Raw genomic sequence first — 43469 nt, forward strand, 5'->3', positions numbered from 1 at the left:
CGGCGCATCAAACAGATGCTCCAACACAGAATGTACGAGAGTACCGCGCAGCGCCTCCAATGACGGGGCTTCCGGCATTCGGTCAATAGCCCGCAAGCGGAAAAGCAGCGGACATTGCCGGAAATCCTTGGTCCGCGAGGGAGAGAGGGCGGCATGCGTTGTCATGCCTCCAACGGTACCGCGCGGCTCCGACAGAATTACACCGCATCGCCTTCGGGCAGCGATTCGTGGTGCACTTCGCGCTGCAACGCCTTAAGCGAATGCATCACCGGATTGCCGCCACGCCCGAAATAGTCATGTAGTTCCAGATACTCGCGGTAGAGACGGTCGTATTGCGCGGCTGCCTCCTCGTTGGGCGTATACGCATGGGGAACCTTCGTTCCCATGGCGGCACTGGCCTGGTAGACATCCGGGTAGGCACCGGCGGCGACGGCGCCGAGGATTGCGGCGCCGAGGGAACTCGCCAGCCCGGAGCCGGAAATGGATAGTGGGATTCGTGTGACATCCGCATACAGTTGCATGAGGAATTCATTCTTCAATAGGCCACCGGCGGCGACGATCTCGGTGATGCGGACGCCGTGAGCGGCGAAGTTCTCGATGATGACGCGCAGGCCGAATGCCGTTGCTTCCAGGTAGGCGCGGTAAATGTCCTCGGCCCGTGTTGTCAGACTCATCCCGATCAACGCGCCGGACAGATTGCCGTCATTGAGGATCGAACGGTTGCCGTTGTGCCAATCCAAAGCGATGAGTCCATGCTCTCCAATGGCCTGACCGGCGGCTTTCTCGGTCAGTAGGGTGTGCACAGAGATACCGCGGTGATCGGCCTGTGCGCGATAGTCGGCGGGAACGATGTTATCCACCACCCAGCCGAAGATGTCGCCCACACCGGACTGGCCGCCCTCGTACCCCCACAGTCCAGCCGAGATTCCTCCCGCGGTAATACCGAAGACTCCCGGAATATCGCGGGCCGTCTCACCATTGACGATATAGACATTCGACGTACCCATGATCGCGGTCATTTGCCCGGGTGCTATGGCTTGTGCGGCTGGCGCGGTCACGTGTGCATCGATTTGTCCGACCGCCACCGCGATTCCTTCCGGTAGACCCGTCAACGCCGCCATTGGCGCACTTAAGCCTCCCGCGCGCTCCCCGAGTTGCAACACGGGTGCATCGAACTTCTCGGAGATGAAGTCCGCGAAGTCGGGGTTCAACGCCGCGAAGTAGTCGCGGCTCGGAAAGCGTCCGTCCTGGAAAAGCGCCTTATATCCCGCACTAGCGGCGCAGTGGATGAGCCTGCCGCACAGTTGCCATACGATCCAATCAACCGCTTCGATGTAGTAGGCCGCCGCACTGTATACGGCAGGAGCCTTCTCCAACGTCTCCAGTGCCTTCGGAATGACGAATTCGGAGGATATGCGTCCGCCATAACGGGCCAACCATGTCTCTTCACGCTGCCGTGCGACGGCGATACACCGCTCTGCCTGTTCGGTGGCACCATGATGCTTCCAAAGTTTCGCGTAGGCATGGGGTTCGTTGGCAAACTCGGGCAACTGGCAGAGCGGAGTCCCGTCGGCGGTAGTGGGAATCATTGTCGCCGACGTGAAATCCGTTCCGATCCCGATAACCTGCGCCGCATCGACGTGCGCCTCCCGCAGAGCCGCGGGTACCACATGGGCCAGCACCGTCAAATAGTCGGAGGGTACCTGGAGTGCGAAGTCAGGGGGTAGCTCCCGGTTGTCTGCGGCGGTGAGCCGTTCATCCATCACCCCGTGAGGATATTCGCGAACGGCCGAGCCGAGTTCCTTGCCGTCGCTTACGCGGACGACGGTGGCACGACCGGACAGTGTGCCGAAGTCGATGCCGATAACATATTGTTCGCTCATTGTCTTTGCCTTCCTTGTGTATAAAGAGAGACCCGCTGAGTGCCAAGAGAGGCTTCGCATCGCGGGCCGGATGCAGTGGACTCCCGCAGCGGGAGTCGAGTGAGCCGCGCCATGCCGCTACGTGCAGTTCATGTGCGGGAGTGTGCGCCGACGTCGTCGAACGCCGGGCGTCGAGAGAAAGGCCCCGGCGGTACCGAATGCGGCGTGATCCGGATAACCGCCTGCGGCCTCGCGGTGGGCCTTGCGGTACTAGGTCTGTGACATGCCGAGGACATTTTCGGCAATGGCCGATTCGGTGATCAGAACCGAGCAGAGACCGGCGTATAGCGCGGCGTATGTGACCTCGCTCTTTTCGGCTCCCACCGCTACCGCAATGGCGTGCCGGATGCGACCGATCTGATCGAGTGCAAGCGCAATTGTGCGCGAGTCGAGTTCGAGATCGACCACTCGCCCCGACCGGTCGATGTAATGTCCGAGCACGTCCCCAACCGCGCCCGAACGCTGAAGCTCAAGCTGCTCCTCATCGGTCAACGCACCGCTGCGAACGAGTACCGAACCCGGAGAAAGGGCCCCGAGTGAAAATACCGCGACGTCACAACTGGTAGCGAGCTTGAGGGTGTCAGCGATCGCGTGGTCGTAGCAGAGCCTTCTGGCCAACTCGCGATCACTGACGATAGCGGGTACGGGAAGGAGTCGCGTTCGCGCTTGCCGAGACTTCGCCGCGACCAATCGCAGGATGCTCGCCGCATCAACCGTGCCGTCCACCGAGGGAGCACCGCCATTGAGTTGGAGAAGATCCGCGCCGATGAAGGCCCTGTCCGGAAGTGCGGAGGCGATGGCAGCCACGGTGCGTCCCCAGGAAAAGCCGATGCTTTGCGGCTGGGGACGCATCTCCGTCAGGTACGATGCCGACGCCTGTGCCACCAGCGCCGTGGTGGCGGCGCTGGTGTCCTGGCTCTGCACCACCACCGCCTCGGCGCAGCCGAAACGGTCGACGAGTTGGGATTCGAGGTCGCCACGCCGCGATGTCGGGTGGTGAATCGTAATCTCCACGAGGCCACGCGCACGTGCCTCCTCGAGGAGACGTCCCACCTTCCATCGCGACACGCGCAATCGGTCGGCTACCTCCGACTGCAACAAGCCATCCTTGTAATACAGTTCGGCGGCGCGAACCATCGCGTACTCGTGTTCCGCACTTCCCGCACGCATCGCCGATACCCTCCCTGTCGCATTCAGTTCGTGGGCAGGTTCCGGCCGTTAGGTAGAAACAACACCTTGCAGGAGTGGATAGTGCGCTCGTACATGGCACGAATTAACTCATCGACGCGTTCCAAGCCCGCCTCGTGGGTAATCATGAACTCCCACTGTAGGGATCCGCGTGCCAAATGCTCCAGTGTCGCGGTCCATTCCGGCCCTGGGTAGGGTGCGCCGAAGGAGTTCCAGGAACCATGGATATCAATCTCGAGTCGCATCAGGCGGGCCCAATTGCGCTCCGAAATCTCTACCGCGGCGTTGGGGATGCCAATAAGCGTGACATCGCCGTGCCGAGCGGTGATACCGACGGCCCTATCAGCGATCGCGGCCACACCGGTCGTCTCCACCACGACGTCGAAGCCGCTGCCCGTTGCAGACTCCAAGTCATCGAAGCTCGCATATGCCGCGTCTGCGCCGGCGCGGCGTGCCAACTCCGCCTTTTCCTGCGAAACATCTACCGCAACAACCGTTGCCGCTCCCAGAATGCGTGCCCACTGAATAGCGAAGAGACCGATAGGCCCGCCACCGCCCAACACGGCTACCCGGCTGGTAACCGTTATCTTTGTGCGTCGGATCGCGTGAAGGGCAATCGCGCTGGGATCAACCATCGCAGCGGCACGCGCATCGAGACCGGTCGGTACCTTTAGAAGCAGATTCGCCGGTCCTGCGACGTACTGGGCATAGGCTCCATGGCGTCGCGAGCCGTAATAGTCGTAGTTCTCACAGAGCGAGAATTGCCCCTGTAGGCAGGGAGCGCACGCGAAACAGGGAATCATCGGCGGAACGGTGACCAGGTCACCGACCTGCAGCCCGCTCACTCCCGGTCCCAGTTCCTCCACGTAGGCGGAGAACTCGTGACCGGTGATCAGAGGTAGCTTATGCGGCCCCTTTTTGTACATGCGGGCGAGATCCGAGCCGCATACGCCACAGGCGGCCACCTTCATAAGAACCTCACCCGGACCGGGCCGTGGCTTGGCGACCTGCTCCATGCGGATATCTCCGGGGGCGTACATCTGCACTGCAGCCATCGTGTCATTCATTTCATCACCGTGTCTTCCTCGTCGAAGCTATATGAATCAATGATGTGGGGCGTACCCGGGATGAAGCCCCACACCACCAATGTAAACCGCCGCCGGGCACTCGTCAGCATATGGTGCAAAGACCTACATATGAGCATTCATCTCCTACATAGACGGGTACTGCGCGGGTCATGCGGGTACTCGAGCAGGATTCTCAGCACCTGTCGGATGCGGTGGATCTCGCGCGGTGCGCACCGTCCCGCTCCCTAAAGGTCGCGCTGCACCCTCTACAATGGCAGCCATGACTGGACGCAATGCGGATCGCCGTCGGGGCCCTTTCCGGGCGGGTGAAAGGGTACAACTGACCGATCCCAAGGGGCGGCAGTACACGATTTCGCTGACGGAAGACGGCTACTTCCAATCAACTCGCGGTTCTTTTCGCCACAGTGAACTCATCGGTGCTGAAGAGGGAACTGTACTGACTACTAAGGAAGGGCGGCGTTTCCTCGCTCTGCGGCCGCTGGTGAGCGACTACGTGCTGTCAATGCCGCGCGGGGCAACCGTTATTTACCCGAAGGATGCGGCGCAAATCGTGCATTTGGCGGATGTGTTCCCAGGAGCACGCGTTTTCGAAGCGGGCCTCGGCTCCGGGGCGCTGACGTTGTCGCTTTTGGCTGCGGTTGGGGATGAAGGCCAGGTTCTCTCCGCGGAGCGGCGGCCCGAGTTCGCCGAGATCGCGTTCGGCAATGTTTCCTCATGGTTTGGCCTGCAACCAACACAGTGGTCAATCGAAATAGGCGAGGCGGAGCAGATCCTCGCGAGTCAGCCAGAGGGCACATTCGATCACGTCATTCTGGATATGCTCGCACCCTGGGAGCTTATCTCGGCCGCAGCGCATACACTGCGGCCGGGCGGCGTGATACTTGCGTACGTGGCGACGACGACGCAGCTGTCGCGCTTTGTGGAGGAGCTGCGTGAGAGCGGCTGCTTCACGGAGCCGAGCGCTTCAGAGACTCTGGTTCGCACGTGGCACCTGGAGGGACTGGCAGTTCGGCCCGATCATCGTATGATTGCGCACACAGGATTCCTCGCTGTTGCCCGCCGCATGGCGCCGAAGAACGCTCCACTGACACCGAAGCGCCGTCCGGCGAAAGCCGCCTACGCGGAGCCGCTCGTGTGGCAGGAAGATCTGGCGGAACGCGGTATTTCGCCGAAAAAGCTACGTCGGGTGCGGCGCGATGTGGCGCATCGCGCCGATGTGGAAGAGACCGGTACCTCCATACCCGGTCGGCACGGACGCGAGATCCGTGACCGTATCGAATGTGAGCTGCAAGAACGCGAGACTCAGGCCTAGGCACTAGAGTTGAGCGGTAGCGAAGGAAAGGTTGCGATGTCCCAGACAGACTCCAGTGAACTGCGTGATGTGCGGCAGCAACTGGTCTCTCTTGAAGAGAAGAACCAGCGGCTGACCGCATCGCTTGTGGCCGCACGGGATCGTATCCGCGATCAGGCCGAACAACTCGATGCATTAGCGCGCCCACCGGCATCGTTTGCTACCTTCCTCGCTGCACACGAACAGGATCATTCTGTTGATGCCCTGGTTGCGGGGCGCAAGATGAATCTGGCCGCGGCGGTCACGTTGCCGCTGGGCTCCCTGCGTCCGGGGCAGGAGCTGCGGTTGAATGAGCAGCTTGTGGTGACGGATACAGCCGGGTACGAAGATACGGGCACAGTTGTCACGGTGGAGCTGGTTATCGATCCGCAGCGTGCATTGGTGAAGATTCATGCCGATGATTCGCGGGTGCTGCGTATCTCCGGGCGCCTGGACGCAGAGCACCTGCGTGTGGGCGATACCGTCCTGGCAGATTTGCGCTCCGGATTCATTCTAGAACACATCGAAAGGCCGGATGTTGAGCACCTGCTGCTGGAAGAGGTGCCGGATGTCTCCTACGAGGATATTGGTGGACTCGGCCCGCAGATTGAGGAGATCCGTGACAGCGTTGAGCTTCCCTTCGAGCAACCCGAGCTGTACCGCGAACATGGGCTCAAACCGCCCAAAGGGGTGCTGCTGTACGGGCCTCCCGGCTGCGGGAAGACACTGATCGCGAAGGCCGTCGCTACCTCGTTGGCCCACAATGCGGCCGAACGTACCGGTGCGGCGACGGCGCGATCATATTTCCTCAATATCAAGGGACCACAGCTGCTCGATAAGTACGTTGGCGAGACGGAACGTCAGATTCGCGAGATCTTCTCACGCGCGCGGGACAGGGCGGCACACGGTATCCCGGTTGTGATCTTCTTCGATGAGATGGAGGCACTTTTCCGCACACGTGGGTCGGGCATCTCCTCCGACGTCGAAACAACTGTGGTCCCCCAGCTGTTGGCGGAAGTAGATGGCGTTGAGAAACTGGACAACGTGATCGTCATTGGCGCTTCCAACCGGGAGGACATGATCGACCCGGCGATCCTGCGGCCGGGGCGTCTTGATGTGAAAGTGCGTATCGAGCGGCCCGATCACGCCGGATGTCTGGATATTCTTTCGAAGTACCTCACCGAGGAGTTGCCGTTGCACCAGGAGGTGCGCGCGGCCTATCCCACCGCGAGTGAGGCAGCGGCGAGCCTGCGGCACGTCACCGTCGATACGCTGTACGCGCGTACTCCCGAAAATGAGTACGTCGAGGTGCACTACGCCGATGGAACCCGTGAAACGCTGTATATCGCGGACTTCGTCTCCGGAGCCATGTTGGCGGCAATCGTGGATCGCGCGAAGAAACTGGCGATTAAAGACCTTCTCTCCACCGGCGAGCGCGGATTGCGCAAGAAGCATCTGGTGGAGGCAGTGCACCAGGAGGTACGCGAGAACGAAGAACTCGCGACGATTGCGAATCCGGACGAGTGGGCGCGTGTACACGGCCGTGGACAGGGCGAACGTATTGTTCATGTGCGGGCGCTGCTCACACGCGAAACGAATGGCCCGACCGGTTCCGGCGCGCAAGTCACCACCGAATCGACGGCGGCGGGTACGCCGCCCCCGGCCACGCGCGATGGAGAAGGGATGGCTGACGATCCCGGACACAGGTGGGGTGAAACTGTGCCCGAGGGACTGATCTAAGGAGTAATTCATGACCGCGCGCCGTATCGTCGGCTTGGAGACCGAGTTCGGGATTCTCGCCCCGGCCGATCTGCAGGCAAATCCGATTGTGTTGTCCACACGCATCGTCGATGCCCTCGGAGCCGAGTCCGCAGCCAGCGGCGGTGCCGGTGCCGTGCGCTGGGATTTCCATGGCGAAGACCCACTCAGCGACGCGCGCGGCTATCGCATCGAACGAGCCGCCGCGCACCCCTCACAACTCACCGATGATCCGGAGTCGCTTGCGCCCTCGGGAGATGTGCCGCTGGAACATGTGCAACGGCGCAGCGAATTGCTCAGGCCGCGCGCGGCCAACGCTGTGCTAACCAATGGAGCCCGGCTCTACGTCGACCATGCACATCCGGAGTACTCCTCACCCGAAACGGCCACTCCGCGGGAGGCCGTGCTATGGGACAGGGCGGGCGAGTACCTGATGGCCGAGGGCATTGAGATACTTGATGGCGAAGTGGTGGTCTATAAGAACAACACCGACGGCAAGGGAGCATCCTATGGCGCGCACGAGAATTACCTCGTCCGGCGTGATGTTCCCTTCGCGGATATCATCCGCTACCTCACGCCGTTCTTCATTACGCGGCCGGTGTTGTGCGGTGCCGGACGCGTTGGCCTCGGGCAACGCAGTGAGCAGCCCGGATTCCAGATCTCACAGCGTGCTGATTTCGTCGAGAACGACGTCGGTTTAGAGACTACTTTTGATCGGCCCATCATCAACACACGCGACGAGCCACATGCGGATGCGGCGCGTTATCGCCGCTTACACGTCATTGGTGGGGACGCCAATCTCTTCGATGCCTCGACTCTGCTGAAGGTCGGTGCGACGTCGTTGGTGTTGTGGCTGCTGGAGAGCGGTGATATACCGCTTGGGCTCGACTCGGTGCTGGTGGATAACCCCGTCGACCAGACCCGGCAGGTTTCTCACGATCCCACGTTACGTACGGTGCTTGACATGCACGACGGAACAACGAAAACCGCACTGGATGTTCAGCAGATATACGTGGATGTTGTACGCGAAGAACTTGCCAAGCGGGGTGAACCGGACTTCGACACCGCTGAAATCCTGCAACGCTGGCAATGGACCATAGATACTCTGCGAAGTGACATGTTCGCCGCTGCGTCACGAGTGGAGTGGGTGGCGAAGTACCAACTGCTTGAATCCATGCGTGTGCGCAGCAACGCGCGGTGGGATGATGACAAACTGCGAGCGTTTGACTTACAGTGGCATGACTTGCGCCCGGAGCGGTCAATTGTGCGTAAACTCGACGCGGCGGGAAAGGTGGAGCGGCTTTTCAGTCCCGCCGAGGTCTCCGCTGCCGTGACTCGGGCTCCCGAGAGCACACGGGCCTTCCTGCGCGGCGGACTGATTGCGCGTTTTCCGGGGCGTGTGGCCGCAGCGGGCTGGGACGGCGTCGTTCTTGATGCGGGTGAGCTGGTTCGTATTCCGACCATTCATCCGGATCGGGCCACCAGGGCGCTGGTCGGGCAGATTCTTGATAATGCGAGCACGGTGGAGGAATTCCTCACCGGACTGACAAGCCGCTGAGCGGCATACGACTGTGTAAGGAGGAAAGAATGTCACAACAGGAGTTCGCACAGCCGAGGAGAACGGTTGAGGAACAAACAGAGACGGAACTACCGCAGGTACAGGTTTCCACCACGAGCAGCGAGGTTGATTCCCTGCTCGATGAGATTGACTCCGTTCTGGAGCAGAACGCATCCGCCTTTGTTCAGGGTTTTGTACAAAAGGGCGGTCAGTGATTCCGCGGCGAGTTATGGGCATAGAAACCGAATATGGTTTGACCTGTGCTCATACACAGGGCGCTGCGCCCCCACTCGATCCGGAGGAGGCCGCCCAAGAATTATTCGCCCCGATCATCGCCATGGGAAGGTCAACAAACAGTTTCCTAGCGAACGGAGGACGCCTCTACCTCGATGTGGGCGCACATCCCGAATATGCCACGGCGGAATGCGACGTATTGGTAGACCTCCTGGCAAATGACCGTGCCGGTGAGCTTCTATTTGCGGATCTTGCCGCACGGGCGAACGAGCATCTGGCCAATCAGGGCATTCCGGGGCGTATACACCTGTTCAAGAACAATAATGACGCCGAGGGAAACTCCTTCGGCTGCCACGAGAACTACTTGGTCCGACGTCGCTCGGATTTCCGAACTCGCATTTCGTCCATGCTTCCGTACTTTGTGACACGCCAAGTCGTGGTGGGGGCGGGCCACTTGCGCCGAGAGGATGGCCGGGTGACGTTCGAGTTCTCACAGCGTGCCGATCAGATGTGGGATGCGATTTCATCGGCTTCTACGCGCTCGCGTCCGATGATCAATACGCGGGACGAGCCTCATGGCGACGCGGAGCTATACCGCCGTATGCACGTGATTGTTGGTGACTCGAATATCGCCCAAGCAACCACTGCACTCAAAATGGCTGCGACCGAGGCTCTTCTCATCATGATTGAGGACGGTGGAATCCTGCCGAATCTGACCCTGGCAGACCCCATGCGGGCGATTCGCGCCACGAGTGAGGATCTCACCGGCCGCGTTCCGCTCGAATTGGCGGCGGGAGGTACGGCCACGCCGTTGGAGATTCAACGCCGCATGCGCGACGCCGTCCTGCAGCATTTCGAACGCAAAGGGTACCTGGCGGAGTTTGATGCCATACGCCGGTACCTATTCGATTTGTGGGGACGAGCTCTCGACGCGGTGGAGGCGCAGGATCCGGCGAGTATTGCCACGGAAATTGATTGGGCAGCCAAATTGTCTCTGCTGCGGCGCTACTGTGATCGGAGCGGACTGACGCTGGAGGATGCACGTATTGCTCGTCTCGACCTCGCCTACCACGACATCACGGACCGTGGCCTGCGGGCAACCATGGAGCAATCGGGTCTGCTACGAACGCTACTGCCCGCGCACGCGGCGGAGAAGGCGATGAAGATGCCGCCGCAGACCACTCGCGCGAGAATCCGTGGAGAGTTTATTCGCGCCGCGCAGGCGCACCGGCGGGACTATATGGCCGACTGGATGAATCTGCGGTTGTTGGAGGCGCAGGGAACCCGCAGTGTGGTTTTGAAAGATCCGTTTGCGACGGTTGATGCACGCGCGGATGAACTCATGGCGCAGATTGCGGAATGATGATCGCACGCCACCGATTCCTTGCCATCCTCGCCGTCTGCATGATGGTTCTATCCGGATGCCAGAGTCCCAAGGGGGAGGGATCCGTGCGGGTCACCGGGGATTTTGGTGCTCCGGTCAGTATCACCATTGACGGCACCATCGCCGTTAAGGCGGTGACTACGGTGGTAATCACACAGGGCGACGGTCAAGAGGTCACCGAGGATTCGCCGGTGCTGCTGCGCGCCACTTCGTTCGATTCCCGCAGCGGCAGGGTGGTATCCGGCTACGAAACGGGAACCGTTCGCCTAACAACGGCGAACAAACAGGGCCTGGGCGATTTGGCGGACCAAGTCATCGGCCGCAGTGAGGGTAGTCGGCTCATCGTTGAAAGGCCGGGACTGGTACGCGATGACGAGAGCGCGGTTGAGATCGTCGTCGTCGATGTGCTGTACACGACGGCGTATGGCGAGGTAGAGGAATTGCCCGATCCTGCCCCCAGTGGCATGCCGACAATCGAACGCGGCGACGGGGGAGGCCCGGCCATTACGGCCGGAGGCGGGGAGGTTCCGGAGCTCTCGGTTGTGCGAGTCGTTACCGGCACCGGTTCGCAGGTGTCTGTCGGCGATGAGCTGGCACTGCAGTATTCGGTTGTCGACGGCAACGGTACGCTTATCGACACCACGTGGAATGGAACGGGCCCTGTGGCCGTGGATCTGAACTCGGTGATGGAGGGCCTGCAGACAGGACTGGTAGATCAGCGAGTGGGATCCCGCGTGGTTGTGCTGATCCCCAGTTCTCTGGCCGCAGGAGAGGGAGACCGAGTCGCTGTGGTCGATATTCTCGCGGTTCTTGACGGCGACGCCGAATAAGGGTGCGCTTCGAGCGCGGCCTGCCTCGAGGCCGGTCGACCGAGCGTCAGGACGGCCCAGCGTGCTGGGAGTTGCGCGCCTTGCAGGGTGGAAGTCGGCGGTGCCTGCAAGCGAGAGCGGCCTCTGGTTCAGGGCTTTCCGTCTACCCCCCAGTCCGCCAAACGCGGCGAGTCACGCTGTGCCAGAAGTGCATTTTCCTGGCGGCGCCAGATACTCCACCACGACTCGGACGACTCTCCTTCACGCACATCGACGCGGCGCCGTCGTTCCGCCTCGTCGCATTCGATCCATACCGTGCGATCCAGCAGTGGAGCACAGGCGGCGCTGCTGGCTCCCGACCCCACAAGTAAAAAGAGACGGCACGTTCCCACAGCGGGAATGCGAACATGGGAATCCCAGCGCATAGCGTTCCAATCCCAGCGCCGCACATCGGCCCAGCCGTTCCGACGCAGCGGCGTCAATAGCTCGGTTGCGACGTTCTGGACCCCGGCCATCAGACCTTGCCAGCCGGGGATGAAGTCTTCCACTTCGGCAACTGCGAGCGCGTCAACTGAGCTGCGCAGAGATGCGGCGAGATGCCGCGCAAAAGTCGTTTTGCCTGCGCCGGAGTGGCCGTCGATGCCGACGGTGATACAGCGGCGCTGTGTCGTACTCAGCGCGATAACTTCCGCCGTGATATCTCGAATCGCGGTTGCAGCGGTCACCGGTATCATGTCCTTACTGTATCCGCGGTAGGCTTGGTCGTTGTCCGGGATGTCATGATTGTGTAGCGAGAGGAGCACCATGGCGGTAGCGATTCGGGTCATACCCTGTCTCGACGTGTCCGGCGGGCGTGTGGTGAAGGGTGTGAACTTCCGGAATCTGCGCGATGCGGGCGATCCGGTGGAGCTTGCCAACGCCTACAACCGCGACGGTGCAGACGAGATCACTTTTTTGGATGTCTCTGCCACCAAAGAGGGCCGCGGAACTATGGTGGATGTTGTACGGCGTACGGCCGACGAGGTGTTCGTCCCGCTGACGGTGGGCGGTGGCATTCGCAGCGTTGCGGACGTACGGTCGTTATTGGAAGCGGGGGCGGACAAGATTGAAATCAACAGCGCCGCAGTCGCGCGCCCGGAACTGATTACGGAGATCGCCGACCAATTCGGAAGTCAGGTCGTCGTACTTTCACTTGATATGCGGCGGGTGACGGGTGACACTCAAACGCCGTCCGGGTACGAGGTGACAACACATGCCGGGCGGCAGGGAACCGGGATTGACGGATTGGAGTGGGCGCACCGCGGCCAAGAGCTGGGCGCGGGTGAGATCCTGCTGAACTCTATGGACGCCGATGGTACCGAAGGAGGCTTCGACATCGAGATGACAACCGCCGTTCGCGAGTGTGTGAGCATACCGCTTATCGCCTCGGGCGGAGCCGGTCGGGTGGAGGACTTTGTGGCGGCCGCCCGCGCTGGGGCCGATGCCGTACTGGCGGCATCCGTGTTTCACTTCGGCACGCTCACAATTTCGCAGGTCAAGGCCGCCTTACGTACCAGCGGATTCGAGGTGCGTTGATGGAAGACGTGCTTCCCAGCCGCATCGCCTCCCGCGTCAGGTTCGACGCGGCTGGCCTGTTACCCGCAGTGATCCGCGATGCCACCGGCCACGATGTTCTAATGGTCGGGTATATGAATGAGGTCGCCCTCGCTCGCACACTGACCAGCGGTAGAGTGTGGTTCTGGTCCCGGTCGCGGCAGGAATACTGGCGTAAGGGAGATACCTCCGGGCATATTCAACTGGTACGTCGTGTTCAGCTCGACTGCGACGGCGACTGTGTGCTTGTGGATGTCATCCAGGTGGGGGCCGCCTGCCATACGGGAACACGAAGCTGTTTCGATGCGGGAGGGGACCTGCCGATCACCGGTTTGATTGAGGGGGAACAATGACTCCTGCAAACGCCTCGCCCGGCCCGCATCACCTCGAGTTGGGTGAGATCTGGCCCTCGCGAGATCATTTCTTGGAATTGGCAAGCACGCGGCGGGTGATACCTGTCGTGGAGAAGCTGCTGCTCGATGACGCGGCCCCGCTGGGCATCTACCGGCGGTTGGCAAGCGGTAGTGGAACCTTCATCCTTGAATCGGCCGAACACGACGGGACCTGGGGACGCTGGTCCTTCATCGGAGTGCGTTCCATGGCGCAATTGGTGGCCACACAGGGACACGCAGAATGGAAGGGAGAGGTCCCGGTCGGTCTTGCGCCGTCGGGCACGACGACGCAGCTGCTGGCTTCCGCATTGGAAGAGTTGGAAGGAGCGGCTATTGGGGGCCTGCCCCCATTGACCGGGGGCCTGGTCGGCGCGCTGGGCTGGGATACATTATTCGACTGGGAGCCGCGACTGCGCCGCCAGGCACCCCGTGAACTCGGCACCCCCGACTCCGTCATGTGCTTGACTACTGACCTGGTGGCTGTCGACCACCGCGACGGAACCGTGTGGCTCATCGCTAACGCGATCAACGCGAATAACCGGCCCTCCGGCACCGCAGAGGCGTATGAGGATGCCGTGGCGAGGCTCGCAGCGATGGAGACGGGCCTGCAATCTCCCGAGTCCATGCACGCACTGCGACGTGGGGAGGTGGCGGAATCGCAGCCACAGTTGCGCACTCCCCAGCCTAGGTTTGAGGCCGCAGTTTTCGCGGGGAAGGAGGCGATTCGCGACGGCGAGGTGTTCCAAGTCGTGCTCTCCCAGCGGGCCGATATTGACTGCCCTGCCGATGCACTTGATGTGTACCGGGTGTTGCGAACAATCAACCCAAGCCCCTATATGTACTGCCTACGCTTGGACGACGGCGCAGGTGGGGACTTCGCCGTCGTGGGGTCATCTCCGGAAACACTCATGCGGCTGGACAACGGTCACCTGACCTCCTTCCCCATTGCAGGTTCGCGGCCGCGCGGAGCCGATTGGGAAGAAGATCAACACCTGGCGCAAGAACTCCTTGCCGATCCAAAGGAACTCTCCGAGCACGTCATGTTGGTGGATCTGGCTCGAAATGACCTTGCCAAGGTCTGTGTACCGGGAACGGTTGAAGTCCAGGAACTCATGGAGATCAAACGTTTCAGTCATATCATGCATATTTCATCCACGGTTTCCGGACGACTGGCATCTGGTTATAACTCGGTCGACTGCCTACGGGCGACGTTCCCAGCCGGCACGTTATCGGGAGCTCCTAAACCGCGCGCCATCGAGATTATTGACGCACTGGAGCCGGCCCGGCGTGGCATTTATGGCGGCGTCGTCGGCTATTTCGACTTTTGTGGGAACGCGGATCTGGCAATCGCGATTCGCACCGCTGTTCTTGCCGCTGGGAAGGCAAGTGTGCAGGCGGGAGCGGGCATCGTGGCGGATTCGGTTCCACAGACCGAATTCGTGGAGACTCGCAACAAGGCTGCCGCTGCGGTGCGTGCCATTCAGATTGCCGGCGCATTGTGTCCGGTGGGCGGATAAGCGGCACGGGCCACGATCAGGCTAGAGTGGGATTCCGGAAGGACGGTGGAAGATGAGCGTACTTGATGAGATCATCGCTGGGGTACGAGAGGATGTCGCACGTAGGCAGGCCGACGTCAGCCTCGACCAGCTCAAGGAACGCGCCTCCCGTATCCCCGGTGCCATCGATGCGGAAGCCGCATTACGCGGCGGGGTTCACCGGAATGTCGCCATTATTGCCGAATGTAAAAGATCGAGCCCGTCGCGGGGCCGCTTGGCGGAGATTGCCGATCCGGCGACACTTGCCGGTGAGTACCAGGACGGCGGTGCCTCCGCCATTTCGGTCCTCACCGAGGAACGGCGTTTTCATGGCAGTTTGGAGGACCTTGATGCCGTGCGGGCACGCGTGGATATTCCCGTGTTGCGCAAGGATTTCATCGTGTCGCCATATCAGATATGGGAGGCCCGGGCGCACGGTGCGGACGCGGTGTTGCTGATTGTGGCGGCCTTGGAGCAGACCGTGCTGACCTCCTACGTGGAACGTATTCACTCGCTTGGTATGACGGCGTTGGTGGAGGCCCATGATCGAGAGGAGGCACGCCGGGCACTCGGGGCGGGAGCACGGGTGATTGGCGTGAACGCCAGGGATCTGAAGACACTGGAGGTCAATCGTTCCGTTTTCGATCAAGTCGTTGACATCCTGCCGGACCATGTGGTCCGGGTTGCGGAATCCGGTGTGCGCGGACCGCAAGACGTTCTTGACTATGCTCGTTCGGGAGCCGATGCGGTTCTTGTGGGCGAAGCACTTGTGACCAGCGGGAGTCCCAGCGCCGCGGTGCGCGACATGGTGGCCGTGGGGCAGCATCCTTCCCTCGATGCGATGGAGCGATAAGCGTGACAGAGAATCTCTTGGGGGCCGCGTCGGGCCCGTATTTCGGTGACTTCGGCGGACGCTATGTGCCGGAGGCTCTGATCGCTGCGTTAGATGAGGTGGCCGAAGCCTGGTCGCGTCTGCGAAACAACGCGCAATTCCGGGAGGAGTTGGATCGTCTAAACCGGACGTATGCCGGGCGGCCTTCTATTATCACGGAGGTTCCGCGCTTCTCGCAGCATGTCGGCCAGGCTCGTGTGATTTTGAAGCGCGAGGACCTCAACCACACGGGTTCACACAAGATCAATAACGTGCTCGGCCAGGCCCTCCTGACCAAGGCACTGGGGAAGACGCGAATTATCGCGGAGACCGGTGCTGGCCAACACGGAGTTGCCACCGCAACCGCAGCGGCGCTGCTCGGTCTGGAATGCACCGTCTATATGGGCGCGGAAGACGTGCGCAGGCAGGCGCTGAACGTTGCCAGAATGGAACTGCTCGGCACCCGCGTCGTGGGGGTGACAGCCGGTTCCCAGACTCTCAAGGACGCGATTAACGAGGCGTTCCGCGACTGGGTTACCAATGTCGAGACCACGAACTACGTGTTCGGCACCGCTGCCGGTCCACATCCCTTCCCCGAGTTGGTGCGCGACCTTCAGAAGGTGATAGGCGAAGAGGCCCGGGCGCAGGTTTTGGAGTTGACCGGACGGCTGCCCGATATCGTGTGTGCCTGCGTAGGCGGTGGATCCAACGCCATTGGCACGTTCAACGCGTTTCTCGATGACCCGGCAGTGCGCCTTGTCGGTCTGGAGGCCGGAGGGGACGGCGTGGAAACGGGGCGAACGGCCGCCTCGATCAACGGTGGCAGCCTCGGAGTATTCCAAGGATCGCGTTCTTATATGCTGCAGGACGACGACGGCCAGACCATCGAATCGCACTCGATATCGGCAGGGCTGGATTATCCGGGAGTCGGACCGGAGCATGCATGGCTCTCCTCCATAGGGCGCGCCGAGTACCGGCCGATTAACGACGACGACGCCATGGAGGCGTTCCGTCTGCTCTGCCGTGAAGAGGGCATCATTCCGGCGATCGAGTCATCACACGCGTTGGCCGGCGCATTGGCGTTGGGGCGCGAGGCGGCCGAGCTCGGCGATACGGCGCCCATCATCTTGGTTTGCCTGTCCGGGCGTGGTGATAAAGACGTAGAAACCGCAATGAGCTATTTCGGGATCGACGGTAGGGGAGGCTTGCAGTGAGTACTGCCAATGTAATCGACGCGCGACGCGCAGCGGGGCAGGCCGCCTTTATCGGCTATCTGCCCGTGGGCTTTCCGGACTTCGACGGCAGCGTGCGTGCCGCGCGCGAATTGGCCGCTGCCGGTGCAGATATCATTGAGCTTGGCCTGCCCTATTCAGATCCGACAATGGACGGCGGCACAATCCAGGTTGCCGCGCAGCGGGCTCTCGATGGGGGCTTCCGAGTCGATGATGTATTCCGCGCGGTTGAGCAGGTAGCGCTAACCGGTGTCACCGTCCTCGTCATGACGTACTACAACCCGGTGTTCAAGCGCGGAGTAGACCGATTCGCAGCCGATTTGGCGCAGGCCGGGGGAGCTGGCCTCATTACGCCCGATCTAATCCCCGATGAGGCGGGGGATTGGACTGCCGCCGCCGAATCCTACGATCTAGATCGCGTATTCCTGGTAGCACCCTCGTCTCGGGATGACCGTTTGGCTCGGACAGCGGCAGCTTCGCGCGGGTTCGTCTACGCCGCCTCTACCATGGGTGTGACGGGGGAACGCACAACTTTGGATCATCGGGCCCGGCAGCTGGTATCGCGTACGCGCGCCGCAGGAGCTGAGCGTGTCTGTGTGGGTATCGGCGTGTCTACCCCGACACAGGCGCGGGACGTGGCATCGTATGCGGACGGTGTCATCGTTGGCTCGGCCTTGGTCCGTTGCCTGTTGGATTCCGACCGAGATGCCGGGGTGAAGGCCCTGCGTGAGACGGCGGAGTCTTTGGCCGCTGGAGCGCATGGATAACGCTGACGCCAGCTTGAGGTAAACCGACCATTTTAAGGAGCAGGCGTAGTGGTTCCTCTATCCATCCCGTCGCCAGCGGATTCTGTCTGGTATATCGGCCCAGTCCCGATTCGGGCATACGCTATCGCGATTATCATCGGTATCCTTCTGGCCTGGTATATCCTCGACCGTCGCTATCGAGCAAAGGGCGGACCCAGCGAGGCCACGGTAGATATCGCAATGTGGGCGGTTATCTTCGGAATCCTCGGGGCGAGGATCTACCATGTGGTTACGGATAGCCAGCTGTATTTCGGGCCGGGTCGTAACCCGATCAGAGCCCTCTATATCTGGGAGGGTGGCCTGGGCATCTGGGGTGCAATTACACTCGGCGGTGTGGGTGTGTACCTCGCCTGTCGGCGGCTCGGCCTTCGCCTAGCACCGGTTGCGGACGCATTGGCGCCCGGATTGCTGGTGGCGCAGGCCGTGGGAAGAATCGGTAACTACTTCAACCAGGAGCTTTACGGTAGGCCCACCGACGTACCGTGGGCTCTGGAGGTGGATAGCACGCATCGGGTAGCGGGATACGCGACGGAGGCGACTTTCCACCCGACCTTCCTTTACGAACTATTGTGGTGCCTCGCCGGAGCGCTCGTTCTACTGTGGCTGGAACGGCGCTTCAACCTGGTGGCGGGTCAGCTGTTTGCCGCCTATGTCATGGTGTACACGGCCGGGCGGATGTGGATCGAGACTCTACGCATCGACACCGCGCACCACATCCTTGGATTGCGGCTGAACGTGTGGACGGCAATTGTCGTCTTCCTCGGTGGTTTGATTGCGCTGGTTTTGCTGCGTCGCCGCTATCGGGAGCACCCGGATGCCAACGACATTTGGCGTGCCGGTAAGGACCCCTCCCGAGAAGACTCCGATCAGGACCGCGCAGAAGACGAAAATGACGTGCAGGACGACGTCGACGGTGAGGATCCCGACGGAGGTGAACATCCCGACGGGGAGGACACCTCCGCCGATGGCGAAGATGACTGCGCGCTCAGCGATGCGCAGGATTCGGCCTGCGCCGGGGCCGATCAGGCTGGGAGTAGCCCCGCCTGACTGTGCCTTGCGCGGATATGCGCGGCATAGCGGACCAGGGGAGCGCGTTACGACATGCGCCGCGCTCTTGACCGACAGTCACTATTGTGGTCAGCGCAACCAAGGCGCCTAGTCTTCTTCGCACGCCCCTCGGGTAGAATTTGTGCCATGCGTAGAGCGAAGATTGTCTGCACTCTCGGCCCGGCCACCGACACTCAGGAAAGAATCCTCGAGCTGGCTGAAGCGGGGATGAATGTTGCGCGTATCAATGCGTCGCATGGTTCGCACGAAGAACACGAAGAGCGGATCGCGCGCGTACGCAAGGCGGCGGAGACTACAGGCAAGGCGATCGCGGTACTCGTTGATCTACAAGGTCCGAAGATTCGTCTGGGCACGTTCCCGGACGGTCCGGTTGACCTCGGCGTCGGCGACAGCTTTACCATTACGACCGAGGATGTTCCCGGTACAAAGGAACTCGCCTCGACAACGTTCAAGGGGCTGCCCGGAGATTGCCATCCCGGCGATAGCATCCTGATCGACGATGGAAAGGTAGCGGCGCGTGTGACCGGCATCGATGGGCCGCGCGTACACACCACAATCGAAGTCGCGGGGCGGGTGTCGGATCACAAGGGGATTAATCTTCCCGGTGTAGCGGTGTCGGTCCCGGCGCTTTCCGCGAAGGACCGGGAGGATCTCAAGTGGGCGCTGAGAATAGGCGCGGATGTCATCGCCCTGTCGTTCGTGCGTTCTCCTGCGGATATTGACGATGTTCACGAGATCATGGATCAGGTGGGTGTACGGCTGCCGGTTATCGCCAAGATTGAGAAACCGCAGGCCGTGGCGAATCTCGATGGTATTATTCGAGCTTTTGACGGGATCATGGTGGCGCGAGGCGATCTGGGAGTGGAGGTTCCGCTCGAGCAGGTGCCGATCATGCAGAAGCGGGCCATTGATCTGGCACGCAAGCGTTCTAAGCCGGTGATCGTTGCGACACAGGTTCTGGAGTCGATGATCCAGAATCCGCGCCCGACTCGCGCGGAGGCTTCAGACTGCGCGAATGCGATTATCGACGGCGCAGACGCGGTTATGCTCTCCGGTGAAACCTCCGTTGGTTTGTACCCGATTGAATGCGTACAGACTATGGCGAATATCATTGAGTGGGCCGAGGAACATGGCATGGAGCAGATTCCCTTGCTAGGTAATCTGCATAAGACGCGCAACGGTGTACTCACGCGCGCCGCCGTCGAAATCGGTGAATCACTTGGCGTCGCCTATATCGTCGTGTTCACCGAGTCGGGCCAAACCGCCCGGCGAGTGGCACGTCTGCGCTCACGACTTCCGTTGCTCGTGTTCACACCAGATCCGCGCGTGCGTAACCAGCTCGCATTGACATGGGGCATCGAAACGTTTACTGTTCCGCATGTCAAGCATACGGACGACATGGTGGCCCAGGTTGACCACTTGTTGCGCGAAATGGAATTGGCTGAGGACGGAGAACGTATCGTCGTCATCGCTGGAATGCCTGCCGGCGTTTCCGGTTCCACGAATACGATTCGTGTGCATAAGATGGGTGAGACCCTGCCGCGTCGCGGCTAGGCTATTGCTCCCGTGGTGGAATTGGCAGACACACCGCACTCAAAATGCGGCGCCTTCAAAGCGTGCGGGTTCGAGTCCCGCCGGGAGCACAGGCATGGTTAGCGGTCCTGCGACCGAGGAAAGAAAGGTAAGAAACGGGCGTGACCTGCGAAGATCTATGATTCGCCGGTTGGAGGCGTTATTATGAAACAGTCCAATAGATGGCGCCCGTCAAAGGAGACAGTGACAGCATGGCAGAAGATGAGGTAACGGAATCACAGTCCGCCGAGGCACAGCGGCAGCGCGTCCGCGCGCTCGTCGTCGAGGATGAGGCGTTGATCCGGCTCGATATCGTCGAAACGCTTGAGGATGCAGGATACGAGGTGGTCGGGCAGGCCGGCGATGGCGAGACGGCCATTGAACTTGCCGACGAACTTGAGCCTGAATTAATCGTTATGGATGTCAAGATGCCCGGGATGGATGGCATTACCGCGGCTGATCGCATCCTGCAGGATCGCCGATGCGCGATTGTTATGCTCACGGCGTTCTCGCAGAGCGAGTTGGTTGAGCGGGCACGCGATGCGGGCGCTATGGCTTACGTTGTCAAGCCTTTCACTCCTGCGGAACTCATTCCGGCGGTTGAGATCGCTGTCTCGCGCAGTCAGGAGATCGAGGCGTTGGAAGGTGAAGTCGCAAGCCTGACCGAACAGTTCGAGACCCGTAAGAGGGTCGACCGTGCGAAGGGCCTGTTGCAGGCGCGTATGGGGCTCACGGAGCCGGAAGCATTTCGATGGATCCAAAAGACCTCGATGGATCGGCGTCTGACCATGCGTGAGGTGGCGGATGCCGTCATCGACCAGGTCGGTGGCAAAGACTAACCGCATTGAGCCAAGGCGAGGGGCTGGGGTATACGACCCCGGCCCCTCGCCTTTTGGACGTCGCGATAGATTCTTCCTGCGCCGGTTCGCTAAGCGGAGGGACGCCTGACGTACACTGCGGTGAGACGCCCAGCCGCCGTCAGAACTCCGGTGTCGTCGCGCACATGTACCTGAGCACAGAAGCTCGAGCGTCCTTCCGATAACACGGTTGCAGTCGCGGTGACATGGCCTGTCAGCGCTGAGCGAAGTTGGCTGACGGAGAGTTCGGTCCCCACCGGAATACGCCCTTTGGGCGCGTGAAAGCTGGCGAGGATTGAACCGGCATGTTCGATTAACACGCCATTAGCGCCGCCGTGTAGCAGTCCGATGGGCTGGGTGTTTCCCGCCACAGGTAGGCGCATACGTACCTGGCGTGGTGTTGCCTCGATCAACTCGACACCCATCGTGTTCGCCAAGGCGCCCAGATCGTGTAAGAACAGGTTGTCACTCATGGGATGATAGTACGCGTTGGATACCCCAACCGGCTTCCTGCCGTAGGCTTATCTGTGTGAACACGCTGCTGCTCGTCGATGGCCACTCCATCGCATTCCGCGCTTTCTACGCCTTGCGTGCAGAAAGCTTCCGCACCGCAAACGGCCGCTACACCAATGCAGTTTACGGCTTCACCTCAACCCTGCTAAAGATCCTCGCGGATCATAAGCCCACCCACGTAGCGGTGGCTTTCGATTTGCCAGGAGGAACGTTCCGTACGCGTCGCTATCCCGAGTACAAGGGTGGTCGCGCGAAGACGCCAGAGGAGTTCATCGGACAGATAGAACTCATTCAGGAGACACTTGATGTTCTGGGGATCCGCTGGCTCACGGTAAACGACTTCGAGGCTGACGACATTATCGCCACGCTGGCCACCAAGGGCCGCGCCGCAGATATGCGCGTGTACATCGCTTCGGGCGATAAAGACTCCTTCCAACTCGTCGGAGAGCAATGCAGCGTGCTGTACCCGATGCCGCGCTCGGAGATGCAGGAACTCGACCCGGTGGGAATTGTGCGGAAAACGGGGGTGAGTCCGGAGCAATACTCGGACCTCGCCGCACTAGTAGGAGAGAGCGCCGACAATCTCCCCGGCGTTCCGGGGGTAGGGCCGAAGACTGCGGCCAAGTGGATCAAGGAGTACGGCGACCTTGTCGGCATTCTGGCGCATGCCGATGAGATCAAGGGAAAGGCCGGCGAATCGCTGCGCAGCCATATCGGCCAGGTTCAGACCAATCGGGAATTGAACCACTTGGTGACTGATTTGCCGATCGGTGAGGATCTCAGCGAATTCCTACCGCGCGGTGTGGATCGGCAAGCGGTACATGAGCTTTTCGACACGCTCGACTTCACCGGACTGCGCACGCGGGTTCTGCAGGAGCTTCCCGCGCGAGATGGAGATGACTCCCACATGAGTGACTCGCTCGACTTGGCCGTTGAACTCAGCGAGCGTGGTTTTGACGCTTGGCTGACGGCACATCGGGGAGACGACTACGGCGTTTACGTCGAGTCGGGCACTGCAGGCGCGTTGATCGCCGTGGCGGGGCACGATAACGAGGTGTGGTGTGCGGAAAGCGAGGAGCTGGGTGAGGATGATGCGCAGGCCCTGACGTACTGGTTGCGCGACGGCGATGCAGACAAAACGTTCCACGATTCCAAGCGCGCACGGCACATTCTGGCGACCGCGCTTAATGCCGAGATCTGTGGCGTTGTGGCCGATACTCTATTGCAGGCGTATCTGCTCTACCCGGACCAGCGAGAGTACGATCTGGAAGACCTTGTGCTCAGGCATCTCGGCTCGGATTTCGGCGAACGGGCCGATAGCGACCTCTTTAGCCTGGAGGGCGCGCGACGCGATGGAGCGATACGGGCCGCTGCGGTGCGCCCGCTGTCCGATGCCCTGGGCAATATGTTGGCGCAACGCGGAGAAGACGGCGACCTGAAGCGCCTTGAGCTCGGCGTAGCGGAGTTGCTATTCCGGATGGAACAGACGGGGATCGCCGTCGACGAGCCGTATCTGGAGTCGCTACACATCGATTTTGATGCTCGCGTCGAAACCGCGGCGCGAGTGGCGTATGAGGCGATCGGCCACGAAGTGAACCTCTCCAGTCCCAAGCAACTGCAGACGGTGCTGTTCGATGAACTACGTCTGCCGCCCACCCGCAAGACGAAGTCCGGGTACACGACCAATGCGGATGCTCTGGCAGAACTTGCAGCGAAGATCGCATTACGAGAAGACGACCAGGCCGTGGCGGGGCAGACCTTCCTCGCCGCATTACTTGAGCATCGTGACGCGATTAAGCTGCGGCAGTCGGTAGAGGGCCTGCAACGCTCCATTGCCGATGATGGACGGGTTCATACCACCTATCAGCAGGCGGTGGCCGCAACGGGTAGGCTTTCATCCACCGAGCCCAATCTGCAGAACATTCACGCGCGTACCGAGGAGGGTCGGCAGATACGCGAGGCTTTCATCCCAGAGGCACCCTATGTCGGTCTGCTCACTGCGGACTATTCGCAGATCGAGATGCGACTGATGGCCTCGCTTTCCGGAGACAGCGCGCTAATCGACGCGTTCCGCCAGGGAGCCGACCTTCACACGTATGTGGCCTCGCGTGTCTTCGGTGTTCCCGAATCTGAGATCGTTGCGGAGCAGCGTTCGAAGATCAAAGCCATGAGTTATGGGCTCGCCTACGGTTTGTCGGCCTTCGGGTTGTCTCGTCAGCTCCATATTGACGTCGCCGAAGCGCAGGGCCTGATGGATGACTATTTCTCGCGCTTCGGAAAGGTACGTGCATACCTGGACTCCCTTGTGGAAAGAGCTCGCCGCGATGGGTACACGGAGACAATCCTCGGCCGTCGGCGCTATCTGCCGGAGCTGAGTTCCACCAACCGGCAGGTCCGCGAGACGGCGGAGCGAATGGCGCTTAATGCCCCCATCCAGGGCTCTGCCGCCGATGTCATCAAGCTGGCGATGGTTTCGGTGGCGCGCAATCTTGATCGGGAGCGACTGACGTCGCGTATTCTGCTACAGGTCCATGACGAACTCGTGCTTGAGATTGCGCCGGGGGAGCGCGAATGCGTGCAGGAGATCGTACGTGAGGCCATGGAGGGCGCCGTCGCGCTCGATGTGCCGCTTTCTGTGGGATTCGGCTACGGGGAGAACTGGCGCGCTGCCGCCCACTGAGTTGTTTTCTTGCCACATATGTGGGATAGAACCCGTAGACCGGTCGCTGACTCGGGTGCGGCGGGCTGTCCGCTCGTCGCATATGTGGCGTAAAACCCGCGCAAATCCGCGGTTACTGTTTGCGGCTCCCCCCGGACTCCCGTAGAATTGCATACCGGTGCGGCTCTACGCCGTGTCACTTCATTGTCCATATCGATTTCTATTGTCCGTATCGGAGTCATTAACTTCATGACCGCTAACACCCCCGCAGCTTCGAGTCTCCCGCAGGTCGCAATCAACGACATCGGCACCGAGGAAGATCTTCTCGCCGCAGTTGACAAGACCATCAAGTACTTCAATGACGGAGACATCGTCGAGGGTACTGTCGTCAAGGTCGACCACGATGAGGTCCTCCTTGACATTGGCTACAAGACCGAGGGAGTCATCCCCTCCAAAGAGCTTTCCATCAAGCACGATGTTGATCCTGACGACGTCGTCAATGTGGGCGACGAGGTTGAAGCTCTCGTCCTGCAGAAAGAAGACAAAGAAGGGCGTCTACTGCTCTCCAAGAAGCGCGCCCAGTACGAGCGCGCATGGGCCCAGATTGAAGGCGTGAAAGAAGCTGAGGGTGTTGTTACCGGCACCGTCATCGAAGTCGTCAAGGGCGGCCTCATCCTGGATATCGGCCTGCGTGGATTCCTGCCGGCCTCCTTGGTTGAAATGCGCCGCGTGCGCGATCTGCAACCGTATATCGGCCGCGAGTTGGAAGCCAAGATCATTGAGCTGGACAAGAACCGCAACAATGTTGTGCTTTCCCGCCGCGCCTGGCTGGAGGAGACACAGTCGCAGGCTCGCGGCGAGTTCCTGACCAACCTGAAGAAGGGCCAGGTTCGCGAGGGCGTTATCTCGTCCATCGTGAACTTCGGTGCCTTCGTTGACCTCGGTGGCGTCGACGGTCTCGTCCACGTCTCCGAGCTCTCGTGGAAGCATATCGATCACCCGAGCGAGGTTGTTGAAGTCGGTCAGAAGGTTACCGTCGAGGTACTCGATGTCGATATGGATCGCGAGCGGGTCTCGCTCTCCCTTAAGGCCACGCAGGAGGATCCGTGGCAGACCTTTGCCCGCACCCATGCTATCGGGCAGATCGTTCCCGGTAAGGTCACCAAGCTTGTGCCCTTCGGAGCCTTCGTCCGTGTTGAAGATGGCATCGAGGGTCTGGTCCATATCTCTGAGCTGGCCCAGCGCCACGTTGATCTGCCGGAGCAGGTTGTCAAGGTTGGCGACGACGCTTTCGTGAAGGTTATCGATATCGACCTGGATCGCCGTCGTATCTCGCTGTCTCTCAAGCAGGCCAACGAAGGAGTCGATCCCAATTCGGAGGATTTCGATCCGTCACTGTACGGCATGGCCACCGAGTACGACGACGAGGGCAACTACAAGTACCCCGAGGGCTTCGATCCGGTGTCCAACGAGTGGATGCCCGGTTTCGAGGCACAGCAAGAGGCATGGGAGAAGGAATACGCTGCAGCCCACGAGAGGTGGGAGGCGCACAAGACGCAAGTCGCCAAGGCATTGGAGGAGGATTCCGCTGCTTCCGCCGCGGGCGCCGCTACTCCGTCTGCCCCCGACGCAACGCCGTCGTCGTACTCCTCCGGTAGCGATGCCTCCGGCACGCTGGCCTCTGACGAGGCACTGGCGGCTCTGCGGGAGAAGCTGACGAACAACTGACCATTAGGCGGCATTTGGCCGCACATGCATGAGGCCCGGGCGTACGCTCGGGCCTCATGCGCATGTCTGGGGTGGCGCGCGTGGGTGGAATGCACGCCTGTGCTCAAGCGTCACGCGTACCGCCAGGGATCGCGCCTGTGCTCGCACCTGACGCGCATGCCCACAGGTTTGCCAGCCGGTGAGTCTGGCATCTTCGTTCCCTTCCCCTCTCTCGGTTCTCCGGGTTTTCCGCAGTTTTCGCGAATAACCCGAAGTCTTGGCGAAAACCCGAAGATTCGGGCGTCGACGCCGAAGAGGCAGGCCTGGAATCACGACAGGGAGCGCGGAGACCTGCGCGCATCCGTTGGCGCCGCAGAGACGGCGGAATGCATGGGCGACCGGCGTCATGTCGGGTGGATGTCCGCATTGTGACCGGCTGTGCGGGTCGTCGTGGGATCTTGTATGGTCATCGGTGGCAATTCACAGGGTTGCCGGATAGGCGGCTCCGTCTAAACCAGGGAGGAGAGAAGACATGACACCTATGCACATGAGCATGTGTATGTGTTGCCGTAGAGCTCTGCCTCCGCCAGGGTGCGCTGCAGCATAGCCACAGCTTGCCAGACTTGAGGAGAGCAGAGCCAATGCCTGCTCTCCTTTTTTGTGTCTGGGGCAGGCGTCAGGTTTTATGCCCGACGCAGACCTCAGGCGCTGCAAGTAAGGCGGATAGGCGCCGGTCAGTGTTTAGCCGAACGCGATAGGGAAGAGGAAGATGAGCGAGTTACGCAGGCAGCTATTGGGATACGCGGACCATATGACGCAGCTGCGCCGGACGTTTCATGAACACCCGGAACGGGGACTCGAAGAGTATTGGACTGCCGGGGCCATCGAGTCGGAGCTCGATGAGCTCGGTATCGAGCATCGACGCGTCGGTGCTACAGGCGTCCTTGGAACTATCAGGGGAGCGAATGAGGGACCGACGGTGGCCTTGCGTGCCGATATCGATGGTTTGCCCGTCCAAGAGCTCAACGATGTGCCCTATCGCTCCCTGAACGATGGCGTCATGCATGCCTGCGGTCATGATAGTCACATTGCCGCGCTGCTCGGAGCGGCCTGGGCCCTAATGTCCAGACGCCAGGACTTCGCCGGAGAGATTCGCCTGATCTTCCAGCCTGCCGAGGAGATCGGACGCGGCGCCGAAGACTTCGTCGCCGCGGGGGTTCTCTCCGATGCGGTGCGGGTACTCGGACTACATGCGGCATCCGATCTGCCCACCGGCACTATAGGGATTTCGCGGGGCGTGAGCTTGGCGGCGGTGGATCTTTTCGATATCGACATCCAAGGCAAAGGGGCACACGTGTCACGTCCACACCTGGGCGCGGACGCACTCTACGTGGCCAGTCAGATCGTCGTCGGCCTGCAAGCGGCCGTCTCGCGGCTCTCCGATCCGCGCGTGCCGTACGTCGTTGGCATTGGAACTCTCAGCGCAGGAACCACTTATAACGCCGTGCCTGAAACGGCACATATTAGCGGTACAACACGAACTCTATCGGCCGAGCAGCGCGCTCGAGCACGAGCCGACGTGACCCGCATCAGCAAATTGTGCGCTGAGGCGTACGGTGCGCGGGCAGAGGTGACATGGACCGATATTACGCCGGCAGTTGTCAACCCTGCCGAACTGTGCGCTGAGGTGGCCGAGTCGGCCAACAGGCTGGGCGGTATCCGCGTTGTGACCGGTGAGAGCGTTTCGCTGGGAGGCGACAATTTCGCGGAACTGCAGGAGCAGGTTCCCGGTGTTTACGTCTATCTGGGGACGGGGGATCCCAACCGGCCTGAGACGCAGAACTCACATCACAACGGAAACTTCGATATCGACGAGGCCGCACTGCCGATAGGTGCCGCCCTATACGCGCAATACGCCCTCGACGCGCTGGCAGGGGTGGCGCGTTGATTCGACTAGTCAATGTTTCAAAACGCTTCAACGGAGCCAACGGGACGGTCGACGCCCTACAAGATGTATCGCTGCATGTGGAGCAAGGCGACATTTACGGCATTATCGGTTTTTCCGGAGCCGGAAAGTCCACCCTACTTCGTATGGTGAATATGTTGGAGAGCCCCGATTCAGGATCGGTGTTCGTCGGTGGCCGCGAACTAACGGCGCTTTCCAATCGCGAGCTGCGTGATGTCCGGCGATCAATTGGAATGGTGTTCCAACAGTTCAACTTACTGGAGACGCAGTCCGTATACCGCAATATCGCACTACCGCTTATGCTCGACCACGCCTCACGTGCGCATATTGAGCAGCGAGTTGCCGAGGTACTGCGAATCGTCGAGCTTGAGGACAAGAAGGATGCATACGTGTCTGAACTGTCGGGAGGCCAGAAGCAGCGCGTTGGCATTGCCCGAGCTTTGGCCACGAATCCCGACATTCTTTTGTGCGACGAGGCCACCAGCGCTCTCGATCCGAAAACGACGGAGTCAATCCTCGCTCTTCTCAAACGCATCAACCACGAAATGGGGGTGACGATATTGCTCATCACCCACCAGATGCGTGTCATCCAACAGATATGCACAAAAGTCGGAGTGATGGAAGAAGGCCGAATCGTCGAATCCGGGCGTGTGCTCGATGTATTCGGAAGTCCGCAGCAGGCAATCACACAGGAGTTTGTGCGCACGGTTATCAATGACAGCATTCCGCCGAGCATGCGAGCTCTGCTGGAGACCGACAATCGTAACTTTGTTGTTGATCGGCTACGTTTCGTCGGTGAATCTGTGCGTCGCCCGGTCCTCGCCACGGTCGGACGAGTCGAGGGTCTCGAGCTGAATATTCTCGGCGCGACGGTCGAAGAACTTGAAGACACCCCGATGTGCCTGTATCTGGTGCAGCTGATCGGAGATCAGCAGGCGATAAGCGCCGCCGAATCGGTGATAGATGCCGAAGGAGTAACAAGGGAGAGGGTTGCACTATCGTGAGTAATGAAATCTTCGGAATTACGACTGAGAAACTACTGCTCGCCGCCCACCAAACCGTGTACATGCTCGGTTGGGGAATACTGATCGGTGGAATCATCGGGGTCTTGCTGGCACTGACTCTGGTCTTGACGCGGCGGGGCGGACTCTTGGAGAACCGGGTCGTCTACACGGTTTTGAATGTTGTCGTCAACATCGTGCGGTCGATTCCGTTCATTATCCTGCTGGTGGCGATTATTCCCTTCACACGCTTCATCGCCGGCACATCGGTGGGTTCGCGCGCTGCTCTCGTACCGCTGATCATTTACATCAGTCCTTTTATCGCCCGTCTGGTTGAATCCAGCCTGTTGGAGGTCTCCGCCGGAGTCGTCGAAGCGGCGCAGGCGATGGGAGCCTCCACCTTTCAAATCATCCGCTACTTTCTCCTGCCGGAGACCTATGGCTCAATAGTGCTTTCCCTGACAACGGGGACTATCGGGCTGCTCGGCGCCACGGCGATGACCGGTTATGCCGGGGGTGGAGGCGTCGGCGACCTGGCGCTGACTTATGGTCGAGAGCGGTTCAACACACCGCTGATGGTCTTCACCGTCATAATTCTCGTTGTCTTCGTGCAGCTGCTACAGGCTGCCGGTAATACTCTGTCCCGCCGTCTACGTGAGCCACATCGTTCGCGTCGTCGGCCTCGATCGGGGTCAGGACAGCGAAACGATGCGTCGCTCGACGCGCAAAGAGAAGCCCTGGCGCAGCAAGAAGCAGTGCCGGGGGAGCGATTGTCTTGACTTCCAATACGACACAAATCCGGAAGGAAACATCAATGAGAAGAAGAACGATAAGCCTGGTAGCCCTCTCGGCGGTGACGCTTACAATGTCTGCCTGCGCGGAGCCTGGCGGTACTACGCAACAGGAGAGCAACAGTGGAAGCGACAAGACGACGATCATCTACGCGAAGTCACAGGGACCGTACACCGAGCTCTTTGAGGACGCGATTGTGCCGATTCTCGAGGATGAGGGCTATACCGTCGAAGGGGTTGACTTCTCAGACCTGCTAACCGCAGATATTGCTCTGAATGACGGTGAAGTGGACGTGAACGTGGAGCAGCACACCGCGTACATCGAGGACTTCAACGCCAACTACGACGCCGACTTGGTTCCAATCAGTGCGATCCCCACGGTGCCGGCAGGCATTTACTCCTCGACACACTCCACGCTGGACGAGATGGAGGACGGAGCATCGGTCGCGGTCCCGAACGATGCATCGAATACTGCCCGAGCCTATCTGCTCCTACAGAAGATTGGGTGGATCGAAGTGAACCCTGACGCTGACGTTGCACAGCTGACTCAGGATGACATTACGGCCAATCCGCATAATCTGGAATTCACCGAGATGAAATCGCTGACGATCCCGCCGGCAATGGATGACTTCGACTATGTGGTTATCACGGGTTCGATCGTCTACAACGCGAATATCGATCCGACGACGGCGCTGGCCACCGAGGATATTCAAGATCACCTGGTCTTGCAGGTGACAGTGAAGGCAGAGAACGCAGACGCACCGTGGGCGCAGGCCATCGTTGATGCCTATCAATCGGACGAGTTCAAGGAATACATGGCCAATGACGACTCCGGTCTTTGGTGGATACCACCCGAGCTGCAGTAAGACTCAGAATCGGCCGGTTCGCCCAGCCTCGGCGCGGTGGAACCGGCCGATCTTCGACGTAGGCGTGGCTACGCCGACGACGGCGCGCCATGTCAGTACGTGGGCGGACTGGCTCTACCGCATGGCTCCGCAGTCTTCGGGCAACCCACGGCGTGACGGATGAGCAGACTACCATGAAGGCTATGGATCTCTTCGAAAGCGCGGGAACCGATTCGACGGGCTTACCCAGTGCCGAGCGCGGTCCCTTAGCAGTGCGGATGCGCCCACGCACGATTGATGAGGTCGTGGGCCAGGAGGAACTGCTGCTTCCCGGTTCGCCACTGCGGCGCCTCATTGAACCGACGGGCAGCGCGCCCTCGTCGGTATTCCTATGGGGCCCTCCGGGAACCGGTAAGACGACTGTCGCCTACCTGGTGGCCCGTGCGGGCGGGAGGCACTTCGAGGAAGTCTCGGCAGTGTCTGCCGGCGTGAAAGAGATTCGGGCTGTTATCGACGCGGCGCGACGCCGTCTGGCAACGGGGGGCGGTGAGACCGTCCTGTTCATCGACGAGGTCCATCGTTTCTCTCGCACACAGCAGGATGCGCTTCTCCCGGCAGTTGAAAATGGCTGGGTGATACTCATCGCGGCCACAACGGAGAATCCGGCCTTTTCCGTCGTCTCTCCCTTGCTTTCGCGGTCACTGCTCATCACTCTGAAAGGTCTGAGCGCCGAGAATATTCGACTTCTCATCGAGCGTGCCGCTGCCGATGAACGCGGCTTGGCCAGCGCCTACACGCTCGAAGAGGAGGCGATCAGCAATCTCGTCCGTTTGGCAGGGCAAGATGGCAGACGCGCGCTGACTCTGCTGGAGGCCGCCGCGGACGGAGCACGGCAGCGCGGTGCGACAGTTATAGACGTGAAGGATGTTGCGCAGGCCGCCGATGGTGCGACCGTGCGCTACGACCGGCAGGGCGACGAGCATTACAACGTCATCTCCGCCTTTATCAAGTCCTTACGAGGCTCAGATGTGGATGCGGCGATGCACTATCTGGCGCGCATGTTGGAGGCGGGAGAGGATCCGCGATTTATTGCACGGCGCTTGATGATTTCTGCGGCGGAAGATGTAGGGATGGCGGATCCCTCAGCCTTGCAAACCGCTACCGCAGCGGCACAGGCGGTGGCGCTGGTGGGGATGCCGGAGGCGCGAATTATCCTGGCGGAGGCCACGGTGCACATTGCTACCGCGCCGAAGTCCAATCGGGCCTATGAGGCGATCAATGCCGCGATTGCGGATGTCAGAGCGGGTAAAAGCGGTGTTGTCCCTCTCCGGCTACGCAATGACTCCTTCCGCGGAGCCAAGGAGCTCGGCTATCACGAAGGCTACCGTTATGCACACGACTATCCGGATGCGGTGGCGCCCATGGAATTCATGCCGGAAGGATTGGAAGGCACCGAATACTACAGGCCGAGCGATAGGGGATACGAGGCCAATATCACGCAGCGCCTGGCCCGTATCCGCTCGATTCTGCGGCGGAAAGACTGATATGATCGACAATCGTTGCAATGCGCAGGTGCGGCCTTGTTCGTGAAGCAGGACGTCCTATTGCGCGGCAATTCAACCCTGGGGTCTTAGCCGTTCGTGTTGGCCCCGCGGCCGCTGGGCCGTGTACAACAGACAGGAGAGATATGTCTTCGAATCGTTCCCGTAAGCAGGTGCGCCAGTCGCGCGCGCTCGGCATCGCACTCACGCCGAAGGCGGAGCGCTACATGCAGCGCCGTCCTTACCGTCCCGGTGAGCACGGCCGTGGCCGTACAAAGGACTCCGACTACTCGGTTCGTCTGAAGGAGAAGCAGCGCCTTCGCGCTCAGTACGGCATCCGTGAAGCGCAGATGCGGCGCGTGTGGGAAGAGGCCCGTCGCATGGATGGTCTAGCCGGCGAGAACCTCGTTGAGTTGCTGGAAATGCGGCTGGATGCGCTTGTGCTTCGTGCAGGTTTTGCTCGTACGACGGCGCAGGCCCGCCAGGTTGTGACTCACCGCCACATCATGGTTGATGGGAAGATCGTTGATCGCCCATCATTCCGCGTTAAGCCGGGGCAGATCGTGCAGATCAAGCCCCGCTCCCAGGCCTCGCCGCAGTTCCTCGTTGCGGCTCAGGGCGCGCACCGCGATGTGTTGCCACAGGTTCCGGAGTACCTTGATGTTGACCTGGAGAAGCTTCGCTTCACACTAGTTCGTCGCCCGAAGCGTGCCGAGGTCCCGGTGACCTGCGACGTCCAGATGGTCGTTGAGCACTATTCGCGCTGATTCGTTTTCAGGAGCGCGCCCTACGGGGCGCGTTCTTGCTACCTGGAGAATCACATGAATATCACACTTGGGCAGATCGCGGGTTTGATTGCGGCTCTAGCCTTCTTCGCCCTTGTCATCGCGCTGATTCGGCCGTTGGGCAAACTCGGCGGTGTTCTGGATAGACTGGCCGACGCCGTGACCGAGCTGACGGAGCATACCCTGCCGGCGCTCGACGAGGCCGCTAAGAGCATTCGCGAGGCAAATGGCCAGCTGGAGCGCGTCGATACCATCACGAGTGCTGCGGCACGTACCGCCGAAGACGTATCTGCGATGACGACGCTGGTCACATCGACGATTGCTGCGCCTTTCGTTGCACTACGCAACGCTGCCAGCAAGGTAAAATCTGCCTTCAGAAGGAAGAGTTCGCACGGCGAGGAAGAACTCTAAGCCACTGGATGACCGGTCAACCGGAGAAGAGAGAATATGCGTACCGCTGAGATCCGCCAGCGCTGGCTCGATTACTTCGAGAAGCACGACCATCGCATTGCCGAGTCGGTGCCGTTGGTTTCACCCGACCCGTCCATCCTTTTCACCATCGCGGGAATGGTGCCATTCATTCCCTACATTATCGGCACCGAACCGGCGCCCTATCCCCGTATCGCATCGGTGCAGAAGTGCATTCGTACCAACGATATCGACAATGTGGGTAAGACGACTCGGCACGGTACCTTCTTCCAGATGTGCGGAAACTTCTCCTTCGGGGACTACTTCAAGGAGGGCGCCATCGAGCTTGCCTGGGGCCTGCTGACCTCCTCCATCCAGGATGGCGGCTACGGTCTGGACGGTGATCGGATTTGGGTGACCATCTGGGAGAACGACGATGTCGCCTACAACGCTTGGACCAGGGACGTCGGCCTAGATCCGCGTCATGTTGTTCAACTCAAGCGTGAGGAGATTTTCTGGTCAACCGGGCAACCCGGTCCAGCCGGCCCCTGCGCGGAGATTCATTATGATCGTGGACCCGACTACGGCCCTGAGGCGGTCGGCGGAACCGTTGATCCCGGTGGGGACCGTTACCTTGAGATTTGGAATCTTGTATTCGATCAATACCTGCGCGGCGAGGGAGAAGGCAAGGACTACCCACTCCTGGGCGATCTCGACCAGACGGCTATCGATACCGGCGCCGGGCTGGAACGGCTCGCCTTCCTCTTGCAGGACAAGCCAAACATGTATGAGATCGACGAAGTCTTCCCGGTTATCGCCTCGACGGAGCAGATCACGGGCAAGAAGTACGGCAGCGGCGGTCAAGACGACGTGCGTATGCGGATCATCGCCGACCATGTCCGTTCCTCCATGATGCTCATCGGGGATGGAGTCCGCCCAGGTAATGACGGACGCGGATATGTGCTCCGTCGTCTCTTGCGCCGGGTCGTACGTTCGGTTCGTCTGCTCGGCGTCGACGACGTCGTTATGCCCACTCTGATTCCCGTCTCGAAAGACGCGATGAAGATTTCCTACCCGGAGTTGGAGACGAATTTCGACCAGATTCTGCAGGCGGCCTGTGAAGAGGAGGATGCCTTCCGGCGTACCTTGTCATCGGGGACGCAGATTTTTGACCTGTCGGTCGAGAAGGCTCGGGCCAATGCCAAACGTCGCGGTGATCGTACCGTAGTGCTGTCCGGTTCGGATGCCTTCGCGCTGCATGACACCTACGGATTCCCCATTGACCTGACGCTGGAAATGGCCGAGGAGCAGGGCGTGAACGTGGACGAGAAGCAGTTCCGCTCGCTGATGCAGGAGCAGCGGGAGCGTGCGCGTGCCGACGCACAGGCGAAGAAGACGGGTCATGTCGATGCCACTGTTTACCACTCGATCCTCTCCGACCAGGGTGGGCCGACGCGTTTCCTGGGGTACACGGAGTCCACAGCGGGTGGAAAAGTGGTGGCTCTGCTTGTGGATGGGCAGTCCGTTCCTGCAGCTACCGCGCCCGCCGACGTCGACGTGATTCTCGATCAAACACCGTTCTGGGCAGAGATGGGCGGCCAGTTGGCCGATCAGGGTTCGATTAGCGTCGAAGGCGGCGGTGTCGTAGATGTGCATGATGTCCAGGCCCCCGTGAAGGGCCTGCATGTGCACCGCGGCACGCTGACTGAAGGAACGATCACGCTGGGCGATAAGGTATCCGCGCAAATTGACACGGTGCGCCGCGGCAGGATCGCTCGATCACACACTTCTACGCACATGGTGCACAAGGCGTTGCATGAGTTTCTCGGCGAACAGGCCACCCAGGCGGGATCCGAGAATGCGCCGTCGCGCCTGCGTTTCGATTTCCGGCACGGCTCTCAGGTTCCGAAAGATGTGATTTCCGGAATTGAAGCGCGTGTGAACGAGCGCTTGCAAGACAACTTGGAAGTCACGGACGAGACCATGCCGTTGGACGAGGCGCGCAAACAGGGTGCTATGGCACTCTTCGGCGAGAAATATGGCAGCACTGTGCGGGTGGTCTCCATCGGAGGAGACTGGTCGAAGGAATTGTGCGCAGGCACCCACGTGCCTGCTACAGGTGAGATCGGGCTAGTTTCGATCCTTGGAGAATCTTCAATCGGTTCAGGCGTGCGCCGAATTGATGCGCTTGTTGGGGAGAGCGCCTACAGCTATGGCGCTAAAGAACACGCCCTGGTTTCGCAGCTTTCCGCTCTGGCAGGAGTGCGCCCCGAGGAACTTCCCGAACGTATAGACAGCGTGCTAGATCGTTTGCGTGATGCCGAGAAGGAAATTGCCGCACTGCGACGCGAAAAGCTCGAATCGGGTATCGGCGATATCATCGGTGGCCGACGGCAGGTGGGCGAATACTGGGTCTACTGGGCTGCTGTGGGCGAGGTTCAAGCGGCAGATGATTTGCGAGCGGTCGCTACCGGCGTGCGCTCACGGATTTCCGATGACGAGCCGGGAATCGTTGCCGTCATCGGCGAGATCAATTCAAAGCCGGTTCTGGTGATCGCGACAACGAGCGGCGCACGCGCCAAGGGAGTAAAGGCCGGCAGGCTCGTCTCAATCGCGTCGAAGATTCTCGGCGGAGGAGGAGGAGGCCGTGACGATATCGCACAGGGAGGCGGCCAGGATATGAGCAAGGGACTGGACGCCTTGGCGGCAATCGAGCACGAACTGCAATGATCCGGCAGGGGCGGCGGATCGCCGTCGACGTAGGAAAGGTGCGCATCGGTGTCGCACATTGCGACCGCGAGGCGATTCTTGCCACCCCGCTTGCCACCGTTCAGCGTGGCGATTCTGATTTCAAGCGCATTCGGCGATTGGTACGCGACGACGAAGCGATTGAGGTAATTGTGGGATTGCCTCTGCACATGGATGGCACCGAGGGCAGTCAGGCGTCCTTCACCCGGCGGTGGGCACAACGCTTCGCCCGCTATATTGCGCCGATTCCCGTGCGCCTGGTTGATGAGCGGTTGTCGAGCAGCACTGCGCATGCGCAGCTGAGCGCTGCGGGCCGCGACTCGCGGGCGCAGCGGGAGGTTGTCGACCAGGCGGCTGCGGTCGTTATTCTCGAAACTGCACTGGAGATCGAACGGCGAACCGGTGAGGCACCCGGAGAGCTGATCGCGGTTGATGTGGCGGAGGGCACCGCCACAACAGCGGAAGGACGAATATGAGCGATCTGTTTGAGGAGCTCGGCGCCAACGAGCGGAGGCTCTCGCGGCGCGAGCGACGCTTAGCAGAACGTGAGGCATACCGGCGAGAACGGAAAAAACGGCGATGGCGGCTGGCCATCATCTCCGGTGTGCTCGTAGCAATTCTTACGGCGGCTGCCGTTATAGCCATTCCTCGATTCTTAGATCGGGCACCGGTTGTCACGGATTATCCGGGTCCGGGGGAAGGTAGTGTGACGGTCACAATTCCGGAAGGCGCGACGGGTCGCGAAATGGCGACGATTTTGGCCGACGCAGACGTTGTCGCCACGGAAAGAGCCTTTATCGATGCCTACAATGCGGATGGACGCTCTTCTAACATTCAGCCGGGCACCTACACACTACGTAAGAAGATGTCGGGAGCGGGGGCGGTTTCTGCCCTTTTGGACTCGTCAAATCAAGCTTCCGTGCGGGTGACGATTCCGGAAGGATTCACCGAAGATCAGGTGTATGCGCGTCTTGCTGATCTGCTTGGACTGTCTGAGGAAGAGGTTCGGTCAGCAGCGGGCGATTCTACGGCCATCGGCCTGCCCGAGGAGGCCAACGGAGATCCGGAAGGATGGTTCGCGCCGGCCACCTATGTTTTCGAGCCGGGGACGACGGCGACAGAGGCACTCTCGCAAATGGTCTCCACACGGGTGGAGCAGATGGAGTCCAGTGGGATTTCGCGCGAGAATTGGGAGAGGTCCTTGATCGAGGCTTCCATTATCGAGCGAGAGGTCAGTGATCCCGGCTATTACGGGCAGGTGGCGCGGGTGATCGAGAACCGGCTGGGAGACACTGGAGAAGTCAACGGCTACCTGCAGATGGATTCCACCGTGCTGTATGGCGTTGGCAAAACTGGTGGAATTCCGACCAGTGAGGAACTGCAAGAGGACACTCCGTACAACACCTACTTGCACGCCGGACTGCCGCCCACTCCCATCGGTTCCCCGGGTATGGAGGCAGTGCGGGCAACGATTGAACCGCCTGCGGGCGACTGGCTGTACTTTGTTGCCGTGAACCTGGACACCGGTGAGACGAAGTTCGCCGCTACGCTCGAAGAGCACAATAGCAACGTCGCCGAGCTGCGGGATTGGATGGCGGCGAACAGTTCCAGCAGTGAAGCGTCGGCATCCAGCACAAGCGAAGACTGACCCGCTCGTTAGCAGGGACGTTCCATGCGCGTCGGCATACGGTAACGAGCGCCATCGCCTCGGCATCACACTGGTTGCGGTGGATACGTGCACCTGTGGATGGCGGTATCTGCACACGCTGGGCGGTGACTACCGTGTGGCTATGCGAAACCTACCTGTTCCAAAGCGCTCCCCGGCACCGGACGCGGCTCCGGTACTAACTGCGCCGCCTCCCTTTTGGTCAACAGCGCGGATTCTGCGCGGCGTGCTCAGTACACGCACGGCGGTGATGCTGTGCGTCGTCCTGTTTGGCATGCAGGTAGCGATTCTCGTCATGGCCAATACCCTCAGCTTTTCGGCGCTGCTGAGCGCGGCCGTGATCTGCCCGCTCGTCCTTGCGGCAATGATCGACGGCGTGGTTCATCTGCTGCCCGATCCGCTTGTTTTCTCTGCGGGCTACCTGGCGTTCGTAGCGCTGCTGTGCGGCACCGCGGAGCACTGGTTCGGTGCGATTACCACCGCGGTGATCAGTCTTGTTCTTGGTGCAGTGATGAACCGCTGTACCTCGCTAGGGCGTGGGGATGTCAAACTCATCGCCGTCTTGGCGTTGTGGCTCCGATCACCGCTGCAGCTGGTGAGTGCTTTGGGCCTGGCAGTCCTTGGCGCCGGCCTCTTTGCCGTCGCGCTGCTCATCGCACAACGGGCCACACGGACCACCTCCCTCGCCCTTGGGCCGTGGCTTGTTGGCGCTGCCGCAGGGTTGTGGTTTTTCGCAGGGCCGCCCGATTTCCTGGCCCTGCTTGAGCCGTGGTCTCATTAGTCGAGGGCTGTCCATCTTATGGCTGTGTTTTGAAAGCGTGCCTGGCGATGAAACAATCAGGTCATGTTTCGGTGGAGCACAGCCGGTGAATCGCACGGTCGGTCCCTTGTAGCACTTGTTGAGGGAGTTCCGGCCGGACTCGAGTTGACCAGTGCCGATATCGCGAATGCTTTGGAACGGCGGCGGCGCGGCTACGGTCGTGGCGCTCGGCAGAAGTTCGAGCAGGACGCACTGACTGTTCTCTCTGGTATCCGGCATGGGCGAACCATTGGATCGCCGATCGCCCTGGAGATCGGCAACTCCGAGTGGCCGAAGTGGGAAACGGTGATGTCTCCGGACCCGGTCGATCCGGCTGCGCTGACCGTGGACGCCGGTACGGGGGATGAGCGAGAGATAGCCCGTAACAGGCCGCTGACCCGGCCCCGACCGGGCCACGCCGATCTGGTGGGTATGAACAAATACGGATTTACCGAGGCACGCCCCGTGCTGGAACGTGCCTCCGCCCGGGAGACCGCCGCACGAGTTGCCGCCGGTGCGGTTGCCGCGGCTCTCTGCGGGCAGGTTGCAGGTATCACAATCCTCTCGCATGTTCTTTCTCTGGGTTCCGCAGCCGACACCAGCGGTGTCTTACCTGGGCCTTCCGATTCTCAGCGCTTGGACGAGTCTCCAGTGCGATGTTTGGATCCTGCCGTGCAGCAGGCAATGACCGCCGAGGTCGATGCAGCCAAGAAGGCGGGCGAAACCCTGGGCGGTACCGTGCAGGTCGTGATATATGGACTTCCGCAAGGCTTGGGCAGTTACACCACGCCGTTTGCCCGGCTCGATGCGCGCTTGGCAGGAGCGATGATGTCCATCCAATCCGTCAAGGGAGTTGCCATCGGTGACGGCTTCGAGTCAGCACGTCGACTCGGCAGCCAAGCCCATGACGAGATCGTGCGCGAGGATGGGCACGTCCGACGTCTCACCAACCGGGCGGGAGGCATAGAAGGCGGAATGTCCAACGGCGAGCCGATCCGCGTCAGTGTTGCTTTCAAACCGATCTCAACGGTTCCACGCGCGCTGCGCACAATAGATACGCTTACCGGAGAGCCGACGACCGCTATTCATCAACGTTCGGATACCACGGCCGTGGTACCCGGCGCCGTCGTCGCCGAAGCGATGGCGGCTCTTGTCATTGCCGAATCGCTGTGCGAGAAGTTCGGCGGCGATTCGGTGGAGCAAATGCGCGGCGCATTGGCCGCCTACATCGATTCGATCCCGGAGGTTCGAAAATGAGTGTGAAAGCCGTGTTCATCGGTATGCCCGGCGCTGGGAAGACTACCGTGGGCGGCCTCGTGGCGCAGGCTCTCGGCTGCGAGTTCAAGGATTCGGACGATCTCATCGAGGAGACCGCGGGCCGTACCATTCCGGAGATCTTTGCCGCAGATGGCGAAAAGGGATTCCGCGCCATCGAGGCGCGGGTTATCCAGGAGGCCCTCGTTGGATACGACGGTGTACTGTCACTGGGCGGGGGAGCCGTGCTAACCGCCTCCACCCGAGAGGCGCTGAGAGGGCATCCGGTGTTCCTACTGAATGCTGACAATGACGAGCTCGTCCGGCGGCTGACAAGTTCCAGCATCATTCGCCCACTTGTGCGCGATGATCCCGAAGGCCGGGTGGCCACGCTGCGCCGTGAACGCGAAGACCTTTACCGCGCCAGCGCTCGTTATACGGTGGAGTCCGACGGACGGCCGGCCCGCCGAGTCGCGCGCAAAGTCCTGTCGATCATCGATCAGCTTGAGCAGCTGGTTGTCGAGGTTGAGGATGAGCCCACCGGCTACGACGTCGTCGTCGGCACCGGACTGGGCCGCGATCTGCGCGTCGCCTGCCAGGGCGCGGGATCGATCTTCGTCTGTTATGCCCCGGAGGTGGCGAAGCGCAAGGACGAGGTCATGGAAATTCTCGGACATGACCACGAGGTCATCAGTTTCGCGCTGCCTTCGGGTGAGGAAGCGAAGTCTTACGAGTCCGTTATCCGTCTTTGGAACGCCTTCGGTGAAGCCAAGCTGGGCCGCGACGGCCTGATTGTCGCAATCGGAGGGGGAGCCACGACCGACTCGGTCGGCTTCGCAGCCTCCACGTGGTTGCGGGGAGTGCCGCTTGTCTTGGTTCCGACGACGCTGCTCGGCATGGTCGATACTGCCATCGGATCGAAGACGGGTGTGAATACGCCCTCGGGTACGAATCTGGTGGGATCCTTCTACACGCCGATCGAAGTTCTGTGCGATCTCGGGCATCTCGAAGGACTGCCTGAGCGCGAGTTGCGTTCCGGCCTCGCGGAGATCATCAAATACGGCTTCATTGCCGACCGGAGGGTTCTGGATATCGTTGAATCGGCGGGCAGCGACATCCTCGACTATCGCAAGCAGCCGCTCCGTGATGCTATCGAACGTTCGATTCGCGTCAAGGCCGAGATCGTTTCCTCCGATCCGCACGAAGAGGGTCGCCGTGAGGTATTGAACTACGGGCATACGCTTGGCCACGCCATTGAGGCATGCGATCCAGAGGATATTCGACACGGCGAGGCCGTCTCCATTGGCTGCGTGTTCGCCGCCGCGCTGGCTGAGTCTGCCGGAATGGCACCACAAGGATGGACGCAGGAACATCGGCGGGTCTTTGCTGCCAACGGGCTGCCGGTGGCATACCCGCAGGGTGATCGCGCCGCATTGGAAGAAGCCATGACCTTGGACAAGAAGGTCCGAGATCACCAGCAACGTTTTGTTGTGCTGGCCGACTACGGACGTCCGCAGGTTCTTTCTCAACCGGCTCCCGAGCATATTGACGCGGCTTTCGCGGCAATCGGTCTGTAGGGAGATCGGCCCGCAGCAATGAGTCTTATTCTCATTGGACCTCCCGGCGCATGGGCGCCGGAAGTCGCGGAGGAACTGTCGCAGCGATGGCAAGTGCCGAGCGCGGATACGGATGCGGCGATCTGTGCACTGGCGGGTCGCGGCGTAGCAGACATAGCGGTGCGGGAGACCGGTGCAGCCTTGCGCGAGCTGGAGCGTAACGTCGCACTTGCGTTGCTTGATGATCTGGGCGGTGCTACGGAGGAACGCATTCTTGCTCTCGGTTCGGGGTGCCTCGGCAACGCTGCCTCCGACGGCGACTTCGCGCCCGTGCGGGAAAAGCTCTCTGTTTTGCGCACGGAGGGTCATTCCGTGGTTTATTTGAGCGGCGATGCACCCACATTGCTGCGGCGGCTTCGCCTGGACGGCCCGCATCCGGCATCCGTGTTCGCGCCACGGCGTGTCTTCTTCACACAATTGGCTGCCCGGCGGGAGATCTATCGCGCCTGTGCCGACGCCGAGATTTCGACCGACGACGTGGAGGTCAAGGACGTGGCCGACGCCGTGGAGCGCTACTACCGCCAGCACTCTGAGCGGCAGTAGTACCCAGCCAGGCAGTTCTGGGCGAACTGCCACTTGTGTCGGCAACCAGGATGGGCTAGATTAATGGCTTTAGCGTATCCGGGCGTGTGAGTTGACACTGCTGCGCATTCACACGCCGCCGGGAAAGAAGCGAAGGTGCCAACCCTGGAGGAAATGCTTGTCTGGCGGAGTGGACCGGTAGCGACGGCTTCCAGCGCCTTGCGGCATGTTGCCAAGACCTATGCGGAGTCCGCCGAAGGGCTGGATGCTTTTGTGAACGGCGAGGATTTCAACGGATATGCCGCGCAAGCCGAGGAGTGTAGTCGGCGCGCGTTAGCCGATGATCTCATGGACATGAGCCGTGCGTTGGATAACGCGGGCTGGGATTTACATGCGATTGCTGAAGCTATTGAAGCACTACGACCCGCCGTCGCAGAAACGATTGCCTTCGTTGAAAAGGTCAAAGAACAGGGTCTACTCAATGAATCTGAGTTTGAGGCGGCGGTGGGCCCCAGATTGAAGGTCTGACCGCACAGGGTGATGCGCCTATTGCCACCCTCAAGCAGGTGTACGACGATATCGGTGTATTACGAGAAAGCTCAAGGCAACCGAGGCAAGAGATTCTGACGCATGGTATCTCGGTGCCGAAGGCTTCCTTGGAACGTGGAAGAGGTCAATGACTGGTGGACCTCGCTTTCACCCGCACAACAGCAAGATATTATTTCAAACCGTCCAGATTGGATCGGGAATCTGGACGGCATCCCCGTCAATGATCGGGGTGCAGCCAACCTCAATCGCTTGAACTCTGAGATTACCGCCGTGGATGAGGAGATTGCTGAGAAGCAGACTGAATTCGAAGGGCAAGGTGGACCGTTGGACGACCCGGTGTATGTGAAGCGAGCACAGCAGGAATTGCATCGTTTGGAGCGCAAGCGTGAAGAGTTGGAGCAGTTGCGCGAAACATTCAAGAATGACAGTGGTCGGCACACGCTTGTATTACTTGACGCTACATCTGGTGATCATCTACAGGCTGCGGTTGCCATTGGCGAGGAAGACTTTGCGGATCATTCCGTCGCCTTGTCGGACCAGGCGGAAGCTGGTGGCGAGCGGTTGGCAGGCTTCCTCGACTCGCTGCAGAGTACTCACTATGGGGATCCCCATCTGGTGGCCGCGGGGCATTCCTATGGCTCAAGCGTCACCGGCTATGCCTTGCAAGAGACCGCGGCACCGGACGAGTTCAATGCGCTCGGTTCACCGGGCGTTTCCACCAATCACCTCGGGCCGCTCCACATCATTCCCGGCAAGTTCAATGTCGCCTCCACCCGTTACCTTGTTGGTGGTCCCGGGTGGTCCGGGACCGGGCCAGCCGCTTCCGGCATGATGTCGTGTCCCTGTCGTTTGATGATCCGGGGGGTGTTGTCACCGGTGGTGGCGGGCGGATGGTGATCGCT

At 60.7% G+C, this 43469-nt stretch carries 39 protein-coding genes and 1 tRNA gene (1 of these 40 only partly in view); 34 read left to right on the forward strand and 6 right to left on the reverse strand.

Translation table 11 applies throughout. From position 1 onward, the window contains the following. The 4 genes from EKN07_RS01955 to EKN07_RS01970 all read right to left on the reverse strand — a co-directional run. Positions 1-165, reverse strand: the 5' portion of a protein-coding gene (locus EKN07_RS01955; RefSeq protein WP_126145525.1) for a PD-(D/E)XK nuclease family protein. It extends 657 nt beyond the left edge of the window; 165 of the gene's 822 nt are visible here — the first part of the coding sequence; it begins with the start codon at positions 163-165; its stop codon lies off the left edge, out of view. A gap of 32 nt (positions 166-197) precedes the next feature. Beyond that, positions 198-1883 (reverse strand): ribulokinase, encoded by a 1686-nt coding sequence (locus EKN07_RS01960; protein WP_108715573.1) that lies wholly within the window; start codon positions 1881-1883, stop codon positions 198-200. Between the two features lie 249 nt (positions 1884-2132). Continuing rightward, positions 2133-3092, reverse strand: a complete 960-nt coding sequence (locus EKN07_RS01965) for a sugar-binding transcriptional regulator (protein ID WP_126145526.1) — start codon at positions 3090-3092, stop codon at positions 2133-2135. A gap of 23 nt (positions 3093-3115) precedes the next feature. Beyond that, positions 3116-4177 carry a galactitol-1-phosphate 5-dehydrogenase gene (locus EKN07_RS01970; protein ID WP_108715576.1) on the reverse strand — a complete coding sequence of 354 codons (1062 nt, stop codon included), beginning with the start codon at positions 4175-4177 and terminating at the stop codon, positions 3116-3118. Positions 4178-4457: 280 nt separating this feature from the next. Between EKN07_RS01970 and EKN07_RS01975 the strand changes: the two genes are divergently transcribed. From EKN07_RS01975 to EKN07_RS02000, 6 genes are read left to right on the forward strand one after another with little or no spacing between them, the layout of a single operon-like run. Further along, the gene (locus EKN07_RS01975) at positions 4458-5510 is read left to right on the forward strand and encodes a tRNA (adenine-N1)-methyltransferase (RefSeq protein WP_108715577.1); all 1053 of its coding nucleotides are present in this window, start codon (positions 4458-4460) and stop codon (positions 5508-5510) included. A 36-nt stretch (positions 5511-5546) separates the two neighbouring features. Further along, the gene (gene arc, locus EKN07_RS01980) at positions 5547-7268 is read left to right on the forward strand and encodes a proteasome ATPase (RefSeq protein WP_126145527.1); all 1722 of its coding nucleotides are present in this window, start codon (positions 5547-5549) and stop codon (positions 7266-7268) included. Positions 7269-7278: 10 nt separating this feature from the next. Continuing rightward, positions 7279-8844 carry a depupylase/deamidase Dop gene (gene dop / locus EKN07_RS01985; RefSeq protein ID WP_108715579.1) on the forward strand — a complete coding sequence of 522 codons (1566 nt, stop codon included), beginning with the start codon at positions 7279-7281 and terminating at the stop codon, positions 8842-8844. A 29-nt stretch (positions 8845-8873) separates the two neighbouring features. Beyond that, a complete protein-coding gene (locus tag EKN07_RS01990; protein ID WP_108715580.1) occupies positions 8874-9059 on the forward strand; it encodes a ubiquitin-like protein Pup in 186 nt (61 codons plus the stop codon). Then, a complete protein-coding gene (pafA, locus tag EKN07_RS01995) occupies positions 9056-10441 on the forward strand; it encodes a Pup--protein ligase (protein ID WP_346962684.1) in 1386 nt (461 codons plus the stop codon). Before EKN07_RS01990 ends, pafA begins: the two co-directional genes overlap by 4 nt. Continuing rightward, on the forward strand, positions 10438-11292 hold the full coding sequence (locus tag EKN07_RS02000; RefSeq protein WP_125482446.1) for an FKBP-type peptidyl-prolyl cis-trans isomerase: 855 nt from the start codon (positions 10438-10440) through the stop codon (positions 11290-11292). The genes pafA and EKN07_RS02000 overlap by 4 nt, the downstream gene beginning before the upstream one ends. A 128-nt stretch (positions 11293-11420) precedes the next feature. Here EKN07_RS02000 and EKN07_RS02005 read toward each other — a convergent pair whose 3' ends face one another. Then, positions 11421-12098, reverse strand: coding sequence for a hypothetical protein (locus EKN07_RS02005; RefSeq protein WP_125482447.1), 678 nt, complete (start codon positions 12096-12098; stop codon positions 11421-11423). Here EKN07_RS02005 and hisF point away from each other — a divergent pair. The 10 genes from hisF (at position 12076) to EKN07_RS02055 (ending at position 21179) form a co-directional block, all read left to right on the forward strand. Next, positions 12076-12846 carry an imidazole glycerol phosphate synthase subunit HisF gene (hisF, locus tag EKN07_RS02010; protein ID WP_108715584.1) on the forward strand — a complete coding sequence of 257 codons (771 nt, stop codon included), beginning with the start codon at positions 12076-12078 and terminating at the stop codon, positions 12844-12846. The two genes, EKN07_RS02005 and hisF, sit on opposite strands and share 23 nt — an antisense overlap. Then, entirely contained in the window at positions 12846-13217 is a 372-nt protein-coding gene (gene hisI, locus EKN07_RS02015) for a phosphoribosyl-AMP cyclohydrolase (protein WP_108715585.1), read from the forward strand. The genes hisF and hisI overlap by 1 nt, the downstream gene beginning before the upstream one ends. After that, positions 13214-14773: a chorismate-binding protein gene (locus EKN07_RS02020; protein ID WP_126145528.1), complete on the forward strand. Its 1560-nt coding sequence runs from the start codon at positions 13214-13216 to the stop codon at positions 14771-14773. Before hisI ends, EKN07_RS02020 begins: the two co-directional genes overlap by 4 nt. A 52-nt stretch (positions 14774-14825) precedes the next feature. Next, entirely contained in the window at positions 14826-15644 is an 819-nt protein-coding gene (gene trpC, locus EKN07_RS02025; protein ID WP_108715586.1) for an indole-3-glycerol phosphate synthase TrpC, read from the forward strand. 2 nt (positions 15645-15646) lie between these two features. Continuing rightward, a complete protein-coding gene (trpB, locus tag EKN07_RS02030; RefSeq protein WP_126145529.1) occupies positions 15647-16876 on the forward strand; it encodes a tryptophan synthase subunit beta in 1230 nt (409 codons plus the stop codon). Further along, the gene (trpA, locus tag EKN07_RS02035) at positions 16873-17661 is read left to right on the forward strand and encodes a tryptophan synthase subunit alpha (RefSeq protein WP_126145530.1); all 789 of its coding nucleotides are present in this window, start codon (positions 16873-16875) and stop codon (positions 17659-17661) included. The genes trpB and trpA overlap by 4 nt, the downstream gene beginning before the upstream one ends. A 48-nt stretch (positions 17662-17709) precedes the next feature. Beyond that, positions 17710-18747 (forward strand): prolipoprotein diacylglyceryl transferase, encoded by a 1038-nt coding sequence (gene lgt / locus EKN07_RS02040; protein WP_126145531.1) that lies wholly within the window; start codon positions 17710-17712, stop codon positions 18745-18747. A 147-nt stretch (positions 18748-18894) separates the two neighbouring features. Further along, positions 18895-20322 (forward strand): pyruvate kinase, encoded by a 1428-nt coding sequence (gene pyk, locus EKN07_RS02045; protein WP_126145532.1) that lies wholly within the window; start codon positions 18895-18897, stop codon positions 20320-20322. A gap of 6 nt (positions 20323-20328) precedes the next feature. Beyond that, positions 20329-20411, forward strand: a tRNA-Leu gene (locus tag EKN07_RS02050). A gap of 141 nt (positions 20412-20552) precedes the next feature. Continuing rightward, positions 20553-21179, forward strand: a complete 627-nt coding sequence (locus tag EKN07_RS02055; RefSeq protein WP_108715588.1) for a response regulator — start codon at positions 20553-20555, stop codon at positions 21177-21179. An 89-nt stretch (positions 21180-21268) separates the two neighbouring features. Here EKN07_RS02055 and EKN07_RS02060 read toward each other — a convergent pair whose 3' ends face one another. Beyond that, entirely contained in the window at positions 21269-21670 is a 402-nt protein-coding gene (locus tag EKN07_RS02060) for a PaaI family thioesterase (protein WP_108715589.1), read from the reverse strand. Between the two features lie 56 nt (positions 21671-21726). Between EKN07_RS02060 and polA the strand changes: the two genes are divergently transcribed. From polA to EKN07_RS02150, 18 genes are all read left to right on the forward strand, one after another. Further along, on the forward strand, positions 21727-24390 hold the full coding sequence (gene polA, locus EKN07_RS02065; RefSeq protein WP_346962685.1) for a DNA polymerase I: 2664 nt from the start codon (positions 21727-21729) through the stop codon (positions 24388-24390). Between the two features lie 228 nt (positions 24391-24618). Then, a complete protein-coding gene (gene rpsA / locus EKN07_RS02070) occupies positions 24619-26097 on the forward strand; it encodes a 30S ribosomal protein S1 (RefSeq protein ID WP_108715590.1) in 1479 nt (492 codons plus the stop codon). 748 nt (positions 26098-26845) lie between these two features. Beyond that, positions 26846-28024, forward strand: a complete 1179-nt coding sequence (locus EKN07_RS02075; RefSeq protein ID WP_126145533.1) for a M20 family metallopeptidase — start codon at positions 26846-26848, stop codon at positions 28022-28024. Next, positions 28021-29046, forward strand: coding sequence for an ATP-binding cassette domain-containing protein (locus EKN07_RS02080; protein ID WP_108715592.1), 1026 nt, complete (start codon positions 28021-28023; stop codon positions 29044-29046). Before EKN07_RS02075 ends, EKN07_RS02080 begins: the two co-directional genes overlap by 4 nt. Beyond that, complete coding sequence (locus EKN07_RS02085; protein ID WP_126145534.1) at positions 29043-29822, forward strand: methionine ABC transporter permease; 780 nt, start codon at positions 29043-29045, stop codon at positions 29820-29822. The genes EKN07_RS02080 and EKN07_RS02085 overlap by 4 nt, the downstream gene beginning before the upstream one ends. A gap of 35 nt (positions 29823-29857) precedes the next feature. Further along, a complete protein-coding gene (locus EKN07_RS02090) occupies positions 29858-30700 on the forward strand; it encodes a MetQ/NlpA family ABC transporter substrate-binding protein (protein ID WP_108715593.1) in 843 nt (280 codons plus the stop codon). A 182-nt stretch (positions 30701-30882) separates the two neighbouring features. Beyond that, positions 30883-32223, forward strand: a complete 1341-nt coding sequence (locus tag EKN07_RS02095; protein ID WP_108716670.1) for a replication-associated recombination protein A — start codon at positions 30883-30885, stop codon at positions 32221-32223. A gap of 143 nt (positions 32224-32366) precedes the next feature. Beyond that, entirely contained in the window at positions 32367-32987 is a 621-nt protein-coding gene (gene rpsD / locus EKN07_RS02100; RefSeq protein WP_108715594.1) for a 30S ribosomal protein S4, read from the forward strand. A 54-nt stretch (positions 32988-33041) separates the two neighbouring features. Further along, the gene (locus EKN07_RS02105; protein ID WP_108715595.1) at positions 33042-33416 is read left to right on the forward strand and encodes a DUF948 domain-containing protein; all 375 of its coding nucleotides are present in this window, start codon (positions 33042-33044) and stop codon (positions 33414-33416) included. A 36-nt stretch (positions 33417-33452) separates the two neighbouring features. Continuing rightward, complete coding sequence (alaS, locus tag EKN07_RS02110; protein ID WP_126145535.1) at positions 33453-36143, forward strand: alanine--tRNA ligase; 2691 nt, start codon at positions 33453-33455, stop codon at positions 36141-36143. Further along, positions 36140-36637, forward strand: a complete 498-nt coding sequence (gene ruvX / locus EKN07_RS02115) for a Holliday junction resolvase RuvX (protein ID WP_108715597.1) — start codon at positions 36140-36142, stop codon at positions 36635-36637. The genes alaS and ruvX overlap by 4 nt, the downstream gene beginning before the upstream one ends. After that, positions 36634-37809 carry an endolytic transglycosylase MltG gene (gene mltG, locus EKN07_RS02120; RefSeq protein ID WP_108715598.1) on the forward strand — a complete coding sequence of 392 codons (1176 nt, stop codon included), beginning with the start codon at positions 36634-36636 and terminating at the stop codon, positions 37807-37809. Before ruvX ends, mltG begins: the two co-directional genes overlap by 4 nt. 244 nt (positions 37810-38053) lie before the next feature. Continuing rightward, positions 38054-38608: a prepilin peptidase gene (locus EKN07_RS02125; RefSeq protein WP_164546575.1), complete on the forward strand. Its 555-nt coding sequence runs from the start codon at positions 38054-38056 to the stop codon at positions 38606-38608. A gap of 63 nt (positions 38609-38671) precedes the next feature. Continuing rightward, positions 38672-39883 carry a chorismate synthase gene (aroC, locus tag EKN07_RS02130; protein ID WP_108715600.1) on the forward strand — a complete coding sequence of 404 codons (1212 nt, stop codon included), beginning with the start codon at positions 38672-38674 and terminating at the stop codon, positions 39881-39883. Further along, complete coding sequence (gene aroB, locus EKN07_RS02135) at positions 39880-41457, forward strand: 3-dehydroquinate synthase (protein WP_126145537.1); 1578 nt, start codon at positions 39880-39882, stop codon at positions 41455-41457. The genes aroC and aroB overlap by 4 nt, the downstream gene beginning before the upstream one ends. An 18-nt stretch (positions 41458-41475) precedes the next feature. After that, a complete protein-coding gene (locus tag EKN07_RS02140; protein WP_108715602.1) occupies positions 41476-42039 on the forward strand; it encodes a shikimate kinase in 564 nt (187 codons plus the stop codon). Between the two features lie 135 nt (positions 42040-42174). Beyond that, positions 42175-42546: a hypothetical protein gene (locus EKN07_RS02145; protein ID WP_108715603.1), complete on the forward strand. Its 372-nt coding sequence runs from the start codon at positions 42175-42177 to the stop codon at positions 42544-42546. Positions 42547-42681: 135 nt separating this feature from the next. Then, a complete protein-coding gene (locus EKN07_RS02150; RefSeq protein WP_164546576.1) occupies positions 42682-43464 on the forward strand; it encodes an alpha/beta hydrolase in 783 nt (260 codons plus the stop codon). Positions 43465-43469: the final 5 nt, after the last annotated feature.

It is taken from the genome of Actinobaculum sp. 352, assembly GCF_003957265.1.
Lineage (GTDB): Bacteria > Actinomycetota > Actinomycetes > Actinomycetales > Actinomycetaceae > Asp313.

Coding starts and splice junctions, on each gene's coding strand:
- EKN07_RS01960 (WP_108715573.1), bottom strand. CDS start 1,883: ATGAGCGAACAATATGTTATCGGCATCGACTTCGGCACACTGTCCGGT.
- EKN07_RS01965 (WP_126145526.1), bottom strand. CDS start 3,092: ATGCGTGCGGGAAGTGCGGAACACGAGTACGCGATGGTTCGCGCCGCC.
- EKN07_RS01970 (WP_108715576.1), bottom strand. CDS start 4,177: ATGAATGACACGATGGCTGCAGTGCAGATGTACGCCCCCGGAGATATC.
- EKN07_RS01975 (WP_108715577.1), top strand. CDS start 4,458: ATGACTGGACGCAATGCGGATCGCCGTCGGGGCCCTTTCCGGGCGGGT.
- arc (WP_126145527.1), top strand. CDS start 5,547: ATGTCCCAGACAGACTCCAGTGAACTGCGTGATGTGCGGCAGCAACTG.
- dop (WP_108715579.1), top strand. CDS start 7,279: ATGACCGCGCGCCGTATCGTCGGCTTGGAGACCGAGTTCGGGATTCTC.
- EKN07_RS01990 (WP_108715580.1), top strand. CDS start 8,874: ATGTCACAACAGGAGTTCGCACAGCCGAGGAGAACGGTTGAGGAACAA.
- EKN07_RS02000 (WP_125482446.1), top strand. CDS start 10,438: ATGATGATCGCACGCCACCGATTCCTTGCCATCCTCGCCGTCTGCATG.
- hisF (WP_108715584.1), top strand. CDS start 12,076: ATGGCGGTAGCGATTCGGGTCATACCCTGTCTCGACGTGTCCGGCGGG.
- EKN07_RS02005 (WP_125482447.1), bottom strand. CDS start 12,098: ATGACCCGAATCGCTACCGCCATGGTGCTCCTCTCGCTACACAATCAT.
- hisI (WP_108715585.1), top strand. CDS start 12,846: ATGGAAGACGTGCTTCCCAGCCGCATCGCCTCCCGCGTCAGGTTCGAC.
- EKN07_RS02020 (WP_126145528.1), top strand. CDS start 13,214: ATGACTCCTGCAAACGCCTCGCCCGGCCCGCATCACCTCGAGTTGGGT.
- trpC (WP_108715586.1), top strand. CDS start 14,826: ATGAGCGTACTTGATGAGATCATCGCTGGGGTACGAGAGGATGTCGCA.
- pyk (WP_126145532.1), top strand. CDS start 18,895: ATGCGTAGAGCGAAGATTGTCTGCACTCTCGGCCCGGCCACCGACACT.
- EKN07_RS02055 (WP_108715588.1), top strand. CDS start 20,553: ATGGCAGAAGATGAGGTAACGGAATCACAGTCCGCCGAGGCACAGCGG.
- EKN07_RS02060 (WP_108715589.1), bottom strand. CDS start 21,670: ATGAGTGACAACCTGTTCTTACACGATCTGGGCGCCTTGGCGAACACG.
- rpsA (WP_108715590.1), top strand. CDS start 24,619: ATGACCGCTAACACCCCCGCAGCTTCGAGTCTCCCGCAGGTCGCAATC.
- EKN07_RS02075 (WP_126145533.1), top strand. CDS start 26,846: ATGAGCGAGTTACGCAGGCAGCTATTGGGATACGCGGACCATATGACG.
- EKN07_RS02090 (WP_108715593.1), top strand. CDS start 29,858: ATGAGAAGAAGAACGATAAGCCTGGTAGCCCTCTCGGCGGTGACGCTT.
- EKN07_RS02095 (WP_108716670.1), top strand. CDS start 30,883: ATGGATCTCTTCGAAAGCGCGGGAACCGATTCGACGGGCTTACCCAGT.
- rpsD (WP_108715594.1), top strand. CDS start 32,367: ATGTCTTCGAATCGTTCCCGTAAGCAGGTGCGCCAGTCGCGCGCGCTC.
- EKN07_RS02105 (WP_108715595.1), top strand. CDS start 33,042: ATGAATATCACACTTGGGCAGATCGCGGGTTTGATTGCGGCTCTAGCC.
- alaS (WP_126145535.1), top strand. CDS start 33,453: ATGCGTACCGCTGAGATCCGCCAGCGCTGGCTCGATTACTTCGAGAAG.
- ruvX (WP_108715597.1), top strand. CDS start 36,140: ATGATCCGGCAGGGGCGGCGGATCGCCGTCGACGTAGGAAAGGTGCGC.
- mltG (WP_108715598.1), top strand. CDS start 36,634: ATGAGCGATCTGTTTGAGGAGCTCGGCGCCAACGAGCGGAGGCTCTCG.
- aroC (WP_108715600.1), top strand. CDS start 38,672: ATGTTTCGGTGGAGCACAGCCGGTGAATCGCACGGTCGGTCCCTTGTA.
- aroB (WP_126145537.1), top strand. CDS start 39,880: ATGAGTGTGAAAGCCGTGTTCATCGGTATGCCCGGCGCTGGGAAGACT.
- EKN07_RS02140 (WP_108715602.1), top strand. CDS start 41,476: ATGAGTCTTATTCTCATTGGACCTCCCGGCGCATGGGCGCCGGAAGTC.